Genomic DNA, 56,307 nt, shown 5'->3' with positions numbered 1-56,307 from the left:
TGGTCTCATGCCTCGTAGCAACCGCCCCAGGGGCCATAAGCCCGGCGTCGACGATGACGGCGAAGCCGATCTGTCCAGCCTGCTGGCGGGCTGGCGTCGCACGGAGATCCGTCGTGACGGCCAGTGGCACGTTCAACCGGTGCCGGCGGCGCAGGCCCTGAAGAACTACGTGTGTCCCGGTTGCGGCCTCCGGGTCGTGCCCGGGGTCGCGCATATCGTCGCGTGGCGGGGCGACGGCGTCCTCGGCGACGGAGCCGACATCGCTGCCCGACGACACTGGCATTCACACTGCTGGAAAATCAATTGACCCGGTTGTCGGAGGATGACGCATGACCACGAACGCAGAGAGCACGCACGGAGTCGAGATCCGCGGCGGCATCGAGCTGCCAGCTACGCGCGAACATATCGAACTGCACACGAGCGACGGCCTGACCCTGGTCGGTGAGCTGGCGACGCCCGTGGGCCGCACGCCGGTGGCCACCCTGGTCACGCTGCACCCACTTCCCACCAGCGGCGGGTTCATGGATTCGCACATCCTGCGAAAGGCCGCGGGACGACTGCCCGCCCTGGCCGACCTGGCCGTGCTGCGCTTCAACACCCGCGGCACGACCTCGCCCCGGGGCACGAGCGGCGGCAGTTTCGGCAGCGGCGTGACCGAGCGCGAAGATGTCGCCGCCGCCATGGCCTTCGTGGCCGCACGCGGACTGCCGAACCCGTGGCTGGTCGGCTGGTCGTTCGGCACGGAGCTCGCCGTCAAGTACGGCCTCGAGCACCCGATCCGCGGCGCCATCCTGCTCTCGCCGCCGCTGCACCGGGCGACGGACGCAGAACTGGCGGCCTGGGCCGGAAACGAGCGCCAGCTGGTGGCCATCATCCCCGAACACGACGACTACCTGCGGCCCGAAGAGGCCAGGGAACGATTTGCCTCGGTGCCCACCACCCGCTTCATCGCGGTCGATGGCGGAAAGCACTTGTGGGTGGGGGAGAACCAGACCCGGCGCATCCTGAACGAGATCGTCGCGGTCGTGAACCCGGCCGCGCTTCCGCTTCCGACCGAATGGGTCGGCCCGTAACTCCTAGAGTTCGTTCTGCCTCGGGATGACGACCTGCTTGATGATCATCAGGACGGCCGCTGCCACGGGAATCGCGATCAACGCGCCCAGCAGGCCCAGCAGCGAGCCGCCGGCCAGCGCCGCGATCACGACGAGGGCCCCGGGAACGGACACGGCGCGGCTCATGATGTGGGGGCTCAGCACATATGCCTCCACCTGCATGTAAATCAGGTAGTAAACCGCCGCGGCGATTGCGGTCTCAAGCGAGCTGATGCCCGGGATGAGGCAGGTCAGCACGATGATCACCGATCCGGTGATCGTCCCGACGAGCGGGATCAGGGAGAACAGGAACGCGATGAACGCCAGCAGGGCGGGGAAGGGCGCTCCGATGATCGACAGGAAGATGAAGCTGAGCACTCCGTTGCACGCAGCGAGCGAGGCCTGACCGACAACGTACCGGCCCACCGCGGTCGTGATCTGCTCGCTGATGTCGGTGAAACGCTCACGCCTGGACGCCGGTACCAGCTGGTACACGCCGCGCTTCATGCTGCTCAGTGAAGCCGTGAAGTAGAGCGTGAGGATGAGGATGATCAGCCCGCCGAACAGGCCGCTGATGATGGCCAGCCCGGACTGGATGGCCGTCGTGGTGATCGTCGTCAGGTTGGTGCCGAGGAATTCGGTCACCGTCTTCACGACCTCGTTGACGTCGATGCCGGGGAACTGTTTCTGGATGTCGGCCAGGAAGGTGGCCGAGTTGACGGCCTTCACGAGGTCGGGGATGGCCTTGGAGAGTTCCTTCACCTGTTCGGCGATGATCGGCACGACGGCGAAGATCACGCCGGTCAGTACACCCACGACGGCCGCGACCACGGTGAGGATTGCCGCCCAACGCGGGAACCCCTTCTTCTGCAGCCAGGACACCGCCGGGTCGAGGCCGAGGGCGATGAACAACGCCGCCCCGATGTAGACGATGATCGTCTGCAGCGTGACCACCGACGAGATGATGAGCAGGCCGAGACCCACGCCGAGGGTACCGATCAGGCCGACGCGAAACGCGTTCTGAATTTTCACGCGAATTCCCCCAAAATGTCGGACCTACCTGCCCGAACCTGCCTGGCTCGGACCTACTTGTCGGCGTTGTTGACCTTTTCCGCCTGGGTGAGAACACTGCGGAGGCTCTCGAAGTAGCCGGCCACCGCGTCGCGCTCAATCCTAATCTGGGAGAGGCGGTCTTCCGCGTCGGAGACAAGCAGGCGTGTCCGCGTGGTCGTTTCCTTGGTGAGGGCCTTGGCCCTGGTCTCGGCTTCGCGCACAATGCGGTCCGCGTCGGCCTGGGCCTGCTTGCGCTGCGTCGCGGCTTCCTCCCTGGCTCCCGAGTCGAGCTGCTCGTTGATCGCACGAAGTTCGAGGGTGCGCGCGGTGGTCTCGGTGAGTTGCGTGTCGGCTTCGGTCTGGAAGGTGTTCAGCAGCAACACGGCCTCCTGGTGCCGGGCCAGGTGCTCCTGCTCTGCCTCGTCGCGCCTGGCCTTCAGCTCCAGTTCGAGGTCGGCTCGAGTCTGGTCGATCTCTCGCTTGAGCTTGGCCGCCTCACGGTCGCCCTTTTTGCGTCCCGCCGTCAGCTTGTTTTCGAGGTCGATCCGGGCCTGCTCGCCTTCCGCGACGAAGTCGGCGGTGGCCTGCTCATTCTCGCGGGCCAGGTCGGCCCGGGCCTGCTCGAGTTCCGAGGCCAGGTCGGCCCGGGCCTTGTCGATCTTGCGTGCTGCCGCGGCGCGTTCGGCGTCAAGCTCGCGGGTGAGGTCCGTGTGCGCCTGTTCGTGCTCGATCTGGCGGGCGATCCGATCGGCCTCGATCTGGCGGGCGAGATCGGTGCGGGTCTGCTCGACCTCCTCCGCCAGCGTGGTGCGCGTCTGCTCCGCGTCGTGGGCGAGCTCGATCCGCGACTGCTCGCCGTCGCGTGCCAGGTCGAGGCGTGCCTGTTCGGTTTCGGCCGCCAGGTCGATCCTGGCCTGCTCGGATTCCCGCGCGAGGTCGGCCCGCTCCTGGTCCAGCTCGTGCGCTACTTCGGCGCGGGTGAGCTCCGTCTCGGCGGTCAGCCCGGCCGCAACCTCTCGCGCCACGCTGGCCTCGCGCTGGGCGACAACGCGTACCTCCGCCGCCTCACGTTCCGCCTCGGAGCGCAGCGCGGCGGCTTCACGCTTGACCGTCGCCCGCACTTCCGCGGACTCCGTCGCCACGGCTCCGCGGATCGCGGCGGCCGCCTGCACGGCGTCCTGGGTGAGCGACGCCGCTTCCGCGCGGGCGGCGGCGAGCACCGAGTCGGCTTCGGCCTGTGCGTCGTCGAGCATGCGCCCGGCCCTGACCGTGGCATCGGAGAGCACGCTTTCGGCACGCTCCGTGGCTTCCCGGCGCAGGTCCTCGACCTCGCCGGCGGCTGAGGAACGAAGCTTTTCAGCGTCGATGTCGGCCTGCGCGATCACACGGGTCGACTGCTCCTCGGCCACGCGCAGGGTGTTCTCGAGCTTCGTGCCCAGCCCGGAGAAGGTGGGACTGCCCACTTCCTCGATCTCGGCGGTCAGGTCATCTATGCGCGTGGTGAGGCGTTTGATTTCCTTGCCGGCCTCCGCGCCCTGGGTGTTGGCCTGGATGAGGTCGCGCCGCAGGCTCTGGAGGGCCTTGTCGACCTCGTCCTTGTCATACCCGCGGAAAACCTGGGTGAATTCAGCGTCATCTACCGCCACGGCTATCTCCTCGTCGTCGGGCTCGAATGCAAGCCCGATTGTTCGAATGCGGGGGAGCCGATCCGATTTTAGTGCATACCGGGCGTTCAGTCTCCATTCCGATTTCGGGGCCCGCAACGTCTGGGGCCCCCCGACTTCTGGGGGCGCGGGGCTTTAGGAGACTATTAGGCGGCTCTCAGGGGAGTCAAGTATCGTAGAACGACTGTGTCTGTTGCCCTTCGGACGCGAAAAGTGCGTGCACACCCAGGTCTGCACCCGCCGGTCGGCAACATAGGAAAGGTTTTACGTGCGTTTCGTTCTTGCCATCGTGGCATTCGTTCTCGCGGCCGTGATGATCATGCTCGGCATCGCGCAGCGAACGGTTTTTCTGGAACCGGCATCCACCAGCCTCAGCGCGACCGTTGAGGGCGGTGACCGGTATGCGGTCATCACGCCGGAAGCGCTCAGGGCCTACCCGGGCAACCAGACGATTACGGTCTCCGGTCCGGGCACGATCTTCCTGGCCTATGGCCGATCGACCGACGTCGAGGCCTGGCTCGCCGATGAGGCCCACGCCGAGATCGGCTTCGCACCCAGGACCGGCAAGCTGACGAGTAAGAGCAGCGGCGAAGCCGCCCCGACGCCTGCCCCCACGGCAACGGCCGCAGCACCGACGGCCACACCGACGGCGGCGCCGACGGCCACACCGGCGCCCGGCGCACCGGCCGATGCTGAACCCGGCGCGAACCCGGCCGGGTCAGACCTTTGGCTCGAGGAGTTCACCGCGGACCGCGACCTGAAGACCCGAATCAATGTGCCCGCCGGCATCTCCCTGATCGTCGCGAGCGACGGCACCCAGCCGGCTCCGACCGAGATCACCCTGGGCTGGCCCGCCGATAACGCGACGCCCCTGGCCGGCCCGCTGATCGCCGGGGGAGCTGTCCTGCTCTTGATCGGACTCATCCTCTACCTGCTGGCCCTGATGCACATGCGCCGCTCGCGGGGCCCGCGTCGCAACCTGCCCAAGGGCCCCCGGATGCCGCGCCTTCCCCGCGCTCCACGCCCCAAGTCGATCAAGGCCAGCGAGATCACCGGCCCCCGCCGGTCGATCACGCGATCGTTCCGGGCCGTCGTGCCCGTGGTGCTCGTCTCGAGCCTCGCGCTCAGCGGATGCTCCGCCGATTTCTGGCCGAGCACATCCTCGGAGTCGAGCGCCGCGGCCAGCCCCAGCCCGTCTGCCTCCGAGGCGGCGAAGCAGGGCGAGGACGTGTCCCCGCCCGCCGTCACCGTGCCCCAGCTCGAGCGCATCGTGCGCAAGGTCGCGGTGCTCACCCGCGACGCGGACGCCGCGCTCGACGCAACGTCGCTCGCGACCAGGTTCACCGGCCCGGCCCTCGAGCAACGGCTGGCGAACTACAAGATCCGAGCCAAGGACAAGAAATACCCGACGCCCCTCGCGTTGCCGGCCTCGCCACTGACGCTGACCCTGCCGCAGCAGACGTCGACCTGGCCGCGCGTGGTCATGACCGTGATCCAGGACAAGGAAGACCCCGCCGTCGCCCCCACGGCCATCGTGCTCAGGCAGGACGGCCCCCGGGAGAACTTCCTCGTCGAGTACGCCGTGCAGCTCGAGCCCGCCGCCCAGGTGCCCGAGGTCGCCCCGGCGACCATCGGCGCCCCGCTCATCGCCCCCGACTCCAGGCTCCTGCTGATGCCGCCGGACCAGATCGCGGCGGCCTACGCCGACATCCTGGTGAAGGGCGACACGAGCGAGTTCGCTGACCTGTTCGAGGCCAAGGGCGACACCTTCCGAACGCAGGTCGGCCTGGAAGCCAAGACGAAGAAGCGGACCGACCTGCCCAAGACGGCATCGATCGCCTTCGGCATCGCGGTGGGCACGGGCAAGACCATCGCCCTGGCCACCAACGACTCCGGAAGCATCGTCGCCGTGAGCATCAAGGAGACGGAAACCGTGAAACCGGTCGACGCGGGCGCGACGGTGAGTCCCTCTGGCGCGAGCAAAACGCTCTCCGGCGTATCGGCGACGGCCAAGGGCATCCAGAGCGTCTACGGCGAGCAACTCCTCTTCCACGTGCCTGCCGCCGGCTCGAAAGACAAAATCGTTCTCCTTGGCTTCGCCCAGGGACTGATCTCATCAGCGGAGCTCAAATGACCAATCTGCCACCATCCGGCGTCAACCTGCGCGGGGCCGTCGACCTGTCCTCGCTCGTGAACCGTGCGGCGGCTCCGGCCCCCGGAGCACCGGCCGCGGGCGCGGGTGTGCCCGTGCCCGTGCCCAGCCTCGTGCTGGAGGGAACCGACGCGAACTTCGGCGAGGTGCTGGAGCTGTCGATGACCGTCCCCGTCATCGTCGACCTGTGGGCCGAATGGTGTGGACCCTGCAAGCAGCTCACGCCCGTGCTCGAGAAACTCACCGCGGAGTTCGGCGGCAGGATCGTCCTGGCCAAGGTCGACGTCGATTCGAACCCACAGCTGTCGCAGGCCTTCGCGGCCCAGTCGATCCCCACTGTCGCCGCCGTCGTCGGCGGCCAGCCGGTGCAGCTCTTCAGCGGTGCCATCCCCGAGGCGCAGGTGCGCGAGGTGTTCGAGAGGGTGCTCGAACTTGCCGCCCAGCATGGCGTGACCGGCACCGCCCAAACGCCCGCGGGAGACGACGCCCCCGATGAGGCCGCCGAGGCCCTCCCGGCGGAACCGGAACTCCCGCCCCACCACCGCGAGGCCTTTGAAGCCATCGAACGCGGCGACTACGACGTGGCGATCAGCGAGTACAGCACGGCCCTGGCCAAGGACCCGCGCGACCAGATGGCCGTCGCCGGCCTCGCCCAGGTGCGACTTCTGGCGCGCCTGCAGGGCAAGTCGATCGCGGAGATCCGGTCCGCGGCGGCGGCCGGGCCGGACGAGCTCGACGCGCAGCTTCTCGTGGCCGACCTCGACCTGTCGGGCGGACACGTCGAAGACGCCTTCGACCGCCTCCTGACCCTCTTCCCCGCCCAGGACGCCGCCGGCAAGAACACGATTCGCGAACGCATCCTGGAGCTGTTCCAGGTCGTCGGACTCGAAGATCCGCGGGTGCCGCCGACTCGTTCCCGGCTCACCGCGCTGCTCTACTGAGTCCGCGCTGAGTTGCGGAGAAAGTACCCTCGCTGGGACAGTGAGGGTACTTTTTCCGCAACTGAACCTGACACGCAGGTCAGCGTTGAATCACTAGCGGCGGAGCTTCAGCCAGAGTCCCGCCAACGGAGGCAGCGTGAGCGTCGCGGATGCCGGGCGGCCAGCCCACGGTTCGTCGGTCGCCGTGACCCCGCCGAGGTTGCCGACGCCAGAGCCGCCGAAGTCGGCGGCATCCGTGTTGAGGATCTCATCCCAGTGGCCGGCGAAGGGCAGGCCGATGCGGTGGTCGTTGTGCGGATGCCCGGCGAAATTGAAGATGCAGGCCACGGGGTTGCCGTCGTTGTCCCAGCGCAGGAAGGAGACCACGTTCTGGGCCGCTCCGCCTCCGTCGAGCATCTCGAGGCCGCCGGCGTCGTTGTCGCGCGCCCAGAGGCTGGCGTTGGCCCGGTACACCCGGTTGAGCTGGCCGACGAGGGTGAACAGGCCCCGGTGGGCGGGCTGGTCGAGCATCCACCAGTCCAGGCCCCTGGCCTCGCTCCACTCCGACCGCTGCCCGAATTCCTGGCCCATGAACAGAAGCTGCTTGCCGGGGTGAGCCCACATGAACGCCAGATAGGCGCGAAGATTGGCGAGTTGCTGCCAGGAGTCGCCCGGCATCTTCGAGACCAGCGAGCCCTTGCCGTGCACGACCTCGTCGTGGCTGATCGGCAGCAGGAAGTTCTCGCTGAAGGCGTAGACGAACGAAAAGGTGATGTCGTTGTGGTGGTACGAGCGGTACATCGGGTCGACGTGCATGTACTGGAGCGTGTCGTGCATCCAGCCCATGTTCCACTTGAAGCCGAAGCCGAGCCCGCCGGACGAAGTGGGCGCGGTGACGCCGCCCCAGTTCGTCGACTCCTCGGCGATCATGACCGTGCCGGGGTTGCGCTTGTACGCGGTGGCGGTGATCTCCTGGAGCAGGCTGATCGCCTCGAGGTTCTCATTGCCGCCGTGGATGTTCGGCTCCCACTGGCCGTCTTCCCTCGAGTAGTCGAGGTAGAGCATCGAGGCGACGGCGTCGACCCTCAGGCCGTCGATGTGGAACTCCTCGAGCCAGTACAGCGCATTGGCGACCAGGAAGTTGCGCACCTGCTTCTGGCCGAAGTCAAAGACGTAGGTGCCCCAGTCCATCTGCTCGCCGCGCCGGGGGTCGGGGTGTTCGTAGAGCGGCTGCCCGTCGAACCGAGCCAGCGCGAAGTCGTCCTTGGGGAAATGGCCGGGCACCCAGTCCATGATCACGCCGATGCCGGCCTGGTGCAGCCGGTCGATCAGGTAGCGGAGGTCGTCCGGGTGGCCGAACCGGCTCGTCGGCGCGTAGTAGCCGGTGACCTGGTACCCCCAGGACCCGCCGAACGGATGCTCCGACAGCGGCATGAACTCGACGTGCGTGTAGGCCAGCTCGTGCAGGTACCCGATGAGCTCGTCCGCCAGGTCCCGGTATCCGAGCCCAGGGCGCCAGGAACCCACGTGCATCTCGTAGATGCTCATCGGCTGGTTGTGCGGGTCGGTGGCCGACCGTGCGCCCAGCCACTCGGCATCCGCCCACTGGTAGTCGGATGAGCCGATCACGGACGCCGTCTTCGGCGGCACCTCGGTGTACCGGGCCATCGGGTCCGCTTTCCGCACCCAGTCGCCCGACTGCGCGAGCATCTCGAACTTGTAGTTGGCGCCGGTATCGAGGCCCGGGACGAACAGCTCCCACACCCCGGTGCTGCCCATGTTGCGCATGGCATGGGTCGCGCCGTTCCAGCCGTTGAAGTCGCCGATGACCCGCGCGGCCTGCGCGTGCGGCGCCCAGACGGAGAAGGATGTTCCGCTCGTGGTGCCGAGCACGCCCGCGTGGTCGCGGTGGTGCGCCCCGAGCACGTCCCAGAGTCGCTCGTGGCGGCCCTCGCCGATCAGGTGAAGGTCGAGTTCGCCGAGGGTGGGGAGGTAGCGGTACGGGTCGTCGGCGATCCAGTTGGGGACACCGTCGTAGAGGGTTTCCAGGGTGTAGTCCTGCAGGCCGAGCGTGCTGACGCCCTGCCAGATGCCCTGATCGAGGTGCGTGAGCTCGATGTGGGCGCCGTCCGCGAGCACCGCGAACACCTCGGTCGCGAGTGGCCGGAGGGCCCGGATGACCACGAGCGGGGTCGCTGCGCCGCCCGCGCTCACGAGGTGCTGGCCGAGCACCTCATGGGGGTTGTAGTAGCGCCCCTCGGCGATCGCCTTGAGAACGTGCGCCGGAACGGCGGGGACGCTCGTGTGCGAGCCGTTCGCCGGGCCGTCGACCGGTCCGTCTGCCGCGTGCCTCATCCGTGCCGTCCGTTCCTGCGTGGTGACTGGGTCATGAGGGTGCCGTTCATGCGCGCGGACCCCTCACCTGGAGGATGTGCACCGGTTCGCTGAAGGCGTCCAGTCGCACGTAGTTGTCGGCGGACCAGGTCCATTCCGCGCCGGAGACAAGGTCGTGCACCTCGAAGGTCTCACCACGCTTGAGCCCGAAGCGGGTGACGTCGAGGTGCACCAGGGTCTCACGAACCGAGTGCGGGTCGACGTTGGCGACGATGATGAGGGTGTCCGGTCGCCCGGTACCGGTGAAGGCCGCATCCAGGTGCTTACTGAACACCAGCACGGACTCGTCGTCGCTGGTGTGGATGTGCAGGTTGCGCAGCTGCCCCAGCGCCGGGTGCTCGGCACGGATGCGGGTGAGCAGGGTGAGGAAGGGCGCGAGCGATTTGCCGGCGTCCTCGGCCTGCGCGAAGTTGCGCGGGCGGAACTCATACTTCTCGTTGTCGATGTTCTCTTCGGCGCCGGGTCGGGCGACGCTTTCGTAGAGTTCGAAGCCCGAGTAGACACCCCAGGTCGGCGCGGCGGTGGCGGCCAGGGCGGCCCTGATCTTGAAGGCGGCCGGTCCGCCGAACTGCAGGAACTCGGAGAGGATGTCGGGCGTGTTCACGAACAGGTTCGGCCGGAGGAAGTCGGCGGTCTCGTGCGCGAGGCCGTCGAAGAACTCCTCCAGTTCCGCCTTCGTGTTGCGCCAGGTGAAGTAGGTGTACGACTGCTGGAATCCCACCTTGGCCAGGCCCTGGAGCAGGGCCGGACGGGTGAAGGCCTCGGCCAGGAAGACGACCTCCGGATACTCGGCGTTGATCTCGTTGATCACCCACTCCCAGAAGTCGAGCGGTTTGGTATGCGGGTTGTCGACGCGGAAGATGGTCACCCCCAGGTCGATCCAGTAGCGCAGGATCCGCAGCGATTCCGCGCGGATGCCCGCCGGGTCGTTGTCGAAGTTGATCGGGTAGATGTCCTGGTACTTCTTCGGCGGGTTCTCGGCGTAGGCGATCGTGCCGTCCGGCAGGGTCGTGAACCACTCCGGGTGCGCCGCCACCCAGGGGTGGTCGGGGGAGGCCTGCAGGGCGAAGTCGAGCGCGATTTCGATGCCGACCTTGCTCGCCTGGCCCAGGAAGTACCGGAAGTCGGCGACGGTGCCGAGGTCGGGGTGGATCGCGTCGTGGCCGCCCTCGGCCGACCCGATCGCCCAGGGCGAGCCGGGGTCGTTCGGCCCGGCATCCAGCGAGTTGTTCGGCCCCTTGCGGTAGGCCCGGCCGATCGGATGGATCGGGGGCAGATAGACCACGTCGAAGCCCATCATTGCGACCTCGGGGAGCCGCCTGGCGGCGGTGCGGAAGGTGCCGCTCTTCCAGGACCCGTCCGCGAGCCGTTTGGCGCCCTCGGAGCGGGGAAAGAACTCATACCAGGAGCCCACGCCGGCCCGGGCGCGCTCGACGACCACCGTGCGGGTCGCGGAGACGCTCTCGAGGCTGCTGATCGGGCGGAGCGCGATCGCCGCGTTCAGTTTGTCGTTGCTGATCACGGCCAGGCGGGTGTCGACCGGCAGCCCCCGGTCGGCGAGCGTCTGCGCCGCGGCCTGGACCAGGCGGCGTTCGGCGGCCGGCCTGGCCTTGTCGATGCCGGCCGCGTCCAGAAGTCGGGCGCCCATCGTGAACATGAGCTCGACGTCGATGCCCGCCGGGATCTTGATCGCGGCGTTGTGCTCCCACGAAGCCCAGTCGTCGGCGTAGGCACGCACGCGGTACGTCCAGCGCCCCTGGACTCCCAGCTGCACGAGGGTTTCCCACCGGTCGGTTCCCGGGGCGCTCAGGCCCATCGGGTGGCGGGTTTCGGTGCCGTCGGGCGCGGTCAACAGCAGGGTGACGCCGATCAGGTCGTGGCCTTCGCGGAAGGCGGTCGCGCGGAACGGCACAACCTCCCCGACGAAGGATTTGGCGGGCCACAGGCCATCGTTCAGTTGCGGCGACAGGTCGAGGATGGGAATCCGGCCGATTTTCGGGGGCGCGCCGGCCAGTCTGGTGGATTCGTGCGGGTCGCGGAGTGTCTTTGCTGTCTTGGCCACCCATCGACCGTAGCGCGAATTGATTCGACGGCGCTGCACCGAATTTCCCTGTGGCCTCAATCCGCACAATAGGGTTGACCTCGTGAAGGCCATCCGCAAATTTACCGTCCGCGCCGTCCTGCCCGAGCCCCTGGCCGCGCTCGACGAACTTGCCGGGAACCTGCGCTGGTCCTGGCACGAACCCACCCGGCGCCTGTTCGAGCACATCGCCCCGGAGCTGTGGCGTGGGAGCTGCAACGACCCGGTCGCGCTCCTCGGGGCCGTCGATCCCGCTCGCCTGGCCGCGCTCGCCGCCGACGCCGGCTACGTGGCCCGGGCGGACGCCCTCCGTGACGACCTGCGCCAGTACCTCGACCGGCCCCGCTGGTACCAGGGCCTCACCGGCGACAAGCCCGCTGCGATCGCCTACTTCTCGCCGGAGTTCGGCATCGCCGCCGCCCTGCCGCAGTATTCCGGCGGGCTCGGCATCCTGGCCGGAGACCACCTGAAGAGCGCCTCCGACCTGGGCCTGCCGCTGGTGGGCGTCGGGCTGTTCTACCGGGCCGGATACTTCAGCCAGTCGATCTCCTCCGACGGCTGGCAGATGGAGCAGTACCCGCTGCTGGACCCCGACGGACTGCCGCTGTCGATCCTGCGCCGCCCGGACGGCTCCGACGTGCAGGTCTCCCTGGCATTGCCCGACGGGCGAACCCTCAACGCCCGCATCTGGCAGGCGCGGGTGGGGCGCATCCGCCTGCTCCTGCTCGATACCGACATCCCGGAGAATCCCGACGACCTGCGCCTGGTGACCGATCGCCTGTACGGCGGCGGTGGAGAGCATCGCCTGCTGCAGGAGCTCCTGCTCGGCATCGGGGGCGCCCGCGCCGTCAAGCTGTGGAGCGCCCTGAGCGGCAAGCCGGAGCCCGAGGTCTTCCACACCAACGAGGGCCACGCCGGGTTCCTCGGCCTCGAGCGCATTTCCAGCCTCATCGGCGAGGGTCTGAGCTTCAACGAGGCGCTGCAGGTGGCACGTGCCGGCACCGTTTTCACGACCCACACGCCGGTCGCGGCAGGCATCGACCGGTTCGAACGAGACCTGATCCGTCGCTACTTCGAAACGGATCTCCTGCCTGGCGTGGCCGTCGACGACCTCCTGGCCCTCGGTGCCGAGAACTACGAGGGCGGCTCTCCCGACGTCTTCAACATGGCCATCATGGGTCTCCGGCTCGGCCAGCACGCCAACGGGGTGTCGAAACTGCACGGCGAGGTCAGCCGCCGCATGTTCAAGGGACTCTGGCCGGGCTTCGACCCGGCCGATGTGCCGATCGACTCGATCACCAACGGTGTGCACGCCCCGACCTGGACCGACCCTGAGCTGCTGGAACTCGCGCAGGACCGCCTGGGCGCGAGCGACACCTCGACCGCCGACTGGGCGTCCGAGGCCGTCACCGACCACGACCTCTGGTCGGTTCGGGGCCGGATGCGCCTGCAGTTCGTCGAGGATGCCCGGCGACGACTGCGCTCCGCCTGGTTGGAACAGAACCCGGGCGGAATCCCGCCGGCCTGGATCGACCAGGTCTTCGACCCGAACGTGCTCACGATCGGTTTCGCCAGGCGCGTGCCCACGTACAAGCGCCTGACGCTCATGCTGCACGACCCGGAACGGTTGCGCGCCCTGCTGCTGCACCCCGAGCACCCGATCCAGATCGTCATCGCCGGCAAGTCGCATCCGGCCGATGACGAGGGCAAACGCCTGATCCAGCAGATCGTGAAGTTCGCGGCCGACCCGGAATTGCGCACGCGCATCGCCTTCCTGCCCGACTACAACATCGCCATGGCCCAGCTGATGTACCCGGGAACGGACGTCTGGCTGAACAACCCGCTGCGGCCGCTCGAAGCCTGCGGCACGTCGGGCATGAAGGCAGCCCTGAACGGCGGGCTCAACCTGTCGATCCTCGACGGCTGGTGGCCCGAGTATTTCGACGGCCTGAACGGCTGGGCGATTCCGTCGGCGGATGCCGCCGGAGACCCCGCGGAGCGCGACCGGCTCGAGGCGAATGCGCTCTACGACCTGATCGAGCACCAGGTCGCTCCGCCGTTCTACGAGCGCAACGCCGACGGCGTCCCCGAACGCTGGGTTCGGGCCATCCGTCACACCCTGGCCACCCTCTCGCCCGAGCTGAGCGCCGACCGGATGGTGCGCGAGTACGTGGAACGCCTGTACCGGCCGGCCGGCCGCTACGAGGCTCTGCTCTCCACCAACGACTACCGCGCCGCCCGGGAACTCGCCGCCTGGAAGAGCAGGATCAGCGCCGCCTGGCCGGGCGTGGCCGTCACGCACGTCGAGTCGGGCGGGGTGGTCTCCGTCCCGCAGGTGGGCGATGAGCTGCACCTGCGGGCCCACGTGCAGCTCAACGGCCTCAGCGCCAGGGACGTCACCGTCGAGGTCGTGTACGGCAAGAGCCTGGCCGGCGACGACCTCAGCGACGTGGAGGTCCAGGCGCTCGAACCTGACGGGACGCCCGACCCGGACGTCGCCGCCGGCCCGTCGGAGGGGGGAGGCCCGACCCTGTTCACCGGAACGGTCGAGCTCGACCGCGCCGGCGCGTTCGGGTACACCGTGCGGGTCGTGCCGCGGAACGACCTGCTGATCAGCTCGGCCGAGATGGGCCTGGTCGCCGTCGCGAGCTAGCGCCGTCGCGAGCACGCCCCGCCCGCCCCGCCGCCCCGCCCGCTGCCCCCGCTCCTGCAGTTGATTTGCGGACAAAGTACCTTCGCGCGCCCGAGGAAGGTACTTTCTCCGCAACTCAACCCCGCGCGGGTGCGCCAGCGGCCGCGGTGCGCGGTGGGGGTGGCTCAGGCGCGGGCGATCGCGGCGAAGGTCGCGGATGCCGCCCGCGCGAGGTCGGACGGAGCCAGTTCGATGTCCAGGCCCCGGCGTCCGCCCGAGACGAAGACCGTGTCGTGGAGCAGGGCGCTCTCATCGATGACGGTGGTGAGCGCGCTCTTCTGCCCGACCGGGCTGATCCCGCCGAGCACGTACCCGGTCTTCCGCTCGGCGCGTGCGGGGTCGGCCATGACCGCCTTCTTCGCCCCGACCGCGGAGGCCAGCGCCTTCAGGTCGAGCTGGCCGGCGACCGGAACGACGCCGACAACGAGTGCTCCGTCGGCGTCGGCCAGCAGCGTCTTGAACACCCGTTCCGGGTCCAGCCCCAGCTCGCGCGCGGCCTCGAGGCCGTAGCTCGCCGCGGCCGGATCGTGGGCGTAGGGGTGCGGGGCGAACGGGATGCCGGCCCGCACGAGGGCGAGCGTCGCCGGCGTGCCCGCCCCGGCATCCGGCTTGCGGATCATCGCGGCGCCTGGTTGGTGCGCAGCAGCTGGATCGAGGCACCCGTCAGGAGAAGCGGCGTGCCCGGGTCGTGGGTGATCACGGCGTCACGCAGGTCGTCATGGCTGGAGTCCCAGAGCAGCGTGTAGGAGGTGACGTCCTCGTGCGTCGGCAGGATCACCTCGGTGTCCCGCTCGAGGCCGTGCACGATGAGCAGGATGCGGTTGTATTCCTCATGCTCCGGTGTACTGGCGGCCAGGTACTGGAGGGTGCGTTCCCTGGGCGAATTCCAGTCGTCCTCGGACATGGTCCGGCCGAGGGCGTTGTACCAGTTCATCCGGCTGGCGCCGGGGGTGGTTTCCCCCGGCCGGCCGAAGCGCACCGGGCGCAGCGCGGGATTCTCCCGGCGCAGCTGCAGCAGCCGCCGGCTGACCCGGTGCAGGTCCTGCTGCCAGTCGTCGAAGTCCCAATTCAGCCAGGTGAGCTCGCTGTCCTGGCAGTAGGCATTGTTGTTGCCGCGCTGGCTGCGACCGAACTCGTCGCCCGCCGTGATCATCGGCACGCCCGCGGAGAGCAGCAGGGTCCCCATCAGGTTGCGCATGGTCTTGCGCCGGGCGGTGAGGATCGACACGTTGCGGGTCGGCCCCTCCGTGCCGTGGTTGAACGAGAGGTTGCTGTCGGTGCCGTCGCGGTTGGACTCGCCGTTGCCCACGTTGTGCTTGACGTTGTAGGCGGTGAGGTCGGCCATCGTGAAGCCGTCGTGCGCGGTGATGAAATTCAGCGAGGCGAGCGGGCCGCGCTCCTGGGAGAACGTGTTCGACGAACCGGCCAGCCGGGTCGCGAAGCGTCCGATACCGCTGCCCGCCGGGATCATCCGCCGAGCGCCGCCGATGTCGGTCAGCCAGAACGACCGCATCCGGTCCCGGTAGCGGTCGTTCCACTCGGTCCAGCCCTCGGGGAAGTTACCGGTCTGCCAGCCGCCCTGTCCCACGTCCCAGGGCTCGGCGATGAGCTTCGTGCCGGCGAGGTCCGGATCATCCCGGATCGCGGTGATCAGCGGATGGTCCTGCTGGAAGTGCACGTCACCGTTGCGGGCGAGCGTCGCCGCGAGGTCGAACCGGAACCCGTCGACCTGCACGTCGTTGGCCCAGTACCGCAGCGAGTCGAGCACGAGGCGGCTCGGGACATCGTGGCCGAAATCGACCGTGTTCCCGCATCCGGTGACGTCGATGTAGGTGCCGTCGTCGCCCTGGCGGTAGTACGCGGCGTTGTCGACGCCCCGGAGGCTGGTGACCGGGCCGGAAGGGCCCTCTTCGGCGGTGTGGTTGTAGACCACGTCGAGGATGACCTCGAGGCCGGCCTCGTGCAGGAGTTTGACCATGCCCTTGAACTCGCGGAGCACAGCCTCCGGTCCGGCGGCCTGGGCGGCCTTCGTGGCGTAATCGGCGTGCGGGGAGAAGAAGTTCTGGGTGTTGTAGCCCCAGTAGTTGATCAGGCCCTGCTTGAGCAGGCGCTGCTCGGAGACGAACGCGTGCACCGGCAGCAACTCGATCGACGTGACGCCGAGGTTCTTGAGGTAGCCGATCGTCGCAGCGTGGGCGAGGCCGGCGTAGGTTCCGCGCAGGTCGGCCGGCACCGCCGGGTTGAGCTTGCTGATCCCGCGCACGTGCGCCTCGTACACGACGGCGTGGTCGAGGGGGGTCCGAGGCTTTTCCGCGCCGGCCCAGTCGAAGCTCCCGTCGACGACGGATGACTGCCACTGGTCGGCGCCGACGCGCACGAGTCCCCGGGAATACGGTTCGATCAGCGTCTTCTCGGGATGGAAGGCGTGCGTCGGGCCGGCGGGGCCGGACACCCGGATGCCGTAGCGGCGCCCGGGAGCGAGCAGACGCGACTTCCCGGACCAGACGCCATGGGCATCCTGGGTCATCGGAACGGTCTTGATGATCCAGTTCGGATCCGTCCCATCGAAGATGCACAGCTCGACGGCGTCGGCGTGTTCCGACCACACGCGCAGTTCACCGACACCGCCCGAAACCCGGACGCCAAGGTCGCGCAGGGGATCGCCGGGAGTCATGAGTTCTAGAGTAATGAGTGAAGGAGCCGCCCCTGACCACACAGGTCCGGGTCGCAACACGGCCCCCAGGCACCACGCGCAATGCGGGCACGGGGCACGCGCAGGCACGGAAGGAAACGTCATGGCTGTCTACCCCGAGAACGTCCGCCCCGACAACGTCCGCCCCGACAACGTCTATCTTGACCATGCGGCGACGACGACCATGCTCCCGGCGGCCATTAGCGCGTATGCCGAGGCGATGACGGTGGTGGGCAACCCCGCCTCGATCCACAGCCAGGGCCAGAACGCCAAACGGATGCTCGAGGAAGCCCGCGAAGTCGTCGCCCGGAGTGTGGGCTCGGACCCGATCGAGGTGGTGTTCACCGGGGGAGGCACCGAGGCGATCAACCTGGCCGTCAAGGGGCTCTTCTGGGCCAGGGCGCCGCGCACCCGGATCCTCGCCCCGGGGGGCGAGCACCACGCCACCCTGGACACCATCGAATGGCTGGAACACCACGAGGGCGCCGTCGTCGAATGGCTCCCGCTCGACGACCTCGGGCGCGTGGACGTCGCAGTCCTCGAACGCGCCATCGCCGCCAACCCGGACGACGTCGCGCTCGTCACGCTCCTGGCGGCCAACAACGAGGTCGGAACGCTCCAGCCGATCAGGGAGGTCGCCGCGCTCGCCGCGGCACACGGCATCCCGGTGCACGTCGACGCGGTGTCGGCCTACGGGCACGTGCCGATCGACTTCGCGGCGCTCAGCCGCACCGGGGCGTCCGCGCTCAGCGTCTCGGCGCACAAGATCGGCGGGCCGGTGGGCATCGGCGCCCTCGTGCTCTCCCGCCGGGCCACCGTCGTGCCGCTCATCCACGGCGGCGGTCAGCAGCGGCAGGTCCGCAGCGGCACCCAGGATGTGGCGGCCGCCGTGTCGTTCGCCGTCGCGGCATCCGCCGCGGTGGCCGAGCTGCCGGGCGAGGGCGTGCGCCTGGCCGCCCTGCGCGACCGCGTCATCGCCGGGGTTCGGGCGGCGGTTCCGGAGGCGGTGCTGAACGGCGACCCCGACCCGGCCGGCCGGCTGCCCGGCAACGCGCACTTCACCTTCCCGGGCTGCGAGGGCGACTCTCTTCTGTTCCTGCTGGACGTGGCCGGAGTGTCGGTCTCGACCGGCTCGGCCTGCCAGGCCGGCATTCCCGAACCGTCGCACGTGCTGCGTGCGATGGGCCGGAGCGAGACCGAGGCCAGGGGAGCGCTGCGCATCACGCTCGGCCGCACCTCCACCGACGCGGACGTCGACGCGTTCCTCGCCGCCCTGCCCGCGGCGTACGCGCAGGCGGCGCGCGCCGGCCTGGCCGACCGCGAGCCGGCCCGCTGACCCGCGCTGCCGTTCGCCGACCTTGACAGTTCCGGTCGAGTTTGCCTGGTGCGCGAGGCAAACTCGACCGCACAGGCCAAAGTCGGGGCCGGAGGGGAGCCCCGGGAGCGGGGTCGTTTAGACTGGTCGGATGAAGGTTTTGGCAGCAATGAGCGGTGGGGTGGACTCCGCCGTCGCCGCAGCCCGCGCGGTCGAAGCGGGGCATGAGGTGGTGGGCGTGCACCTGGCGCTCAGCCGCATGCCGGGCACGCTCCGCACCGGCAGCCGCGGCTGCTGCACGATCGAGGACTCGATGGATGCCCAGCGGGCCGCGAACATCATCGGCATCCCGTACTACGTGTGGGACTTCTCCGAGCGCTTCAAGCTCGACGTGGTCGACGACTTCATCGCCGAGTATGCCGCCGGCCGCACTCCCAACCCGTGCATGCGCTGCAACGAGCGGATCAAGTTCGCCGCGCTGCTGGAGAAGGCCGTCGCGCTCGGTTTCGACGCCGTCTGCACCGGCCACTACGCGTCGATCCTGACGGATGCCGACGGCAACCGGGAACTGCACCGGGCGAGCGCCTGGGCCAAGGACCAGTCCTACGTGCTGGGCGTGCTCACCACCGAGCAGCTGGCCCGCTCGATGTTCCCGCTGGGCGCGACGCCGTCCAAGGCCGAGGTTCGCGCAGAGGCCGCCGAGCGCGGCTTCTCGGTCGCCAACAAGCCCGACTCCTACGACATCTGCTTCATTCCCGACGGCGACACCCGCGGCTGGCTGGCCGAACGGGTCGCCCCGGCGACCGGCGACATCCTCGACCGGGACGGCGCCAAGCTCGGCGAGCACGACGGAGCCGTCGCGTTCACCGTCGGGCAGCGCAAGGGCCTGCAGATCGGCACGCCCGCCGCCGACGGCAAGCCGCGCTTCGTGCTCGAGGTGCGTCCGATCACGAACACGGTCGTCGTCGGGCCGAAGGAAGCGCTGGCGATCCGCGAGATCGCCGGCTCGACCTTCACCTGGTGCGGGGTTGCACCCGCGAACCCCGAGGTCGCCTTCGACTGCGACGTGCAGATCCGCGCACACGCCGACCCGGAGCCGGCCGTGGCGCAGGTCGTCCCGGTGTCAGGCTCCACCACCGGGGAAACCGAGCTCGTCATCACTCCGAACGAGCCGCTCACCGGGGTCGCCCCCGGCCAGACTGCCGTCGTCTACGTGGGCACCCGGGTACTCGGCCAGTGCACGATCGACCGCACGGTCAGCGCGGTGCCGGTCGCGGCGATGAGTTCCGCCGCGGCAGATGCCTGACCCGGCCGATCCGGCGCCCGCGACGGCTTCGGCCGCCGAGACGCTGCCCGCCGAGACGCTGCATGCCGCCGACGCCGAGGCCGCCGCGCTGAAGACGCGCATTCTCCTGGCCAGGGACGCCTACTACGAGCGCAACGACGTCATCATCTCCGACGCGGAGTACGACGCGCTCATCCACCGGCTGGGCGAGCTCGAACGGCTCTTCCCCGAGCTGCAGAGCCAGGACAGCCCCACCCAGACCGTCGGCGGCCGGGCCGAGACCACCCTGTTCGCGCCCGTGCAGCACGCCGAGCGGATGCTCAGCCTCGACAACGTGTTCTCGGCCGGTGAGTTCGTGCTCTGGGCCGCCAAGGTGGAACGGGACGCCGGCCGGCCGGTGCACTACCTCTGCGAGCTCAAGATCGACGGCCTCGCCATCAACCTCCGCTACGAAAACGGGGTGCTGGTCACGGCCGCCACCCGCGGGGACGGCGTGGTCGGCGAGGACGTCACCGAGAACATCGCCCTGGTGCCCGGCATCCCCAGGCGGCTCGCCGGCACGGGACACCCTCCCCTGGTCGAAGTACGCGGAGAGGTGTTCTTCCCGGTCGAATCCTTTCGCGAGCTGAACGCCGAGCAGAGCAGGGCCGGCGAGCGGGTCTTCGCCAACCCCCGCAACGCGGCCAGCGGGTCCCTGCGCCAGAAGGCGGAGAGCAAGAACCCCGCCCAGCTGCTGCTGATGCAGGCCCGGCTGGGCCGGCTGCGGATGCTCGTGCACGGCATCGGCGCTTGGGAGCGCCCGCCCGCCGCCGCGCAGTCCGAGGTGTACGAACTGCTGGCCACCTGGGGTCTGCCCACGAGCACCCACTACAAGGTCACGCCCACCGCGGCGGAGGCCGCGAGTTTCATCGAGTATTACGGCGAGCACCGGGGGAGTGTCGAGCACGAAATCGACGGCGTCGTGGTGAAGGTCGACGAGCTCGAGCTGCACCACGAGCTCGGCGCCACCAGCCGGGCCCCGCGCTGGGCGATCGCCTACAAGTACCCGCCGGAGCAGGTCAACACGAGGCTGCTCGACATCGTCGTCAGCGTCGGCCGCACCGGACGGGCCACCCCGTTCGCCGTGATGGAGAAGGTGCGGGTCGCCGGCTCAGAGGTGCGCCAGGCCACCCTGCACAACCAGGACGTCGTCAAGGCCAAGGGCGTGCTCATCGGCGACACCGTCGTGCTGCGCAAGGCCGGCGACGTCATCCCGGAGGTGCTCGGCCCCGTCGTCGAGCTGCGCAACGGCACCGAACGAGAGTTCGTCATGCCCGCGAACTGCCCCGAATGCGGCACCGCGCTGGCGCCGGCGAAGGAGGGCGACATCGACCTCCGCTGCCCCAACGCCCGCAGCTGCCCGGCCCAGGTGCGCGGCCGGGTCGAGCACATCGGCTCGCGCGGCGCGCTAGACATCGAGGTGCTCGGCGAGGTCGCCGCCGCCGCGCTGACCCAGCCCACCGTGCCGGCGGAGCCGCCCCTGCCGACCGAGGCCGGGTTGTTCGACCTGGCCCTGGCCGACCTGCTGCCGATCGAGGTCGTCGTCCGGGACGCGGAAACCGGGTTGCCGATCGAGGAGGGCGACGGAACCATGCGCCTGCGCACGCCGTTCCGTCGCAACCCGACCGCCGCCGAGAAGAAGAACGGCCTGACCGGGCCGCAGCCGTCCTCGAACGCGCTCAAGCTCCTCGCGGAGATCGAGCTGGCGAAGGCCAAGCCGCTGTGGCGCATCCTTGTCTCGCTGAACATCCGCCATGTCGGCCCGGTCGCCGCCCGCGCCCTGGCGAACCACTTCGGGTCGCTCGACGCGATCAGGGCCGCCTCCCGCGAGGAACTCGCCCAGGTCGACGGGGTCGGCGGCATCATCGCCGACGCCGTCATCGACTGGTTCGAGGTCGACTGGCACCGGGACATCGTCGAAGCGTGGGCCCGCGCCGGCGTGCAGTTCCAGACCCCCGACCACCCCGGTCCAGGTTTCGCTGCGGCGGCAGGCGGAGTGCTCGCCGGGCTCACGGTCGTGGCCACGGGAGCCCTCGAGGGGTTCACCCGGGAGGAAGCCCAGGAGGCGATCATCGCGGCCGGCGGCAAGTCGGCGTCGAGCGTGTCGAAGAAGACCGACTACGTCGCGGCGGGGCCGGGTGCAGGCTCGAAGCTCGCCAAGGCGGAGCAGCTGGGCATCCCCGTGCTCGGCGCCGACGGCTTCCGCATCCTGGTCTCTGAGGGGCCCGCGGGGCTGATTTCTACCTCGGAATAGCCTCGGCCGACAGACAAAGGAGTATCCCCCACAATCGGGGGTGGACCGGCTCCCTGCCGCTGTTTTCCGGTCACTAGGCTGTGATCCTGAGACCTGAATTGGGCCCGCGAGGGCCCTCCTTCGGTCATGCGGGAGGGGACGTACCCGGTTTTGCTGTTTGACGTCGCAGCGGTTCTGGCAACCTCGCTCACACTCGGCAGGGTGAGCGAGCTCAGCGGTGTGCCCGAATTCGCGGCGACAAGCATCGCCGACGTCATGCCCACGCGGGTGTCGGATGTCCCCGCGGGCGGCGCGTCCTCCCCGCTCTGGCTCGACCTCTCGGCGCGGGTCGGAACATCCGTCGACGTTGCCACCCTACCGACGCTCCGCGGGGCCGGACTCCTCGTCGGGATGTCCAGCCTCTCGCCGGGCGACCTGTCCACCTTCGCCGCTGCACACCCGCGGCAGATCGACGCGCTGCTGTCATCGCCGCCGTCGTCCACGGCGGTCACCGAGTGGTGGGCCGGCCTGGACGCCGAGCGCCGGGCGACCATGGCGGGCGCCGTTCCGAAGCTCGTCGGCAACCTCGACGGCGTGCCGGCGCGGGAACGGGGCCTGGCGAACCGGCGCTACCTCGGGCGCACTGTGGCCGAGGTCACCGAGGCCCTGGCCACGGCGACCGGGCCGGAGCGAATTCGCCTGGAGGGCGAACTCGCGGTCCTGCACCAGGTCAGGGACGCGCTGCAGCCGAGCGAGGACGGTCCGCGACGGTCGCTGATTCTGCTCGACACCGCCGCCGGCGGGCGGGCGGCCATCGCGCTCGGGAACCCGGACACGGCCGACTATCTGAGCTACCTGGTCCCGGGCATGAATTACGGCGTGCGCGAGCAGCTGGTGAACTGGGCCACGACCGCAGACGACCTCTATGCGGAGCAGCGCGCGGTGCTCGCGCGCCGTGTCGAGCACGGCGGACCTCGGGCCACCGTCGCCACGATCGCGTGGATCGGCTACGAGACGCCCGACCTCTTCTCGGTCGGTGGCCTGGACCGGGCCGAGGCCGGTGCCGACTTCCTCGAGGATTCCTGGCTCGGCGTGCGCTCGGCCCGGGGCGCGGAACAGCCGTACATCTCCGTCTTCGGCCACTCCTACGGCTCGACGGTCTCGCTCGTTGCGCTCGCCCGCGGGTCGGTCGGCGTCGACGCCCTCGTCATGGTCGGCTCGCCGGGCAGCGGCGTCCAGTCGGCAGCCGAACTGGCCGTGGCCGGCGGCAACGTCTATGTCGGAGAGGCGGACTGGGATCCCGCCGTCAACAGCGCCTTCTTCGGCAGCGACCCCGGCGCGGCGTCGTACGGCGCACACACCCTGGGCGTCGACGGGGCCAGGGACCGCCTCACCGGCGCGTGGCTCGACGGGTCGCTCGGCCACAACGGCTACTTCACCCCCGGCAGCGAGTCGCTGCACAACATGGCCTTGATCGGCACGGACAACGCGAAACTGGCCACCAGCGGCTCCGAATAGAATTGAGGCATCCACCTCGACGAACCGTACGGAGTTTCATGTCTGGAATCACGGCCGAGCAGGTTGCCCATTTGGCCAGCCTCGCCCGGATCGACCTCAGCCCGGAAGAGATCGCCAGTCTCACAATCGACCTGGGTCAGATCGTCGAGTCGGTGAAGAAGGTCCAGGAAGTGGCCACACCCGACGTCCCGGCGACAAGCCACCCGATGCCCCTGACCAACGTGTTCCGTGACGACATCGTCGTGCCCTCGTTGACGGTCGAGCAGGCGCTCTCCGGAGCCCCCGACCGCGACGGCGACAAATTCCGGGTGCCCCCGATCCTGGAAGAGGACTGACCATGACCGATCTCATCAAGCTGTCCGCCGCCGAACTCGGCGGCCTCCTCGCCAACGGGGCGGTCAGTTCCGTCGAGGTGACCCGCGCGCACCTCGACCACATCGCGGCCGTCGACACCGACCTGCACGCGTTCCTGCATGTGGCCGCGGATGCCGCCCTCGCCACGGCGGACCGGGTCGACGCCCGGCGCGCCGCGGGTGAGCAGCTCGGCCTGCTCGCCGGCGTGCCGATCGCGATCAAGGACGTGCTCGCCACCCGGGACATGCCGTCCACGGCCGGCTCGAAGATCCTCGAGGGCTGGATCCCGCCCTACGACGCCACGGTCGTCAAGCGGCTGCGCGACGCGCACCTGATCCCGCTCGGCAAGACCAACATGGATGAGTTCGCGATGGGCTCCTCCACCGAGCACTCCGCCTACGGACCGACCCGCAACCCGTGGGATCAGGAACGGATCCCCGGCGGCTCCGGCGGAGGTTCGGCCGCCGCGGTCGCCGCTTTCGAGGCCCCGCTCGCGCTCGGCAGCGACACCGGCGGGTCCATCCGCCAGCCCGCGGCCGTCACCGGTTCCGTCGGGGTCAAGCCCACCTACGGCGGCGTCTCCCGCTACGGCGCCATCGCCCTCGCCTCCTCGCTCGACCAGGTCGGCCCGGTCTCGCGCACGGTCTATGATGCCGCGCTCCTGCACGATGTCATCGGCGGTCACGACCCGCTCGACTCGACCTCCCTCACCGACCCGTGGCCGTCGATGGCCGCCGCCGCGCGCGCGGGCCTCGCCGACGGAGCACTGACGGGCCTCCGCATCGGCGTCGTCAAGGAACTCAACGGCGAGGGCTTCCAGGCCGGCGTCAAGCAGCGCTTCACCGAGACACTCGCCCTGCTCGCCGCGGCGGGCGCGGAGATCAGCGAGGTGAGCGCCCCGAACTTCGAGTACTCGGTCGCCGCGTACTACCTGATCCTGCCCGCCGAGGCATCCAGCAACCTGGCTCGCTTCGACTCGGTGCGCTTCGGGCTCCGGGAAAACCCCACCGACGGCCCGGTCACGATCGAACGCGTGATGGCCGCCACCCGCGACGCCGGCTTCGGCCCCGAGGTCAAGCGCCGCATCATCCTCGGTACCTACGCGCTCAGCACCGGGTACTACGACGCGTACTACGGCAGCGCGCAGAAGGTGCGCACCCTGATCCAGCGCGACTTCGACGCGGCCTTCGAGAAGGTCGACCTGCTCGTGTCGCCGAGCGCCCCGACCACGGCGTTCAAGTTCGGCGAGAAGCTGGCCGACCCGATGGCCATGTACCTCAACGACATCACGACGATCCCGGCGAACCTCGCCGGGATCCCCGGGATGAGCCTGCCGATGGGCCTGGCGCCCGAGGACGGCCTGCCGGTCGGGCTGCAGGTCATGGCGCCGGCGAAACAGGATGCCCGCCTCTACACGTTCGGTGCCGCGGTCGAGCAGCTGCTCGAAGCGCACTGGGGTCACACCCTGCTCAGCCGCGCTCCCGCGCTGGCGCCGGTGGAAATGTTCGCGAGCGAAGAAGGGGTCATCTGATGAAGAAGGCTGAATTGATGGACTTCGACAAGGCCCTCGAACTCTACGAGCCGGTGCTCGGCTTCGAGGTGCACGTCGAACTCAACACGAAGACCAAGATGTTCTGCGGCTGCGCCAACGAGTTCGGCCAGGGGGCCAACACGAACACCTGCCCGACCTGCCTGGGGCTGCCCGGCGGCCTGCCCCAGGTGAACCGGAAGGCGATCGAGTCGAGCATCCGCCTCGGCCTGGCGCTCGGCTGCGACATCGCCGAGACCTCCCGATTCGCCCGGAAGAACTACTTCTACCCGGACACGGCGAAGAACTTCCAGACCTCGCAGTACGACGAGCCGATCGCCTTCAACGGATCGCTCACCATCGAACTCGAGAGCGGCCGGCAGGTCACCGTCGAGATCGAACGCGCCCACATGGAGGATGACGCCGGCAAGCTCACCCACAAGGGCGGTGCCACCGGCCGGATCCAGGGCGCCGACTACTCGCTCGTCGACTACAACCGCGGCGGCGTGCCGCTGGTCGAGATCGTCACGCAGATGATCGAGGGCGGCGAGGCTGACTCGCCCGAGATCGGCAAGACCTACGTTGCCGCCATCCGTGAGATCGTCAAGGCCCTGGGCGTGTCCAACGCCCGGATGGAAGAGGGCAACGTGCGCTGCGACGCGAACGTGTCCCTCCGCCCGCGCGGCTCGAACATCCTCGGCACGCGCACCGAGACCAAGAACGTCAACTCGCTGCGCTCGGTCGAACGGGCCGTCCGGTACGAGATCCAGCGCCAGGCCGCCCTGTTGTCGGCCGGCGGAACCATCACCCAGGAAACCCGCCACTGGCACGAAGACACCGGCCGGACCTCCGCCGGGCGCCCCAAGTCCGACGCCGACGACTACCGCTACTTCCCCGAGCCCGACCTCGTGCCCGTCGCGCCGTCGCGCGAATGGGTCGAAGAGCTGCGGGCGACCCTGCCCGAGCCTCCGGCCGCCCGCCGCAAGCGGCTCCAGGCCGACTGGGGCTTCGCGAACCTCGAATTCCAGGATGTCGTCAACTCGGACCTGCTCGACGCCGTCGAAGCGACCATCGCGGCCGGGGCATCCGCGCAGGCCGCCCGCAAGTGGTGGACGGGTGAGGTGGCCCGGCTCGCGAACGTCGCCGGGGTGGCCGCCGACGCGCTCGTGCAGCCGCACCAGGTGGCCGCGCTGATCGAACTCGTCGAGGCCGGCACTCTGACCGACCGGCTCGCCCGCCAGGTGCTCGAGGGCGTCATCGCCGGCGAAGGAACCCCGCTCGAGGTCGTGGACAGCCGCGGCCTCGCCGTGGTCTCCGACGACGGCCCGCTGATCGCAGCCATCGACGAGGCCCTGGCCTCGCAGCCCGATGTGCTCGCGAAGATCCGCGACGGGAAGGTGCAGGCCGCCGGCGCGGTCATCGGCGCCGTCATGAAGGCGATGAGGGGCCAGGCCGACGCGGCGCGTGTGCGCGAGCTTGTGCTTGAACGCGCCGGATCGGCCGAGTAGCCGCAGTGTCGACCGGGCGAGCGGCGCGCGAGGCCGAGATCCGTCGCTGGCGGCGGTACCTGGCCGACGAACAGGCGGAGGCCTCGGTCTACCGTGACCTCGCCGGGCGCAGGTCGGGCGAGGAGCGCGACATCCTGCTCGCCCTGGCCGAGGCCGAGGGCCGGCACGAGGCGCACTGGCGCGATCTGCTCGGTGACGACGTCGGGGCGCCGCGCAAGGGCGCCCTGCGCACCCGGATGCTCGGCTTCCTGGCCCGCCGGTTCGGCTCGGTGTTCGTGCTCGCGCTGGCGCAGCGGGCGGAATCCGGCTCGCCCTACGGCGCCGACGCGGACGCGACCGACGCGATGGCCGCCGACGAACGCATCCATGAGGAAGTCGTACGCGGCCTGGCCGCCCGGGGGCGCCAGCGACTCTCCGGCTCGTTCCGGGCCGCGGTCTTCGGAGTCAACGACGGCCTGGTGAGCAACCTGGCGCTGGTGCTGGGTGTCGGGGCGGCCGGGATGCCGGCCGCCACCATCCTCTTCACCGGCGTCGCGGGCCTCCTGGCCGGCGCTCTGTCCATGGCGGCGGGCGAATTCGTCTCGGTGCGGTCGCAGCGTGAACTGCTCGAGGCCTCCAGCCCGAGCCCGTCGAACAAGAGCGACCTGGGCCACCTCGACCTCGGGGCGAACGAACTGACCCTGGTCTACCGGGCACGGGGGATGAGCCCGGAGAAGGCCGAGATCCACGCGCGGGAGGTGCTGCGCACCATCACGATCGCGACCGGGCCGGTGGACATGGACACCCCGGCGAGCGAGCCCGTCGACGAGCACGAAACCGTGGGCACCGCCGTGGGCGCGGCCCTCTCGAGCTTCTGTTTCTTCGCTTCGGGTGCGGTGCTCCCTCTGCTTCCCTACCTGTTCGGGCTCAGCGGGGCGACGGCCATGATCGTCGCCGCAGTGCTCGTCGGGCTGGCCCTGCTCGCGACCGGCGCCATCGTGGGACTCCTGTCGGGCGGTCCGCCGCTGCGCCGGGCGCTCCGCCAGCTGGGCATCGGCCTGGGCGCGGCGGCCGTCACCTACGCGCTCGGGCTCCTCGTCGGCGGGTAGCGCGGCGCGGGCAGCGAAACAAACGGCGCTTTAGCGCTGGGCGGGCCGCGCGACCAGGGCGAGGCCGGTGCCCGGGCACCACACGACCTCGTGCCCGTCGGCCAGCCGCACGGCCGGGCCTGTGCCGTCCGGCCCTGTGTCGTCGCCCCCGCGCAGCGCTTCGGCGAGGCCGTCCAGGCGCAGCAGCGCCCCGGTGGCCAGGTGCACATCCGTCGACAGCAGCACCCGTCCGGATGCGTTGACGAGCGTCACCGGGGTGCCGAGGGCGGCCAGCCGGGGGAGGAGGGCCCGCTCCACGTCCTCGACGTACAGGTCGGCGCCCACCACCCCGACCACCGCTCGGCCGTGCCGCACCGGCACCGTGAGGGTGAGGGTGTAATCGTCGGTGCACAGGTAATCCACGTAGGGACCCGTGATGTGCCGCGCCCCGGTGGTCACCGGCACGCGCCACCATTCCAGGGTGGTGTAGTCACGGAAGTTCTCCTCCGCGCTGTCTTCGACGGCGTCGAGGCGGCGGACGCCCGGGGCAGCGGCCCCGACCCCGAAAGTGTTGCGGTCGCCGAGCCACCAGGCGAGGTGCCACTCGGCGTCCCGGAGGAAACCGGGGGCGGCGACGAAGCCGGCACCGATGACGCACCCGTGCTCGCTGGCGAACTCGCGGAGCACCAGGCCCTCAACCAGGGCGTCGAGCTCCGCGCGGGTGACCTCGCCGCCTCGTGACTCGAGGAAGTCCTGGGTCGCGTCGCGCCAGTGCTCCAGCTGCAGGAAGACGGAGGTGAAGTGCTCGCCGACCGCGGCAATGCCGTCGGCGATCGATGTGCGGGTCAGGGCATTCACCGGGTCATTCCTCTTCCTTGGGGCCGTTGGTCGGCCCGGCCGTGTTCTCGGCTGTCGTCTCAAGGACGGCCTTGGCTTCGATCAGCCACTCGATGGCATCCGTGATCTGGAACACAGAGAGCCGCCTGGCGGTCTCGCCGTCCTGGTCCTCGATCGCTGCCACAATACCGCGTTGGGTCTCCCGGCACCGGGCGCGGTAGTCAGGGTTGCGCAGGCACAGCCAGAGCAGGGGGCCGAATTCGGACTGCAGCCTGAGTTCTTCGCGAACGAGCCGCGCCGACTGGCTCAGGGCGGAGACCTCCAGCCGGAACGTTCCCTGCGCCCGCCGCGCGGCGCCCTCCTGCACAATGTCGGCCGACTCCACGATGCGGCGGAGGTTGTCGACGTCGCTCTCCGAGGCCCGATCCGCGGCGAGCTCCGCGGTCATGGCCGCGATGGCGGCGTAGTGCGCGCCGAGGTCCCGCAGCTGCACCCGGGACAGGCCGAGGAGCCGTTCGTCCTGCAGGCGACCGTGCCCGGCTCCGGCATAGGTGACGAAACTCCCGCCCCCGCGCCCGCGCTTGGTCGCCACCAGGCCCTTGCGCCGCAGCGCGTCGAGCGCCTCGCGCGCGGTCACCGTGGCCACGCCGAACTGGCGCGCGAGCAGGGATTCGGTCGGCAGGCGTTCGCCGTCGGCCAGGATCCCGAGCACGATCGCGTCGGTGAGACGTTGCGCGACCAGCTCGGCCCGGCCGGCGCCCTCGAGGGGCGCGAAGACGGCCGCGTGCGTGACCGTTCGGGGGCGGATGGACTGGGGCATATTGGATACTCTTCCGGAGTTGTGACACGACCGTAACATCTGCGGCTGCCGAAAAGACATCTAACTCCATATGATTTATCTCAGAGTGAGCTAGGAGGCCACGTGAGCGCGGAATACCCCGCTATCCGGTTGACCGGATTGACCAAGGTCTTCGGCACGGCCACCGCCGTCGACCACGTGGATCTCGACATCGCAGAGGGGGAGTTCTTCTCGATGCTGGGGCCGTCCGGCTCGGGCAAGACGACCGTGCTGCGCCTCATTGCCGGCTTCGAGCAGCCCACGTCCGGCACGATCTCGCTGTTCGGGCAGGACGTGACCCAGCGTGCGCCGTTCGACCGTGACGTCAATACGGTCTTCCAGGACTACGCGCTCTTCCCGCACATGAGCGTGCTCGAGAATGTCGCGTACGGACTCCGGGTGCGCGGCGTCTCCAAGCGGGACCGCCTGGCCCGGGCGCGCGAGGCGCTCGACACCGTGCGCCTCGGCGGATTCGGCGATCGCAAGCCCAGCCAGCTTTCCGGCGGGCAGCGGCAGCGTGTGGCCCTCGCCCGCGCCACGGTCGTCAGGCCCAAGGCGCTGCTCCTGGACGAACCGCTGGGCGCGCTGGACCTGAAGCTCCGCGAGCAGATGCAGGTCGAGCTGAAGGAACTCCAGCGCGACCTCGGGATCACCTTCATCTTCGTCACCCACGACCAGGAGGAAGCCCTCACCCTGAGCGACCGGATCGCGGTGTTCAACGACGGCAGGATCGAGCAGCTCGGAACCCCCGCGGAGATCTATGACCGGCCCGTCTCCCCGTTCGTCGCGGCGTTCGTGGGCACCTCCAACGTCTTCGACGACGAGGTGTCCCATCGCCTGTTCGGCCACGGCGGCCTGCATTCCCTGCGGCCGGAGAAGATCTCGATCGGCTCGGAGGCGTCACCGCCCGCAGCGGATCGGACGGCCACGGGCACGCTGGCCGAGGTCATCTACGTCGGCAGCAGCACACGGCTGATCGTTGACCTCGATGCCGGCAAGCGCATCACGGTCCTCGAGCAGAACGACGCCCACCGTGTGGGCGAAGACCAGCGCGGCTCGCGCGTCAGTGTCGGGTGGAACGACGTCGACGTCGTCGACCTCGAACCCGCAATCACACACCAGTAGAAGGATGGAGAACGCTATGAAACGCTATTCAGAAAACCGCAGGGGGCGCCTGCCATCGGCCGTCCTCACCGGTCTGGCAATTGCCTCGGTCGCCGTGCTCACCGCCTGCGGCACCACGCAGGGCGGCGGCGGCAGCAGCGAGGGCCCGAAGGCCGCCGACGAACTCGGGAAGACCGAAGGCGCCGTGTCGATCCTCGCCTGGCCCGGCTACGTCGAGGACGGCAGCAATGACCCGGCGGTGGACTGGGTGAGCGCCTTCGAAGACGAGACCGGCTGCAAGGTCACAAGCAAGACCTACGGCACCTCCGACGAGGCCTTCAACCTGATGAAGACCGGCGAGTACGACGTGGTCGCGGCCTCGGGCGATGCATCGCTGCGACTCGTCGCCGCCGGCGACGTCGCCCCGGTCAACACCGACCTGATCCCCAACTACGAGGGCATCTACGACTTCCTCAAGATGCAGTCGTGGAACAGCGTCGACGGGGTGTCGTACGGCATCCCGCACGGCTACGGCGCCAACCTGCTCATGTACAACACGGAGGCCGTGACACCGGCCCCCACGTCGTGGGACGTCGTGTTCGACAAGTCCTCCGAGTACAAGGGCAAGGTGACCGCCTATGACTCGCCGATCTACATCGCGGATGCCGCGGTGTACCTGATGGCCCACCAGCCGGACCTGGGCATCGAGAACCCCTACGCCCTCGATGAGACCCAGCTGGCCGCGGCCGTCGAGCTGCTCAAGGAACAGCGCGTCAACATCGGCGAGTACTGGTCCGACTACCTCAAGGAGATCCAGGCCTTCGAGACCGGCGACACCGTCGTCGGGACCACCTGGCAGGTCATCCGCAACTCCCTCGCCGAGGGAACCAAGGCCGAGGTGGTCCTGCCCGAGGAGGGCGCGACCGGCTGGTCGGACACCTGGATGATCGCATCCGAGGCGAAGAACCCGAACTGCGCGTACGAGTGGCTGGACTACATCGCGAGCCCTGAGGCGAACGCGCAGGCAACCGAGTACTTCGGTGAGGCGCCGTCGAACCAGGCAGCCTGCGACTTCCGCTCGGAGGGCTCCTGCGAATCCTTCCACGCCGGAGACGCCGACTACGCGTCGAAGATCTGGTACTGGTCGACCCCGATCGCCGAGTGCCTGGACGGTCGCACCGATGTGGAGTGCACGGACTACTCCGCCTGGACGACGGCCTGGCAGGAAATCAAGGGCTAGGCAGGCCCGATCAGGCCCTGTCGGACGGAAGGACGAAGAACAATGACGGTCGACGCAACGGCGCCACCCGGCAAACGGATGACGGTACCGCCGCCCAGGGACACCCTGGGCCGGCGGGGCTCGGTCTTCCTCAGCCGGCACCGACGCCTGCGACTGACCCTGCTGCTCTCCGCCCCTCTGTTCTGGCTGGGCCTGATCTACATCGTTGCCCTGGTCGCGCTGCTGATCACCTCCCTGTGGACCGTCGACACGTTCACCGGGCAGATCTCCCAGACCTGGACCCTCGAGAACATCATCACCGTCCTCACCGGTTCGCTGTACCAGACGGTCACGGTCCGCACGGTCGGCGTTGCCCTGCTCGTCACGATCGTCGACATCGTGATCGCCCTTCCCATCGCGTTCTACATGGCCAAAGTGGCCAGCCCGCGCATGCAGCGCATCCTCGTCATCGCCGTACTGATGCCGCTGTGGGCGAGCTACCTGGTCAAGGCGTACGCCTGGCGGTCGGTGCTGTCCCAGGAGGGGATCCTGAACTGGCTGCTCGCCCCGTTCGGCGGGGAGAGCCCCGGGTACGGCCTGCCGGCGACGATCATCACCCTGTCTTACCTGTGGCTGCCGTACGTGATCCTGCCGATCTACGCCGGTCTCGAACGTGTTCCCGACTCGCTGCTCGAGGCGTCCAGCGACCTCGGCGGCAAGACGGCGTCGACCCTGCGCCTGGTCGTGCTCCCGATCATCTGGCCGGCCATCATCGCCGGCTCGATCTTCAGCTTCTCGCTCTCGCTCGGCGACTACATCACCGTGAACATCGTCGGCGGAGCCAACCAGCTCCTGGGCAACCTCGTTTATACCAACGTGGGCGCCGCCAACAACCTGCCGCTCGCCGCGGCGATCGCACTCATCCCCATCGTCATCATCTTCGGCTACCTCGCCACGGTGCGGCGCACGGGCGCCCTGGAAAACCTGTAGGAGACACGATGAGACTGAGTCGAGCGGCGCGCGGCATCCTGGGCGGAATGACCGTGCTCGTGCTGGCGGGCATCTACCTGCCCCTGTTCGTTGTGTTCGTGAACTCGTTCAGCACCAGCACAAGCCTCAGCTGGCCGCCGCCGGGCTTCACCCTCGAATGGTGGGCGAAGGCGTTCCGCAGCGAGGGGGCACTGGACGCGCTGGTGACCAGCGTGCAGATCGCCTCCGTCTCCACGCTCATCGCGCTCGTGCTCGGGACGCTCATCTCCCTGGCCCTGCAGCGGTACTCCTTCTTCGGACGCGAGGCCGTCAGCCTGCTGGTGATCCTCCCGATCGCCCTGCCCGGCATCATCACCGGTATCGCGCTGAACAACGCCTTCCGCACCATCCTCGGCGTGCAGCTGTCGATCTACACGGTGATCGTCGCCCATGCCACCTTCTGCATCGTCACCGTGTTCAACAACGTGATCGCGCGTCTCCGGCGGCTGGGAACGAGCATCGAGGACGCGTCCGCAGACCTCGGCGCCGGCCTGTGGACCACGTTCCGGCTGATCACCTTCCCCCAGCTGCGCTCGGCGCTCTTCGCCGGCGGTCTCCTCGCCTTCGCGCTCAGCTTCGACGAGATCATTGTGACGACCTTTACCGCGGGAGCCGGGGTGAAGACCCTGCCCCTCTGGATCCTGGACAACCTCTTCAGGCCGAACCAGGCCCCCGTCGTCAACGTCATCGCCGTGGTGCTCGTCATCGTGTCGATCGTCCCGATCTACATCGCCCAGCGCATTGCCGGGGCGGAAAAGATCGTGCGCTGAGGCCGACCGCCGAGCCCGCGCGTGAGCCGGTGTGCGGCCCCGCCCCCGGTGGGTTAGGGTCATCCTGATGAGTAGGCAGGACGGCAGCAACCGAGAGGTCACGACCACCCCGGTCGATGACTCTCGAGCGACCATGCTGCACGTCGACCTGGACGCGTTCTTCGCCTCGGTCGAGCTCCTCGACCACCCCGAACTCGTCGACCGGCCGGTCGTTGTGGGCCACCGTTCCGGCCGGTCGGTCGTGACCGCGGCCAACTATGTGGCCCGGCGGTACGGCGTGAATTCGGCCATGCCGATGTCCCTCGCGCTGCGCCGCTGCCCCGACGCGGTCGTGCTGGAGCCGCACATGAGCCGCTACCAGGACTTCTCCCGGCGCGTCATGGCCATCTTCAACGATGTGACCCCGCTGGTGGAACCGCTCGGGATCGACGAGGCGTTCCTCGACGTGGCCGGGGCCCGGCGCATCCACGGCTCTCCCGCCGAGATCGGCGCGCTGATCCGGCGGCGGGTGGAGACCGAGACCGGGCTCACCTGCTCGGTCGGGGCCGCGTCCACGAAATTCGTCGCAAAGCTCGCGTCCGGCCGGGCGAAACCCAATGGCCTGCTCGTCATCCCCGCCGACGACACGATCGCCTTCCTGCATCCGCTGCCGGTCGGCGCGCTCTGGGGCGTCGGGGCGACCACCGAGCAGACCCTCCTGCGGCTCGGCTTGAAGCGGATCGGCGATATCGCGAACACCCCGTTGTCCGTGCTCCAGGCCGGGGTCGGGGAGGCGGCCGGCCGCAAGCTGCACGACCTCGCCTGGGGGCGGGACCCTCGCGCCGTCAGCGTGGACCGCGAGGAAAAGAGCATCGGCCATGAGGTGACCTTCGAACACGACGTGACGGATGTCGCCCGCCTGCGCAGCGAGATTCTCCGGCAGGCGGATGCGGTGGCCGCCCGCCTCCGCGGCGCCGGCCTCGTGGGCCGCACGGTCGTGCTGAAGGTGCGTTACGCCGACTTCAGCACGGTCACCCGCTCGCGCACCCTGCCCGAGCCCACCAACGTGGGCCGGCGCATCTACGAGGAGGTCGTCGCCGTCTTCGACGCCCTTGCGGCCTCCGGAATCCGGGTGCGGCTGATCGGGGTGCGCGTGGAGCAGCTGGGATCCGGGGACGGAGCGGGCCTCGGCCTGTGGGATCCCGACGACGACTGGCGCGAGGCGGAACTCGCCGTTGACACGGTGACCGCGCGCTTCGGGCGTGGCGCGGTGAAGCCGGCCTCGCACCTCAAACCCGACAGGGGGTAACCTGAGCGGCATGACCAACCTTGTGCTGAAGCTCGCAGAAAATGCTCGATCCGTCGGTGTGCGATCGGCCTACGGCGATCCGATCCAGGTGGAGGGAGTCACGCTCGTCCCGGTGGCACTCGTCCAGTATGGTTTCGGCGGCGGTGACGCCGGGGAGACCGAAGGCGGGGCCGCGGGCGGTGGCGGCGGCGGGATGTCCGTGCCGATCGGCGCCTACGTCAAGACGGGCAACACGGTGCGTTTCGACCCGAACGTCGTCTCGTTGCTCGTGGTGGCGATCCCGTTCGTCTGGGTCGCCGGCCACGCGCTTTCCCGCGTGATCCGCGCACTGAAGAAGTAGCCGCGCTGAAGAAGTAAGCCGCGCCGGGGATTGGCCGCGCCGACGGTCAGCCGGCGGGCGCTTCCCGGCCCGGCTCGGGCAGGAAGACGTCGGGAACCCCGTCGAGGTCGGCGTCCGTGTTCTCTTTCTCCTGGATCCGGCGGTAGTGGCGGTTCCTCGCGCGCAGCAGCACGGTGGCCAGCAGCGCCGCCAGCAGCGAGCCCGAGAGGATCGCCACCTTGGCGTGGTCGTCCTCCGCGCTCCCGTGGCCGAACGCGAGCTCGCTGATCAACAGGGAGACCGTGAACCCCACCCCGGCGAGCACGGCCACTCCGACGATGTCCACCCAGGCCAGGTCGGGGTCGAGTGAGGCCCTGGTGGTCTTCGTCACCAGCCAGGTGGCGAGCAGGACCCCCACCGGCTTGCCGAGAACGAGCGCCGCCATGATCCCGAGGGCCACCGGGTCGCTCAGCGCATCCACCAGGCCCTGGCCGCCGCCGATGGCGACGCCGGCCGAGAAGAACGCGAAGATCGGCACGGCCACCCCCGCCGACAGCGGGCGGAAACGGTGTTCAAAGGATTCGGCCAGGCCCGCGCCGTCGCCGGTGCCGCCGTCCCGGCCGCGGGCCAGCACCGGAACGGCGAAGCCGAGGAGAACGCCGGCCACGGTCGCGTGGATGCCCGAACCGTGCACGAGCGCCCAGGTCATGGCGCCCAGCGGCAGCAGAATGAGCCACGCCGCGAACGCCCGCGCCACGAAGAACTCCGAGTATCGATGCGCCAGGAACGCGTAGAGGGCCAGGGGCAGCACCGCGAGCAGCAGCGGGACGACCTGGATGTCGGCGGAGTAGAAGAGCGCGATGATCACGATCGCCAGCAGGTCGTCCACGACGGCCAGGGTCAGCAGGAAGATGCGCAGGGCGCTCGGCAGGTGGGAACCGATGACGGCCAGGACGGCGACGGCGAAGGCGATGTCGGTGGCCGTGGGGATGGCCCAGCCGCGCAGGGCGCCGGCGCCGCCGCCGAGGTTGATCGCGACGAAGACCAGTGCCGGGACGATGACCCCGCCGACCGCGGCCGCGACGGGCACGACGGCACGGCTGACGACGCGCAGTTCGCCGGCCACGAATTCACGTTTGAGCTCCAGCCCGGCCAGGAAAAAGAAGATGGCCAGGAGGCCGTCCGCGGCCCAGGTGCCGAGACTGAGCCTCAGGTGCCACGGTTCATAGCCGACCTCAAAGTCGCGATGGGCGAAGTAGAAGGGCGCGGCCGGGGTGTTGGCCAGGACCAGCGCGACAACGGTTGCGGCCAGCAGCAGGGCGCCGCCCACGGTCTCCTTGCGCAGGATCGACGCGACGCGCAGGTACTCGGGGTAGCTGCTGCGGCCGAAGATCCGGGCCCTGGCGGAAGGCTGGGGGGTGAGCGATGGTTGAGTCACAGGGGAAATCCTCTGGGTTTCGGCACACGTTCTGCGCTCGAGTTCCGGGCGCACTGAATGAAATGCCGACCAGACTTCCCGGCTCACCAGTATCCAGCGTACACGCGGCTAGGACCGTCGTCGCCGTCCCAGCCGGGGCAGCCGCCACGGTCCACGCACCGGGAGCCCTCGGCGGATCCGGCGTCGGCGCAGGATGAACGATCGCATCAGCACCAGCAGGACGGCGGCCAGGATCAGGGGGACGGCGACGCTCATCCGGGGCGACCGGGTGCGCCGACGCCGGTGGACTCCATCCTGCGAGTCTAGGCGGGTCTATAATCGAAGCGAACACGGGAGTCCGGTTGACCGGGCTGAGAGGAAGCTACCTGGCTTCGACCGTCGAACCTGATCTGGATCATGCCAGCGCAGGGAGGCAAATAATCTCGTAACCCGTGCCCTGTATTCACTACGGAAAGGGCACGACAAGTGCATGCAACAACCACCCCCCGGATTCCCGCCCAGACGACGGCCCGCAAGCCGCGCAACCTGAGGTGGCGGGTCGTCGACATCGTCGTCGCCAGCGTCATCGGCGTCGCCAGCGGACTGATCTTCTTCGCCTGGAACACCGCCTACGTTCCGCTCAGCGCCCCGCTCACGCCCCTCCTTCCCGGCCTGCAGGCCCTCCTGGGCGGCGGATGGCTCTTCGCCGGGGTGCTCGGCGGCCTGATCATTCGCAAGCCAGGGGCCGCGCTCTACACCGAACTTCTCGCTGCCGTCGTGTCCACGCTGATCGGCAACCAGTGGGGTCCGCTCACGCTCGTCTCCGGGCTGGCCCAGGGACTCGGTGCGGAGCTGGTGTTCGCGGTGTTCCTCTACGCCAACTACCGTGCGTACGTCGCCGTCCTGGCCGGCGCCGGGGCGGGCCTGGCCCTCGCGATCAACGACCTGGTGCTCTGGTACCCCGGCTCGGCCGCGGCGTTCGCGACGATCTACACGGTGTCCGCCGTCGTGTCCGGCGCAGTGATCGCCGGGCTGCTGTCCTGGCTGGCCATGCGCGGCCTCGCCAGGACGGGGGCACTCGGCCGGTTCGCCGCGGGTCGCGAGATTCGCGCCGACGTCTAGTCGCACTGATGACGCCGCCGGCAGCACCAGACCTCCGCGTTGCGGGGGCGTCGATCGACGCCTCCGGCTGGGGCTGGCGTCATGCCGGACGGCGGGCGTGGGCGGTCAGGGACCTCGACCTCCGCATCGACCCGGGCGAGCGGGTGTTGCTGCTCGGCGCATCCGGGGCGGGGAAATCCACCCTCGTGCACGCCCTGGCCGGGGTGATCGGCGCCGCCGAGGAAGGCGAGGAACGGGGGCGGCTCCTCGTCAACGGGAGCAGTCCGGCCGACGCGCGCGGGCAGGTGGGGCTGGTGATGCAGGACCCGGATTCCCAGGTGATCCTCGCCCGGGTCGGCGACGACGTCGCGTTCGGCTGCGAGAACCTCGGTGTGCCGCGGGAGGAGATCTGGCGCCGGGTGTGCGACTCGCTCGCGATGGTCGGACTCGACCTGCCCCTCGGCCACCCCACCTCCGCGCTGTCCGGCGGACAGAAGCAACGCCTCGCCCTGGCCGGAGTGCTGGCGATGCGTCCGGGGCTGCTGCTGCTCGATGAACCCACGGCCAACCTCGATCCGTCCGGCGTGCTGGAAGTGCGGGAATCGGTGGCCCGGGTGCTCGAGCACACGGAGGCCACCTTCGTCGTGATCGAGCATCGGGTCGGCGTGTGGCAGCACCTCGTCAACCGCGTCATCGTGCTCGACCCGGCCGGGGGAGTCCTGGCCGACGGCCGGCCGGGCGATGTGCTCCCGGCGGAGGGCGACCGGCTGTCGGCTTCCGGGGTGTGGGTTCCGGGCATCGCGCACGACCTCCCCGCGCGGCGCCGGACGCCGCAGGCATCCGCTCGCCTCCTCGGAACGCAGGCGCTCGCCATCGCGCGTACCCGGGATGCGGTCGTCGCACGCGACATCGAGGTTGAGGTCATCGAGGGGGCCGCGCTGGCCATCACCGGACCGAATGGGGCGGGGAAGTCCACGCTGGCCCTGACCCTGGCCGGCCTTCTGAAGCCGGCCGCCGGTCGGGTGCTCGCGGACCCGCGCTTGTCCGGCGGAGCCCCGGCCGAACCGATCCGCTGGACGTCCCGCCAACTGCTCACCCGCATCGGCACGGTGTTCCAGGACCCCGAGCACCAGTTCGTGGCCGGCACGGTCCGAGCGGAGCTGGCCGTCGGGCCCCTCGCGCTCGGACTCCCGGAGCCGGTGATCTCTGCCCGGGTGGACACCCTGCTGCAGAGGCTGCGAATCGACCACCTCGCGGAGGCGAACCCGTTCACCCTGTCCGGAGGCGAGAAGCGCCGGCTGTCGGTCGGCACGGTCCTGGCCACCCGGCCCGGTGTGCTCGTGCTCGACGAGCCCACCTTCGGCCAGGACTTCCGCACCTGGCGGGAGATCGTGGCCCTGCTCGCGGAGCTCATCGACGCCGGCACCGCCGTGGTCGCCGTGTCGCACGATGCCGAGTTCGTGGCGGCACTGGCCGACAGCGAATACCGCCTGGCCGGCAGCCTGGATGCCCGGCCCGACCGCCTGGTGACGCTGTGACCGCGACCGCGACCGCGACGCCGGGGAACCGGGGAATCCTGCGGGTCAACCCGGTGGCCAAGCTGGCGGCGGCGCTCCTCCTCGCGGGGGTGCTCGTGCTGACCATCGACTGGGTTTCGGCCGCCGTCGCCCTGGCCTGCGAGCTGGTCCTGTTCTTCTGGGCCGGGATGTCCTTTCGGATCTTTGTGCTCCGCACCCTCCCCGTCTGGCTGGCCGCACCGGCCGCCGGGCTGACCACGCTGCTCTACGGGCAGGCAGCGGGCGCCGAATACTGGCAGTTCGGCCTCATCCAGATCACGGACGGGTCGGTCGAACTGGCCGTGGCAACGCTGCTGCGCGTGCTCGCGATCGGGCTCCCGGCTGTTGTCCTCTTCGTCACCGTCGACCCGACGGACCTGGCCGACGGACTGGGGCAGGTCGTCAGGCTGCCGGCGCGGTTCGTGCTGGGCGGGCTGGCGGCACTGCGCCTGGTCGGGCTGCTGATGGAGGACTGGCGCGCCCTCGAGCGGGCCAGGCGGGCCAGGGGCATCGCGGATCGCGGCGTCATCCGGCGACTGGCCGGCCAGGCCTTTGCGCTCCTCGTGCTCTCCATCCGCCGCGGCAGCAAGCTGGCCACGGCCATGGAAGCCAGGGGATTCGGCGGAACGACCACCCGAACCTGGGCGAGGCCGTCGGATTTCGGCCGGCGCGAGGTGGCGCTGATCGGGCTGGGGCTGTTCGTCGGCGCCCTGGCGGTCGCCGTATCGGTTGCGACCGGAAGCTGGAACTTTGTCCTCGGCTGAGACGCCCGTCGCGGCCGTGCTTCGCGCGCTTGCCGGGGCCGGTCCGACTCCCGTCGTCCTGATCGACGGTCCGAGCGGGGCGGGCAAGAGCACGCTGGCCGACCAGCTCGTCGCCGCGTGGCCGGGCACGCGGCCACCGACCCTCGTGCGCCTGGACGACATCTACCCCGGGTGGCAGGGCCTTGATGCCGCCGTCCGGCAGGTCACCCGGTGCGTGCTTGAACCGCGGCAGGCCGGTCGGGCCGCTGCCTGGCAGCGCTACGACTGGGACAGGGGAGAGCCCGCCGAGTGGCACCCGGTGGACCCGGCGAGCCCGCTCATCGTGGAGGGGTGCGGGGCGCTGGCCGCCGCGCACGCCGCGCTCAGCGACATCCGGGTCTGGCTCACCGCGGACGACACGGTTCGCAAGGCCAGGGCCATCGCGCGCGACGGCGAGGTCTTCCGCACGCATTGGGACCAGTGGCAGCTCGAGTGGGAGCACTACCGGGCGAGGGAGAATCCGGAGCGTTGGGCCACGCTGCGGCTCGGCGGAGAGGGCGCAATGCCCGACTCGGCCGCGCCGTTTCAGCGGGAATCGCCCCCGCCGGGCTAAGTTGGATCCATGACCAGTCCTGATGCAGAAAACGTTGTCTACACTGCCGAGTTCATCGACGGGCCCCTCGAGGGCCAGACCGACACTCGCGTTCTCCTGCACGGGAAGCACGATGCGCGGATCAGCATGCTGGCCGCTGTCGGCGGAATGGAATCGCTGTTCTGGTACGACGAGGTCGACAGCCGCGACGTCCAGGGGCGCGCGCACGTTCGCTACCGTTTCGACGCCGGTGACAGCGACCCGTTCGAGTCGACCGAAGAAACCGACTGACCGACTGACTGCCTGGCCTAACCCGCCCCAGCGCCGACCACCCCGCGCCGAACTGTGAGTTCGGCACCTTCGCCCAGCCCGGGAAGGTGCCAAACTCACAGTTCGGCGATGGTTAACCCCGGTGGTCGAGCGTGTCGAGACCGGAGCGTGTCGAGACCCGGGCCGGCTAGTCCCGTGACGCGATCAGCGCCGCGATCACCGGTACCGGGTGGAGCAGGCGCCAGCCGAGACCGGGATCGCTGATCGCGCGGTCGAGCACGAGCGGCGACGAGACCAGGCTTCCCGCGGCGTCGGTGGAGACGCGCCCGACGACCTTGCCGGCGCGCCCGGTGGAGAACGTGTCGAGCTTCACGGTCGCGCCGTCTGAACCCGCGCTCTGCCAGGCGACCTGGGTCTTCGCGGTCCGCACCACTCCGGATGCCGTGTCGCCCCAGATCGATTCGAAGCGGACGTAGGCGTCGCCCTTGGCCAGGAGGGGCAGCTCGCCGATCCCGGCCTGTGCGCTCTCCATCAGGGCGGTCAGGTCGCTCGTCAGCGTGTCGTAGTCGGGTTCGCCGACGAACGCACCGGCGAACGTGAAGCTGGAATCGCCCGCATCCACCCGGGCGGTGAACAGGAAGCAGACGCCGGCGGCATCCGTGTAGCTGCGCGAAATGCCGATGATGCCGAGCTCCGGCAGATACGCCGTCGTGTTGTCCACCCCGCGCCGGCCGGCGAGCGATGACGCCGGGGCGGCGATGATCTCGGCGATGATCGGATCGGCCGCGGCGATCGCGGCCAGGCGGGCCAGGTCGGTGGCGGTTCCGGCCGTGGCGGAGTCCAGGCCGGTCGCGTCGGCCATGTGCGTGGCGCCCAGGCCGTTCTTCGTCAGCCAGGCGTTCGCGGCGGTCAGGTATTCCGGCACCGAGCCGTACGCCCACCGGGCCAGGGTGTCGGCGTGATTGTTGCTGGAGCCCAGGACCAGCGACTGCAGTAGCTCCCGCTCGGTCCAGCTCTCACCGGGAAAGACGGCGACGGTCCTGGCATAGGACGCGCTGTAGTCGATGTAGTCCTGGTAGTCCGCGGCGGAGATGGTCAGCTTCGGTCCGGCATCTCCCGCGCCCAGCGGTTTGGCGTCGAGCACGACGAGCGCGGTGACGATTTTGGCCACCGAGGCCATCGGGAGCGCGTCGGTCTTGCCGCCGACCCCGATGGGTTCCGTGGCTGGCGTGGAATCGACGACCTCCGAGCCCGCGGCCGCCGTGCCGATGGCCGTGACCGCGCTCGCGCCGGCGGCCGGCAGCCGCGGAGGTGCGGGCTCTGCGGCCGCCGCGGGTGTCGACAGGGTCGCCCTGACCGCGGGAAGCGGCCCCAGCAGGGTCGCCGGTCCGTAGACCCCGACGGCCAGGATCACCAGCGTGCCGGCTGTAACACCAATGAAGCGGCCGGGCCGGAATCTACTCATGGGCTCAGGCTAACCCCGGGGAAGTCAACCCCAGCCGAGCTCGTGCAGCCTGTCGTCATCTATCCCGAAGAAGTGCGCGATCTCGTGCACGAGGGTCACGTGCACCTGGTCGCGCAGTTCGTCGAGGTCGGCGCAGAGGTCGAGCAGCGGTTCGCGGTAGATGACGATCCGGTCGGGCATTTCGCCGAAGCCGTACTGCCCGCGTTCGGTCAGCGACACTCCGTCGTAGAGTCCCAGCGTGTCCAGCGTGCCGTTCTCCGGGCGGTCTTCGACCACGAAGACGACATTCTCGAGCCCGTCGAGCATGTCGTCGGGCAGCAGGTCGAGCTCGTCGATGACGAGACGCTCGAATTCCTCCGGGGTGAGCTGCGGCATCCGTTCAGCATCCCACAGCGCGGTCAGTCGCCCTTCACATTGATGAGCTGGCGGAGCGTGTGCCGGATCTCCACCAGGTCGGCGGAGTCCTGCATCACGCGATCAATCGGCTTGTAGGCCTGGGGGATCTCGTCGATGAATTCCGCCGTGTCGCGGAACTCGATGCCGGCCATCGCCTCACGCAGTTGCCTGAACGTGAACGTCTTGCGAGCGGCGGTGCGGGAGTACTCGCGGCCGGCCCCGTGCGGTGACGAATTCAGCGAAAGCGGGTTGCCTTTGCCGACGACAACGTATGAGGCGGTCCCCATCGAACCCGGAATCAGCCCCGGCTTGCCCGGGCTCGCGTCGATCGCGCCCTTCCGAGTCAGCCACACGTCCTTGCCGAAGTGATGTTCCCGCTCGGTGAAGTTGTGGTGGCAATTGATGCGCTCCTGCTCGAGGGACGGCACGCCGGTCCACCTCTCGAACTGCATGACGACGCGATCCATCATCTCCTCTCGGTTCAACAGCGCGAAGTGTTGCGCCCAGCGCATCTCGGCGATGTACCGGTCGAACTCCGGCGTGCCCTCGACCAGATACGCGAGGTCCGGGTGGGGCAGCTTGATCGAATGCGCGGATGCGTAGCGCCGGGCGATCTCAATGTGGTGCAGTGCCAGCTTGTTGCCTACACCACGCGAACCGGAGTGCAGGAACAGCCAGACGCGGTCGTGCTCGTCCAGGCTGACTTCGATGAAGTGATTCCCGCTGCCGAGGGTGCCCAATTGAAGCCGCCAGTTCGGTGAGTAGGCCGCCGGATCGAAATGCGCCTCGGTCGCCGCTCGTTCGAGCGTGCGGCACCTGGCCGCGGCCGACGGGGTCAGAACAGCGTTGTAGTGGCCGGCCGAGAGGGGGATCGCACGCTCGATGGCCTCGCGCAGGGGGCGGCGGTCAGCGGGGAGGTCACCAGCGCCGAGCTGCGTGCGGACCGCGATCATCCCGCAGCCGATGTCCACGCCCACAGCGGCCGGGATGATGGCGCCGATCGTGGGGATGACGGATCCGACGGTCGCGCCCTTGCCCGGATGCGCGTCGGGCATCAGGGCGAGATGGGGAAAGATGAACGGCAGCGAGGCTGTCGTGATCGCTTGCTCGCGCGTGACCGGGTCAAGGATCGACGCCCAATTCAGCAGCTTCGGGTTGATTTCTTCCATGCCGGCATCTCTCGTCCGGAGGCAGCATACGCCTCCCGCGACGGGGATGCCCGGTGGACGATCAATCTATTGGGGTGAGTAACGGGGCTTGAACCCGCGACCTCCTGGACCACAACCAGGCGCTCTACCAGCTGAGCTATACCCACCATGTGTGCTCACATCGCAAGCGACGTAGGCAACTCAAGAATTCTATTACACCTTCGGACCAAAATTGGACACGGCCTGCGCGGAATGCACTTTCGCCTCGACGCTCGTGGGCCCGGGGTCGGCCACGAAGACGCTCTGGCGGTAGTAGGCGAGTTCCCGAATGGATTCGAGGATGTCGGCGAGGGCGCGGTGGCCGCCGTCTTTCGCGGGCGCGTTGAAGTAGGCGCGCGGGTACCAGCGGCGGGCCAGTTCCTTGATCGACGACACGTCGACGTTCCGGTAGTGCAGCTGTTTGTCGAGGCGCGGCATGTACCTGGTGAGGAAGGCGCGGTCGGTGCCGATCGAGTTGCCGGCGAGCGGTGCCTTCTGCTCTGCGGGAATGAACTGGAGAATGTATTCGAGCACCTGGAACTCGGCCTCCGCGACGCTGACCCCGTTCGGGATCTCGTTGATCAGGCCGGACGACGTGTGCATGTCGCGGACGAAATTGCCCATGTTCGCCAGGGCCGACGCATCCGGCTTGATCACGATGTCGAGGCCCGGGCCGATGAGGTTGAGGTCGAAGTCCGTGATCACGACCGCGATTTCCACCAGTTCGTCGTTTTCCAGGTCGAGACCAGTCATTTCACAGTCAATCCATACCAACCGGTCACCGCTAATTGTCATAAGACAAGTCTACCGGTGGGCGCCGACAGGCCCCGCGCGGGTGTCGGGGCGGTGCAGGGACGGGAGATCGCGCAGTTCGCGCCTCCGTAGACTAAGGGGGATGCCAACGACACTTGCGGTTCTCCTGATCATCAATGCGGCCTGGGCCTTCATCGTCTGGCCGCAGTTCTTCCGACGGGTGCGGCGCGACGAACGCGCCCGCGACGCGGCCGGCAAACCGACCAGATTCCTGGTCGTCCACGCCGTGCTGATCGGCATCTCCCTGCTGCTGGCGGTCGTCTCCGTCGTCATCGCGACGATCTTCCTGATCACGGGCTGACCGACCATGGAACTGATCTTCTTCTCCTCCGCATTCTGTGAGCCGTGCATGCAGACCCGGGCGGTGCTGGCCGAGGCGGCTCGGCTGGTGCCCCAGGCGACCGTGCGGGAACTGGATGTGGCCAGGGACGTCGCCGAGGCCGAGGCGGAGGGTATCCGCACCACGCCGACCGTGATCGTGAAGAACGCCGCCGGAACCGAGGTGTTCCGCGCCTTCGGCGTGCCGACGCTCGCCCAGGTGCTCGTCGCCGCCGCGAAGGCGCTCTGACCTTTCTCATCTTCCGCCCTGTCACCTTCCGCCCGCCCGTCGTGGCGTGGGACGGGCCGAGTCTCCGCCTGCGGTATCGTTGAACCGCGTTTCCCGCCCCCGTAGCTCAGTGGATAGAGCAGCGGCCTTCTAATCCGCTTGTCGTAGGTTCGATTCCTACCGGGGGCACCATCCAGCAAGACCTGTGGGAGGGTCGGTCATGGCATATCCGCTGATCACCGAACGGCTCAGCATCGCGCCCCTGGCCGGCGCTGACGCCGTGGCCTTCGCCCGGTACCGGCAGGAACCGGGCGTTGCCTTGTACCAGTCCTTGGTCGGCCGATTTCTCCGAGGCCGCCGCCTTGAGCATCGTCGCAGGTCAGCCGGCGGGCGATCTGCCGGGCGCCGTGTTGCGGAAGGCCGGCCTGCGGCAGGAATGCAGGCAGGTGGAGGCCGACTGGTTCAAGGGGGAGTGGACGACGCTCGACACGTACGCGCTTCTCGGGCGGGAGTGGCCGCGGGGAGCCGCGCGCGGCTGAGGGCGCGAAGGTGCTGGGCCCGGTCGCCGCGTTCGCCTTGATAGATTCGGTTCATGCGAGAACTTCAGGCGCGAATCATCGCCGAACTGCACGTGACCCCCACCATCGACCCGGCCGCCGAAGTCAGCCGCCGGATCGGATTCCTCAAGGACTACCTGCTGCGCACGGGGGCGAAGGGGCTGGTGCTGGGCATCAGCGGCGGCCAGGATTCATCCCTGGCCGGACGCCTCTGCCAGCTGGCGGTCGACGAACTCGGCGCCGAAGGTCATCCGGCGTCGTTCACGGCCGTGCGCCTGCCCTACGCGGTGCAGCGGGACGAGGCTGATGCCCGGTTGGCGCTGGACTTCATCCGCCCGCAGACGGTGCTCACCTTCAACATCGAACGCGCGGTCGACGGTTTCGAAGCGGAGTTCCAGCACAGCACCGGCGAGGACCTGACCGACTTCAACAAGGGAAACGTCAAGGCGCGTGCACGGATGATCGCCCAGTACGCCCTCGCCGGGGCGCGGGGCCTCCTGGTCGTGGGGACCGACCACGCGGCGGAGGCCGTCACCGGGTTCTTCACGAAGTACGGAGACGGCGGAACGGACATCCTGCCACTGGCCGGCCTGACCAAGCGGCAGGGGCGTTCGCTCCTCGTCGCCCTCGGGGCGCCGGAGCGGCTCTACCTGAAGCCGCCGACGGCAGACCTGCTCGACGACCAGCCCGGCCAGACCGACGAAGCCAACCTGGGCCTGCGGTACGAAGACATCGACGACTACCTCGAGGGGAAATCCGTCGACCAGGGCGTCGCGGACGCCCTGGAGACGAGGTTCCTCAGCACCGAACACAAACGGAACGTTCCCGCCTCCCCGTTCGACGCGTGGTGGCGCTGAGCCGGCGGTTCTACGGCTGGGGGGGAGTCGAGACGGGCCCGGTGGGAACGTAAGGATCCGCCGAACGGACGTCAAGCGCCTCGACGTCGTCGAGCAGCTGCTGGGTCTCCGTCGACGGTGTCGCCGGCGTATAGCCGAGCGGCGCGTAGCTGATCGGTGCGCGGCTGACCTGGGAAGTGCCGGCCGGGGCAGTGCCGGTCTGGGAAGTGCCGGCCTGGCCATCGGCGGACTGCGCGGCCTCCGTCTGCCGGACGTCTCCCTGCGCAGCACTGCGCCCCGCCGCGTTCGCGTACACCGCGTCGTCCTCGTAGTCCTGGCTGACCGGTCGTGCGTTGACGGTCGAATCGGCCTGCGTCGTGGCCGGTTCGAACTGCCGGGGCGTCGACGCGGATTCGGTTTCCAGCCGGGTGAAGTCGTCATGGTGCTGCTGGGCAACCCAGGCGTCTCGTTCGGCGAGGAGGCTCTTCTCTGAGCTCGTGTCCTGGAGCTTCCAGCGATCGAGGTCGCCCTGGAAGATCTTCCGGGCCCGTGACGGCTTGTTCTGCCAGTCGACCAGGCGGTCGCGGAACTCTGCGACGGCGGGCTCGAGCTGGTAGCCGAACGTGGCCGAGGTCCGCTTGAGGTCGGCCAGCTGGTGGGCGGCCCAGTTCGCGGCGATGCCGGCTCCGCGGATCGGCAGCAGACGCAGCTGGATGTCCGCGTGTCCGACGGCGCGGTCGGACATGACCTGCTCCTGCGCGGTCAGCGAGTTCCAGACGGAGGCATCGGCGGCCGCATCGACGAGCGTGCTGATGACCGCGGCTTTGAGTTCGCGATCGCGCTGGTCGAGCAGGCCCCTGACCGCTCCACGGGAGATCCATGCCGCCAGCACGCTGGCGACGATGAGGGCAACGACGAGCACGACAGCACCGAAGATGACGGGCTGGTTGCTGATGGCCGTGAGCCAGGATACGAAGTTATTCCACCATTCCATGAGCCGAATGTACCGGGCCCGCGTGGCGTTCTGCGGGAAGGGCGGCGGCGTGCCCCGAACTGGTGCCAGGCGAATGCGGGATCAACGGAAGCAGTCCGCCGCGTCGTCGATCCGCCAGAACTCGCCCAGGTGGATGCTGCGTGCTGCCTGCACGATGCGGCGCGCGGCGAAACGTTCCCCGCGGGCATCCGCTCGGCGTTCGATGTGGCCGAGGACGGCGCCCGACCGGCCGGTCACCCGCCACAGCCCGTCTTTGACCGGGACGAGGCTGGGGCCGCGGGTTGCGGTTGTCGTGATCATGGAATCCTCCGAACTTTCAGCCGGCCGCTGGGGTTTTCCTCAGGTTAGGCTCGGCCACCGACATTCGTCCGCGCTTCAGTCGGGCGGGCCCTTCGCGAGCGCGAGATCCTGGCTCGCCAGGTCCAGGTCCACTGCCTTGTTGGACCGCGCCGTTTGCGCGACGACGATGCCGATCAGCACGAGCACGGCTCCCGCCGCCTGCACGCCGGTGAGCGATTCACCCAGCCACAGGAATGCGAACGCGAACGCAAAAATGACCTCGGATGCCGAGACCACGCCTGCGGCGGTGGCGTTCAGCCTGCCGAGTGCCATATAGGAGAGCAGATACGGCGCGAAGGATCCGAACACGCCGTTCCAGAGCAGAATGCCCCAGAGCGGGAAGGACACCGAACCCATGTTGCCGCCGAGGGACGTCTGCTGGGTGAGGATCGCCGGGTCGATCTGCCACCAGGCGCTGAACAGGAGCCAGAAGGCGCTGGCGAACAGCATCGACCAGAACGCCACCGCCAGTGGGGAGGTCGTGGCGACCTGGCGCTCGCCGACCAGGAAGTACACGGCCAGGCAGATCGCCGCCAGGATCCCCGCCACGACGCCGGGTGCCGACAGCCTGCTCGCCCACACCTCGGCGACGATGGCCATTCCGATCAGCACGAAGACGATGGCCACCCAGATCCGCGATTTCACCTTCTCCTTGAAGACGAAACGAACCACGAGGGCGATGAGCAGCACCCCGGAGTACTCGAGCATGAGTGCGATCCCCACGGGCAGCAGGCTGATCGCCACGGCGTAGAACCACTGGATCAGGGCGACGCCCGCGACACCGAGGAGAGCCATCACGGCCAACTGGCTGCGGTCGATGCGGAACGCCGCGCGGTTCGTGGCGAGCAGCAGTACGCCGGCGAGCAGCGCGATGATGGTGACCCGGGCGAAGGTGAGCTGCGCGGGGGAGAGTCCGGCCTCGACGATGACCTTGGTGGTGCTTCCGTTCAGCCCGAAGAGGAGCGATGCGACCAGCGCGAAGAGGTAGCCCACCCCGCTAACCGACGGATGTGCCGTGCACGGCGTGTGGTTCGATGGCTGCGATCTCGTCTTCGCTCAGCGCCGGGGCCTCCAGTGCGGCGACGTTCTGCTCCAGCTGCGCAACGCTGCTCGCGCCGATGAGTACCGAGGTCACGGACGGCTGCCGCAGGATCCAGGTCAGGGCCAGCTGCGCGAGGGTCTGGTGGCGTGCGGCGGCAATTCCGTTGAGCGCACGCACCCGGCCGAGGTACGTGTCGGACAGGGCCGACTCCGACAGGAATCCGCTGGTGGCGATGCGGGAACCCGCCGGCACCCGGCCGTCGAGGTACCGGTCGGTCAGGAGCCCCTGCGCCAGCGGGGAGAAGACGATGCTGCCGACGCCGAGTTCGTCGAGGACCGGGAACAGCCCGTCCTCGATGTGACGGTCGAACATGGAGTAGCGCGGCTGGTGGATGAGCAACGGCACGTTGTGCTCGGCCAGGGCGGCCGCGGCCGCGCGGGTCTGCTCGGGGTCGTAGCTCGAGATCCCCGCGTACAGGGCCTTTCCCTGCTGCACGGCGGTGGCCAGGGCGCCCATCGTCTCCTCGATCGGGGTGTTCGGATCCGGCCGGTGCGAGTAGAAGATGTCGACGTAGTCCAGACCCATCCGGCCGAGGCTCGCGTCGAGGGACGAGAGCATGTACTTGCGGGAGCCCCATTCGCCGTACGGGCCCGGCCACATGTCGTACCCGGCCTTGCTGGAGATGATCATTTCGTCCCGGTAGGGCCGGAAGTCCTCGGCGAAGATCCGGCCGAAGTTGGTCTCGGCGGCGCCGGGGGGCGGACCGTAGTTGTTAGCCAGGTCGAAGTGGGTGACTCCGAGGTCGAAGGCGCGGCGCAGGATGGCCCGCTGGGTGTCGATCGGGCGCTCGTGGCCGAAGTTGTGCCAGAGGCCGAGGGACACGGCGGGGAGCTTGAGGCCGCTCCGACCGGTGTGACGATAGTCCATGGCGGCGTAGCGGTCATCAGCGGCAACAAAGGTCATGGAGTTACTCTAGAGGCGTGCAAACTTTCGTAGTAGCAGGTGGATGTTTCTGGTGTCTCGACGCCGTGTATCGGGTTTTGCGTGGGGTGAGTGACGTCGTCTCCGGGTACACCGGCGGTGAGGTCCCGAACCCGAGTTACGAGTCGGTGTGCACCGGTCGCACCGGGCATGCCGAGGCCATCGCGGTGACGTTCGACCCCGAGGTCATCCCGGCCGAGGTGATCCTGGACGTGTTCTTCACCCTCCACGACCCGACCCAGCTGAACCGGCAGGGCGCCGACGTCGGCACCCAGTACCGGTCGGCGATGTTCTACGCGGACGACGAGCAGAAGCAGCTCTTCGAGACGGCGCGCGAGCGAGCCAACGGCTGGTGGGACGGCGGCATCGTCACCACGATCGAGCCGCTCGGCGAGTATTTCGTCGCCGAGGACTACCACCAGGACTTCTTTGCGAAGAACCCGGGCCAGGGCTACTGCATGGCCGTTGCCCTGCCGAAGGTGAACAAGGTCCGCAAGTCGTACTCGCAGTACATCGTCGCGTAGCGATCCGCGGCTCGTCGTCCTGGGCCGGCTGGTTCTCCACAGCCTGCCGGTTCGGTGGAATTGCCCGGATGCCGGGCGGTCGCTCCCGCGCGCCCTCGAGGCGAGCACACTCGTCGTACGCGGCCCGGGTGTGACAAAACTGGCACGAGTGGTTGTTCCCGGGTCGCGCGCACGGGGCGTCCGCCCTGCGCAGGCGTTCGTGCAGCTGCTCGCGCAGCTGGTCGTGCAGGGAGGCACATCATCGTGCAGGGAGGCACATCATGACGAGCGACACCATGACCCTGACGGGAATCGTGGCGACGACGCCGCGGCACCTGGTCACGAGTTCCGGTTTGGCCATCACGTCTTTCCGGCTGGCGTCCGGGCAGCGCCGGTTCGACCGCAAACGCAACGCCTGGGTGGATGCCGACCCGAATTGGTACACCGTTTCGTCCTTCCGGCAGCTGGCGCACAATGTGGTGGCGTCGGTCAGGAAGGGTCAACATGTGGTGGTGACCGGCAGGCTGCGCGTGCGCGACTGGGAGAATGCGGATCGAAACGGAACATCGGTCGAGCTCGAGGCGGACGCGATCGGCCATGACCTCACCTGGTGCACGACGGCGTACGTGCGCAGTGCGCCTGCGGCCGCGCCGGCGCCGCGGCCTGCGACGGAACAGGAGGACCCGGAGCCGGACGCCTCGGAGCCGGGCGCCTCGGAGCAGGGCTTTCCGGAGCCGGGCGCCGCGGAGCCGGCAGAGCCCGGCTCGTTTGCTCCCCGCGGGACGCCGAGCCTCGCGACCCTAGACTCGTAGGGTTGGTCGCGTCGCGGCCGCAGGAGGGCGACGCGTGCCGGGTACAGCAGGAACGAATCCGACGAGCGGTCGTCGCCACTCCATCATCGGCGCGGCAGCGCTGACCGCTCTGCTGATGGCCCTCGGCCTCACCGCGTGCTCGGCAGATTCGCCGCCACCCACCCGGGCGAGCTCGGCCGGCCCGAGCGCCGGCCCAAGCGCAGGCCCGCCCCCCGCGGCCGAGCCGGTTCCGGACCCGACACTGGCACCCCGGCTGAGCGCATCCGAAAACCTCGACTACTTCGACTTCATCGCCGCCGGGGTGCTCCGGGCGGACCCGGCGGCCGGCGGAAAGGCCTTCATCGACGGCCTCGTCGCCGGCGGCTTCGACAAGAAGACGATGGAAGTCACCTTCGACCGCACCCAGGCCGACCTCGCCGCGGACTCCATCCAGTTCTCCGTGCGGGTCAACGACGAGTGCCTGATCGGGCAGAACGGACCGGCGACCGGGGGCTACCACAGCATGGTCGCGGACGTGCTCGGCTCAGGCACGTGTCTCGTGGGCGGCACGCGGCAAATAGACTGGTAGATATGGCCGAATTTATTTACACGATGGTCCGAGCGCGCAAAGCGGTTGGCGACAAGCTCATTCTCGACGACGTCACGATGTCGTTCTTCCCCGGCGCCAAAATCGGCATCGTGGGGCCGAACGGCGCGGGTAAGTCAACGATCCTCAAGATCATGGCCGGGCTCGACACCCCGAGCAACGGCGAGGCCAAGCTCAGTCCCGGCTACACCGTGGGCATCCTGATGCAGGAGCCCGAACTCGACGAGACCAAGACGGTCCTCGAGAACGTGCAGGAGGGCGTCGGCCCGATCAAGGCCAAGGTCGACCGTTTCAACGAGATCAGCCTCGCGCTGGCCGAACCGGACGCCGATTTCGATTCCCTGCTCGCCGAAATGGGGACGCTCCAGGAAGCGATCGACGCCGCCGACGCCTGGGACCTCGACTCCCAGCTCGAACAGGCCATGGACGCCCTGCGCACGCCGCCGGGCGACCTGTCCGTCGTGGATCTCTCCGGTGGAGAGAAGCGCCGGGTGGCGCTGACCAAACTCCTCCTGCAGAAGCCGGACCTGCTGCTCCTCGACGAACCCACTAACCACCTCGACGCCGAGAGCGTGCTCTGGCTCGAGCAGCACCTGGCCCAGTACGCCGGCGCCGTGCTCGCCGTCACCCACGACCGGTACTTCCTCGACCACGTCGCCGAGTGGATCGCCGAAGTCGACCGCGGCCACCTGTACCCGTACGAGGGCAACTACTCGACCTACCTCGAGAAGAAGCAGGAACGTCTGCTCATCGCCGGCAAGAAGGACGCCAAGATGGCCAAGCGTCTCGCCGACGAGCTCGACTGGGTGCGCTCCAACGCCAAGGGCCGCCAGGCCAAATCGAAGGCGCGCCTGGCGCGCTACGAGGAGATGGCCGCCGCCGCCGAGAGCACCCGCAAGCTCGACTTCGAGGAGATCCAGATCCCGGTCGGACCGCGCCTCGGCGCCCAGGTCATCGACGCGAAGAAGATCAAGAAGGGCTTCGGCGACCGCGTCCTCATCGAGGATCTCTCCTTCACCCTGCCGCGTAACGGCATCGTCGGGATCATCGGCCCCAACGGTGTGGGTAAGACCACCCTGTTCAAGACGATCGTCGGACTCGAGCCGCTCGACGAGGGAGAGCTCAAGATCGGCGAGACGGTCACCATGTCCTACGTCGACCAGAGCCGCACCGGCATCGACCCGAACAAGACGCTCTGGGAGGTCGTCTCCGACGGCCAGGATTACATCCAGGTCGGCAAGACCGAGATCCCGTCGCGTGCCTACGTCTCCACATTCGGCTTCAAGGGACCCGACCAGCAGAAGAAGGCCGGCGTGCTCTCCGGTGGTGAGCGCAACCGTCTCAACCTCGCCCTCACCCTCAAGCAGGGCGGCAACCTGCTGCTGCTCGACGAGCCCACCAACGACCTGGACGTCGAAACCCTCGGCTCGCTCGAGAACGCGCTGCTCGAGTTCCCCGGCTGCGCCGTGGTCATCACTCACGACCGGTGGTTCCTCGACCGCATTGCCACGCACATCCTGTCCTACGAGGGCACCGACGAGGACCCGGCGAACTGGTACTGGTTCGAGGGCAACTTCGAGTCGTACGAGCAGAACAAGATCGAGCGACTCGGCCCGGATGCCGCGAAGCCGCACCGGTCCGCCTACCGCAAGCTCACCCGCGACTAGGAGCATCCGGATGAAGCTGCACGTCCCGATCTCGCTGCGCTGGTCCGACCTTGACGCGTACGGCCACGTCAACAACGCGGAGATGCTGCGCCTGCTCGAAGAGGCGCGCATCCAGGCGTTCTGGGTGACCGACGAGACGGGCGGCTCGATGCTCGGGGCGAGCACCGCGGTGCTCGACGGCAAGCCGGGGGCGGCGACGCTCACCCTCATCGCTCGGCAGGAGATCGAGTATCTCGCGCCGGTGCCGTACATGAGGCAGCCGCTGGACGTGCGTCTCTGGCTGGGCAAGCTCGGCGGGGCGAGCCTCGAGGTCTGCTACGAGGTGTGGAGCCCGGCCGGCCTCGAACCCGCGCTCCTGTACACGCGGGCGAGCACCACGATCGTGCTGGTGGATGCCGTGAGCGAGCGCCCGCGCAAGATCAACGACGTCGAGCGGGCGGCCTGGACGCCGTACCTCGACGAAGCCATCGCGTTCACGCGGCGTTGACGAGGTAGCGGCTTTCCCCCGGGGGTGTCGGCCGGCTAGCCGGCCAGCACCGAATCCCCGTCGATCGTGACGGTGACCTTGTCGAGCGGCCGGGGCGCCGGGCCGCCCAGCACCTCGCCGGTCGTGGCGTCGAACCGTGATCCGTGGCAGGGGCAATCGAACTCGGCGTCCTTCGGGGCGACTACGCAGCCCTGGTGCGTGCAGACGGCGCTGAAGGCGACGACCTCGCCTGCGGTCGGCTGGGTGAGGAGGATCGGTTTCTTGTCCAGGGTGACCGCGATCGAGCCGCCCACCGGGATATCCGCCAGTTTGGCGATCTCGACCGGCGTTCCGGTTCCCTTCGATGACGTGTCGGGGGACCCGGGCTGCGCGCATCCGGCCAGGGCGACAGCAGCCGTGCCGGCGCCTCCGATCAGGATGACGGCGCGGCGTGAGACATCCGGTGCGTGCGGCATGCTGGTTCCTTCCGGGATTTCGACCACGACCAGACTGGCACGTCTGCGCGCCGCGGCGCTACGCTCGCCGGCCGGGGCCGTCAGTCGACCTTCTTCGGCAGGCGGACCATCCCCTCCTGGGCGACGGTCGCCAGGAGGATGCCGTCCCGGCTGTAGATGCTGCCCGTGGACAGGCCCCGGCCGCCCTGCGCGGTCGGGGAATCCTGCAGGTAGAGCAGCCATTCGTCGACGCGGCCGAACCGGTGCCACCACATCGCGTGGTCCAGGCTCGCCACCTTGAGGCCGGGGGTGGCCCAGGGCAGGCCGTGGCGGCGCAATACGGGCTCCATGATCGAGTAGTCGCTGGCATAGGCGAGGGCGGCGCGGTGCAGGTCAGGGTCGTCCGGCATCGGGCCGAGGGACTTCATCCACACGCCCTGCCGCCCGGTGCGCGCGCCATTCACCGTGAGGTAGATCGGCGAGGGAATGTGGCGCATGTCGAAGGGGCGCTCATTGGCCCAGTACCTGGCCACCGAGTGGTCGAGGTGGCCCAGGGTCTCCTCGGCCGACGGCAGGGACTCGGGGTCCGGGATATCCGTCGGCATCTCGATCTGGTGCTCGAGACCGTCGTCCGTGTCCTGGAAAGAAGCGATCATCGACAGGATCGGCAGGCCGTCCTGGTAGCACTGCGTGCGCCGGGTCGAGAACGAGCGGCCGTCATGGATCCGCTCGACCGAGAAGGTGATCGGCTGGGCCACGTCCCCCGGCCGCAGGAAGTACCCGTGCATGGAATGCACGTGGCGGTCGTCCGGCACGGTGCGCATGGCCGCGACGAGGGACTGGGCGAGCACCTGTCCGCCGAAAACGCGTCCGTGCGGCATCCACTGGGAGACGCCCGTGAAGATGTCCTCGCTGGTGCGGGCACCCGTGTCGGTGAGATCCAGGGCGGCCAGGAGGCCTTCCATCGGCGTGTTCATGGCTTCTCCTCGGTGCTTGCTTGCGTGCTTGCTTGCGTGCTGGCTTGCGTGCTGGTTTCGGTGCTGCCCAGGAACCCGGCGTGAGCCCCGTCGTATCTTGGTAGTTTAGAAGCAGATGAGCCAGTCATTTTCCCTCACAGACTCCCTGTCCCTCGCCGACCTCCAGGTCTACCTCTCCCGCGCCGGTCGTGTGGAAGACGGAGCAGTCCGCCTGATTTCCGCCGCCGGCGTGCTCGCCGTGTACACCGCGATCCTCTATCCGCGCGGCCTGCTCGACTCGAGCCCCACCGTGCTGGGCCTGCGCACCTTCGCCCTGACGGAACCGGTCGAACTCGACGCCGTCGTCCCGGTGCGGTCGTTGCTGGACCGGGTCGCCCGCCTCACCGGGGCCGTCGTCGACCCGGGCGCCCCGGTCGCCGTCACGGTGCCGCTGGAGGTGAGCACGGTCACCTGGGCCGGGATCTCGCCGCCCCGCGGCGGCTGGCAGTCGCAGGGCGAGGCGGATGCCGCCCTCCTGGAGAACGCCGCTCGTGCCGGAATCGACGAGGTCGCGGCATCCATCCCGGCCGGGACCGGCGAACAGATCGTGCAGCGCGTGCGCTCCGAGGTCTGGGGCCGCCCGGTCGAGGGACTCGAATTCGTGCCCAGCGGCGCCGCATTCGCCGCCTACAGCCTCGGCTTCCTCGCTCCGGACGAGCCGGTCGCGCTGTTCGAGACCGGCCCCTGGACCCGGCTGAGCACAAGCCGCGGCCACATCCTTGTGCGCCGCAAGCCCTGGACCCTCAAGGCCTGATCCTCTCCTTCCCCTCCCTCCTTCCCCTCCCTCCTTCCCCTCCTTCCTTCCCCTCTCCGCGAAACCGCAGTTGTGCGCCTTAAAACGCCCGTTTAGCGCGCACAACTGCGGTTTCCGCGCGATGTCAAGCTGAGTGGAGCCACTCGGGTTAGTTTGTGACGGCTGTGTCGGGGATGTTGATTCCGACGGTGCCGGCTGGTGCGGGTGTTCTTGGTCGCGCGCG

Annotated in this window: 54 protein-coding genes, 2 tRNA genes and 1 riboswitch; of the genes, 35 read left to right on the top strand and 21 right to left on the bottom strand. The window is 69.1% G+C overall.

Going from position 1 to position 56,307, the window contains the following annotated elements; translation table 11 throughout:
* The first annotated feature begins 7 nt into the window (after positions 1–7).
* Both E3T54_RS06345 and E3T54_RS06340 read left to right on the top strand, forming a co-directional pair.
* A complete protein-coding gene (locus E3T54_RS06345; RefSeq protein ID WP_241977089.1) occupies positions 8–307 on the top strand; it encodes a hypothetical protein in 300 nt (99 codons plus the stop codon).
* 22 nt (positions 308–329) lie between these two features.
* Positions 330–1,073, top strand: coding sequence for an alpha/beta hydrolase (locus E3T54_RS06340; protein ID WP_092324921.1), 744 nt, complete (start codon positions 330–332; stop codon positions 1,071–1,073).
* A gap of 3 nt (positions 1,074–1,076) precedes the next feature.
* Here the strand turns inward: E3T54_RS06340 and E3T54_RS06335 are convergent, their stop codons facing one another.
* Both E3T54_RS06335 and E3T54_RS06330 read right to left on the bottom strand, forming a co-directional pair.
* Positions 1,077–2,123 carry an AI-2E family transporter gene (locus E3T54_RS06335; RefSeq protein ID WP_134475022.1) on the bottom strand — a complete coding sequence of 349 codons (1,047 nt, stop codon included), beginning with the start codon at positions 2,121–2,123 and terminating at the stop codon, positions 1,077–1,079.
* Between the two features lie 53 nt (positions 2,124–2,176).
* Positions 2,177–3,790 carry a DivIVA domain-containing protein gene (locus E3T54_RS06330; RefSeq protein ID WP_134475021.1) on the bottom strand — a complete coding sequence of 538 codons (1,614 nt, stop codon included), beginning with the start codon at positions 3,788–3,790 and terminating at the stop codon, positions 2,177–2,179.
* 286 nt (positions 3,791–4,076) lie between these two features.
* Here E3T54_RS06330 and E3T54_RS06325 point away from each other — a divergent pair, with 286 nt between their 5' ends.
* Both E3T54_RS06325 and E3T54_RS06320 read left to right on the top strand, forming a co-directional pair.
* A complete protein-coding gene (locus tag E3T54_RS06325; RefSeq protein ID WP_134475020.1) occupies positions 4,077–5,942 on the top strand; it encodes a hypothetical protein in 1,866 nt (621 codons plus the stop codon).
* Positions 5,939–6,901 (top strand): tetratricopeptide repeat protein, encoded by a 963-nt coding sequence (locus tag E3T54_RS06320; RefSeq protein WP_134475019.1) that lies wholly within the window; start codon positions 5,939–5,941, stop codon positions 6,899–6,901. The genes E3T54_RS06325 and E3T54_RS06320 overlap by 4 nt, the downstream gene beginning before the upstream one ends.
* A gap of 93 nt (positions 6,902–6,994) precedes the next feature.
* On the opposite strand, the gene glgB is transcribed toward E3T54_RS06320, so the two are convergent.
* Both glgB and E3T54_RS06310 read right to left on the bottom strand, forming a co-directional pair.
* On the bottom strand, positions 6,995–9,235 hold the full coding sequence (gene glgB, locus E3T54_RS06315) for a 1,4-alpha-glucan branching protein GlgB (RefSeq protein WP_134475018.1): 2,241 nt from the start codon (positions 9,233–9,235) through the stop codon (positions 6,995–6,997).
* Positions 9,236–9,281: 46 nt separating this feature from the next.
* Positions 9,282–11,288: an alpha-1,4-glucan--maltose-1-phosphate maltosyltransferase gene (locus E3T54_RS06310; protein ID WP_370255018.1), complete on the bottom strand. Its 2,007-nt coding sequence runs from the start codon at positions 11,286–11,288 to the stop codon at positions 9,282–9,284.
* Between the two features lie 130 nt (positions 11,289–11,418).
* Between E3T54_RS06310 and glgP the strand changes: the two genes are divergently transcribed.
* Positions 11,419–14,007, top strand: coding sequence for an alpha-glucan family phosphorylase (gene glgP, locus E3T54_RS06305; RefSeq protein ID WP_134475016.1), 2,589 nt, complete (start codon positions 11,419–11,421; stop codon positions 14,005–14,007).
* A gap of 164 nt (positions 14,008–14,171) precedes the next feature.
* Here the strand turns inward: glgP and ybaK are convergent, their stop codons facing one another.
* Both ybaK and glgX read right to left on the bottom strand, forming a co-directional pair.
* Positions 14,172–14,663 (bottom strand): Cys-tRNA(Pro) deacylase, encoded by a 492-nt coding sequence (gene ybaK / locus E3T54_RS06300; RefSeq protein ID WP_092324975.1) that lies wholly within the window; start codon positions 14,661–14,663, stop codon positions 14,172–14,174.
* Entirely contained in the window at positions 14,663–16,720 is a 2,058-nt protein-coding gene (glgX, locus tag E3T54_RS06295; protein WP_134475015.1) for a glycogen debranching protein GlgX, read from the bottom strand. Before glgX ends, ybaK begins: the two co-directional genes overlap by 1 nt.
* Positions 16,721–16,841: 121 nt before the next feature.
* Here glgX and E3T54_RS06290 point away from each other — a divergent pair, with 121 nt between their 5' ends.
* The 8 genes from E3T54_RS06290 to E3T54_RS06255 all read left to right on the top strand — a co-directional run bounded on the left by E3T54_RS06290 (position 16,842) and on the right by E3T54_RS06255 (position 27,606).
* Positions 16,842–18,074 (top strand): cysteine desulfurase family protein, encoded by a 1,233-nt coding sequence (locus tag E3T54_RS06290; protein ID WP_134475014.1) that lies wholly within the window; start codon positions 16,842–16,844, stop codon positions 18,072–18,074.
* A gap of 130 nt (positions 18,075–18,204) precedes the next feature.
* Positions 18,205–19,359: a tRNA 2-thiouridine(34) synthase MnmA gene (gene mnmA / locus E3T54_RS06285; protein WP_174844397.1), complete on the top strand. Its 1,155-nt coding sequence runs from the start codon at positions 18,205–18,207 to the stop codon at positions 19,357–19,359.
* Positions 19,352–21,631 (top strand): NAD-dependent DNA ligase LigA, encoded by a 2,280-nt coding sequence (ligA, locus tag E3T54_RS06280; protein ID WP_134475013.1) that lies wholly within the window; start codon positions 19,352–19,354, stop codon positions 21,629–21,631. Before mnmA ends, ligA begins: the two co-directional genes overlap by 8 nt.
* Before the next feature lie 201 nt (positions 21,632–21,832).
* Positions 21,833–23,128, top strand: a complete 1,296-nt coding sequence (locus E3T54_RS06275; RefSeq protein ID WP_166804851.1) for an alpha/beta hydrolase — start codon at positions 21,833–21,835, stop codon at positions 23,126–23,128.
* Positions 23,129–23,166: 38 nt separating this feature from the next.
* A complete protein-coding gene (gatC, locus tag E3T54_RS06270) occupies positions 23,167–23,463 on the top strand; it encodes an Asp-tRNA(Asn)/Glu-tRNA(Gln) amidotransferase subunit GatC (RefSeq protein WP_092324945.1) in 297 nt (98 codons plus the stop codon).
* A gap of 2 nt (positions 23,464–23,465) precedes the next feature.
* On the top strand, positions 23,466–25,013 hold the full coding sequence (gene gatA, locus E3T54_RS06265; protein WP_134475011.1) for an Asp-tRNA(Asn)/Glu-tRNA(Gln) amidotransferase subunit GatA: 1,548 nt from the start codon (positions 23,466–23,468) through the stop codon (positions 25,011–25,013).
* Positions 25,013–26,518 (top strand): Asp-tRNA(Asn)/Glu-tRNA(Gln) amidotransferase subunit GatB, encoded by a 1,506-nt coding sequence (gene gatB, locus E3T54_RS06260; protein WP_134475010.1) that lies wholly within the window; start codon positions 25,013–25,015, stop codon positions 26,516–26,518. Before gatA ends, gatB begins: the two co-directional genes overlap by 1 nt.
* 5 nt (positions 26,519–26,523) lie before the next feature.
* Complete coding sequence (locus tag E3T54_RS06255; RefSeq protein ID WP_134475009.1) at positions 26,524–27,606, top strand: VIT1/CCC1 transporter family protein; 1,083 nt, start codon at positions 26,524–26,526, stop codon at positions 27,604–27,606.
* 30 nt (positions 27,607–27,636) lie between these two features.
* Here E3T54_RS06255 and E3T54_RS06250 read toward each other — a convergent pair whose 3' ends face one another.
* Both E3T54_RS06250 and E3T54_RS06245 read right to left on the bottom strand, forming a co-directional pair.
* Positions 27,637–28,443: a cache domain-containing protein gene (locus E3T54_RS06250; protein WP_134475008.1), complete on the bottom strand. Its 807-nt coding sequence runs from the start codon at positions 28,441–28,443 to the stop codon at positions 27,637–27,639.
* 4 nt (positions 28,444–28,447) lie between these two features.
* Positions 28,448–29,242, bottom strand: coding sequence for a FadR/GntR family transcriptional regulator (locus E3T54_RS06245; RefSeq protein ID WP_134475007.1), 795 nt, complete (start codon positions 29,240–29,242; stop codon positions 28,448–28,450).
* A gap of 102 nt (positions 29,243–29,344) precedes the next feature.
* Between E3T54_RS06245 and E3T54_RS06240 the strand changes: the two genes are divergently transcribed.
* The 6 genes from E3T54_RS06240 (at position 29,345) to E3T54_RS06215 (ending at position 35,010) form a co-directional block, all read left to right on the top strand.
* Positions 29,345–30,385: an ABC transporter ATP-binding protein gene (locus tag E3T54_RS06240; RefSeq protein WP_092324957.1), complete on the top strand. Its 1,041-nt coding sequence runs from the start codon at positions 29,345–29,347 to the stop codon at positions 30,383–30,385.
* A 16-nt stretch (positions 30,386–30,401) separates the two neighbouring features.
* Positions 30,402–31,604 carry an ABC transporter substrate-binding protein gene (locus E3T54_RS06235; RefSeq protein WP_198414442.1) on the top strand — a complete coding sequence of 401 codons (1,203 nt, stop codon included), beginning with the start codon at positions 30,402–30,404 and terminating at the stop codon, positions 31,602–31,604.
* 42 nt (positions 31,605–31,646) lie between these two features.
* On the top strand, positions 31,647–32,573 hold the full coding sequence (locus E3T54_RS06230) for an ABC transporter permease (protein ID WP_134475005.1): 927 nt from the start codon (positions 31,647–31,649) through the stop codon (positions 32,571–32,573).
* Positions 32,574–32,581: 8 nt separating this feature from the next.
* A complete protein-coding gene (locus tag E3T54_RS06225) occupies positions 32,582–33,382 on the top strand; it encodes an ABC transporter permease (protein ID WP_134475004.1) in 801 nt (266 codons plus the stop codon).
* 67 nt (positions 33,383–33,449) lie between these two features.
* Entirely contained in the window at positions 33,450–34,670 is a 1,221-nt protein-coding gene (locus tag E3T54_RS06220; RefSeq protein WP_134475003.1) for a DNA polymerase IV, read from the top strand.
* Positions 34,671–34,680: 10 nt separating this feature from the next.
* Positions 34,681–35,010 (top strand): hypothetical protein, encoded by a 330-nt coding sequence (locus tag E3T54_RS06215; RefSeq protein WP_092324967.1) that lies wholly within the window; start codon positions 34,681–34,683, stop codon positions 35,008–35,010.
* A gap of 46 nt (positions 35,011–35,056) precedes the next feature.
* Here E3T54_RS06215 and nhaA read toward each other — a convergent pair whose 3' ends face one another.
* Positions 35,057–36,436 carry a Na+/H+ antiporter NhaA gene (gene nhaA, locus E3T54_RS06210; RefSeq protein ID WP_370255015.1) on the bottom strand — a complete coding sequence of 460 codons (1,380 nt, stop codon included), beginning with the start codon at positions 36,434–36,436 and terminating at the stop codon, positions 35,057–35,059.
* A gap of 99 nt (positions 36,437–36,535) precedes the next feature.
* Positions 36,536–36,682, bottom strand: coding sequence for a hypothetical protein (locus E3T54_RS16730; RefSeq protein ID WP_166804850.1), 147 nt, complete (start codon positions 36,680–36,682; stop codon positions 36,536–36,538).
* 64 nt (positions 36,683–36,746) lie between these two features.
* Positions 36,747–36,855: riboswitch (TPP riboswitch) on the top strand.
* Between the two features lie 37 nt (positions 36,856–36,892).
* Between E3T54_RS16730 and E3T54_RS06205 the strand changes: the two genes are divergently transcribed.
* From E3T54_RS06205 to E3T54_RS06185, 5 genes are read left to right on the top strand one after another with little or no spacing between them, the layout of a single operon-like run.
* On the top strand, positions 36,893–37,528 hold the full coding sequence (locus tag E3T54_RS06205; protein WP_134475001.1) for an ECF transporter S component: 636 nt from the start codon (positions 36,893–36,895) through the stop codon (positions 37,526–37,528).
* Positions 37,529–37,536: 8 nt separating this feature from the next.
* A complete protein-coding gene (locus tag E3T54_RS06200) occupies positions 37,537–39,045 on the top strand; it encodes an ABC transporter ATP-binding protein (RefSeq protein WP_134475000.1) in 1,509 nt (502 codons plus the stop codon).
* Positions 39,042–39,827: an energy-coupling factor transporter transmembrane protein EcfT gene (locus E3T54_RS06195; RefSeq protein ID WP_198414441.1), complete on the top strand. Its 786-nt coding sequence runs from the start codon at positions 39,042–39,044 to the stop codon at positions 39,825–39,827. The genes E3T54_RS06200 and E3T54_RS06195 overlap by 4 nt, the downstream gene beginning before the upstream one ends.
* Positions 39,814–40,419: an ATP-binding protein gene (locus E3T54_RS06190; RefSeq protein WP_241977088.1), complete on the top strand. Its 606-nt coding sequence runs from the start codon at positions 39,814–39,816 to the stop codon at positions 40,417–40,419. Before E3T54_RS06195 ends, E3T54_RS06190 begins: the two co-directional genes overlap by 14 nt.
* Positions 40,420–40,428: 9 nt before the next feature.
* Complete coding sequence (locus E3T54_RS06185; RefSeq protein ID WP_134474999.1) at positions 40,429–40,689, top strand: hypothetical protein; 261 nt, start codon at positions 40,429–40,431, stop codon at positions 40,687–40,689.
* 166 nt (positions 40,690–40,855) lie between these two features.
* Here E3T54_RS06185 and E3T54_RS06180 read toward each other — a convergent pair whose 3' ends face one another.
* The 5 genes from E3T54_RS06180 to orn all read right to left on the bottom strand — a co-directional run bounded on the left by E3T54_RS06180 (position 40,856) and on the right by orn (position 44,511).
* Positions 40,856–42,133: a hypothetical protein gene (locus E3T54_RS06180; protein WP_134474998.1), complete on the bottom strand. Its 1,278-nt coding sequence runs from the start codon at positions 42,131–42,133 to the stop codon at positions 40,856–40,858.
* Positions 42,134–42,157: 24 nt separating this feature from the next.
* The gene (locus E3T54_RS06175) at positions 42,158–42,508 is read right to left on the bottom strand and encodes a metallopeptidase family protein (RefSeq protein ID WP_092323723.1); all 351 of its coding nucleotides are present in this window, start codon (positions 42,506–42,508) and stop codon (positions 42,158–42,160) included.
* Positions 42,509–42,531: 23 nt separating this feature from the next.
* On the bottom strand, positions 42,532–43,698 hold the full coding sequence (locus E3T54_RS06170; RefSeq protein WP_134474997.1) for an RtcB family protein: 1,167 nt from the start codon (positions 43,696–43,698) through the stop codon (positions 42,532–42,534).
* Between the two features lie 70 nt (positions 43,699–43,768).
* Positions 43,769–43,844, bottom strand: a tRNA-His gene (locus tag E3T54_RS06165).
* A 46-nt stretch (positions 43,845–43,890) separates the two neighbouring features.
* Positions 43,891–44,511: an oligoribonuclease gene (orn, locus tag E3T54_RS06160; protein WP_134474996.1), complete on the bottom strand. Its 621-nt coding sequence runs from the start codon at positions 44,509–44,511 to the stop codon at positions 43,891–43,893.
* 100 nt (positions 44,512–44,611) lie between these two features.
* On the opposite strand from orn, the gene E3T54_RS06155 reads away from it, so the two are divergent.
* The 5 genes from E3T54_RS06155 to nadE all read left to right on the top strand — a co-directional run bounded on the left by E3T54_RS06155 (position 44,612) and on the right by nadE (position 46,490).
* Complete coding sequence (locus E3T54_RS06155) at positions 44,612–44,830, top strand: SCO4848 family membrane protein (protein ID WP_134474995.1); 219 nt, start codon at positions 44,612–44,614, stop codon at positions 44,828–44,830.
* 6 nt (positions 44,831–44,836) lie between these two features.
* Positions 44,837–45,097, top strand: coding sequence for a thioredoxin domain-containing protein (locus tag E3T54_RS06150; RefSeq protein WP_134474994.1), 261 nt, complete (start codon positions 44,837–44,839; stop codon positions 45,095–45,097).
* Positions 45,098–45,192: 95 nt separating this feature from the next.
* Positions 45,193–45,268 (top strand) — tRNA-Arg (locus E3T54_RS06145).
* 170 nt (positions 45,269–45,438) lie between these two features.
* Positions 45,439–45,615, top strand: a complete 177-nt coding sequence (locus E3T54_RS16725) for a hypothetical protein (protein WP_166804849.1) — start codon at positions 45,439–45,441, stop codon at positions 45,613–45,615.
* Between the two features lie 53 nt (positions 45,616–45,668).
* Entirely contained in the window at positions 45,669–46,490 is an 822-nt protein-coding gene (gene nadE, locus E3T54_RS06140; protein WP_134474993.1) for an ammonia-dependent NAD(+) synthetase, read from the top strand.
* A 10-nt stretch (positions 46,491–46,500) separates the two neighbouring features.
* Here the strand turns inward: nadE and E3T54_RS06135 are convergent, their stop codons facing one another.
* The 4 genes from E3T54_RS06135 to mgrA form a co-directional block, all read right to left on the bottom strand.
* Entirely contained in the window at positions 46,501–47,463 is a 963-nt protein-coding gene (locus E3T54_RS06135) for a hypothetical protein (protein WP_134474992.1), read from the bottom strand.
* An 81-nt stretch (positions 47,464–47,544) separates the two neighbouring features.
* On the bottom strand, positions 47,545–47,763 hold the full coding sequence (locus E3T54_RS06130; RefSeq protein ID WP_092323735.1) for a hypothetical protein: 219 nt from the start codon (positions 47,761–47,763) through the stop codon (positions 47,545–47,547).
* A gap of 75 nt (positions 47,764–47,838) precedes the next feature.
* Complete coding sequence (locus tag E3T54_RS06125) at positions 47,839–48,795, bottom strand: DMT family transporter (protein ID WP_092323737.1); 957 nt, start codon at positions 48,793–48,795, stop codon at positions 47,839–47,841.
* Between the two features lie 4 nt (positions 48,796–48,799).
* Positions 48,800–49,807: an L-glyceraldehyde 3-phosphate reductase gene (mgrA, locus tag E3T54_RS06120; protein WP_134474991.1), complete on the bottom strand. Its 1,008-nt coding sequence runs from the start codon at positions 49,805–49,807 to the stop codon at positions 48,800–48,802.
* Between the two features lie 17 nt (positions 49,808–49,824).
* Between mgrA and msrA the strand changes: the two genes are divergently transcribed.
* The 5 genes from msrA to E3T54_RS06090 all read left to right on the top strand — a co-directional run bounded on the left by msrA (position 49,825) and on the right by E3T54_RS06090 (position 53,880).
* Positions 49,825–50,349 (top strand): peptide-methionine (S)-S-oxide reductase MsrA, encoded by a 525-nt coding sequence (gene msrA / locus E3T54_RS06115; RefSeq protein WP_134474990.1) that lies wholly within the window; start codon positions 49,825–49,827, stop codon positions 50,347–50,349.
* 260 nt (positions 50,350–50,609) lie between these two features.
* On the top strand, positions 50,610–51,140 hold the full coding sequence (locus E3T54_RS06110; RefSeq protein WP_198414440.1) for a single-stranded DNA-binding protein: 531 nt from the start codon (positions 50,610–50,612) through the stop codon (positions 51,138–51,140).
* A 34-nt stretch (positions 51,141–51,174) separates the two neighbouring features.
* A complete protein-coding gene (locus E3T54_RS06100) occupies positions 51,175–51,708 on the top strand; it encodes a hypothetical protein (RefSeq protein ID WP_241977086.1) in 534 nt (177 codons plus the stop codon).
* 2 nt (positions 51,709–51,710) lie between these two features.
* Positions 51,711–53,393 carry an energy-dependent translational throttle protein EttA gene (gene ettA, locus E3T54_RS06095; RefSeq protein WP_092323744.1) on the top strand — a complete coding sequence of 561 codons (1,683 nt, stop codon included), beginning with the start codon at positions 51,711–51,713 and terminating at the stop codon, positions 53,391–53,393.
* A gap of 10 nt (positions 53,394–53,403) precedes the next feature.
* Positions 53,404–53,880 carry a thioesterase family protein gene (locus E3T54_RS06090; RefSeq protein ID WP_092323745.1) on the top strand — a complete coding sequence of 159 codons (477 nt, stop codon included), beginning with the start codon at positions 53,404–53,406 and terminating at the stop codon, positions 53,878–53,880.
* 35 nt (positions 53,881–53,915) lie between these two features.
* Here the strand turns inward: E3T54_RS06090 and E3T54_RS06085 are convergent, their stop codons facing one another.
* Positions 53,916–54,335 carry a ubiquinol-cytochrome c reductase iron-sulfur subunit gene (locus E3T54_RS06085; protein WP_134474988.1) on the bottom strand — a complete coding sequence of 140 codons (420 nt, stop codon included), beginning with the start codon at positions 54,333–54,335 and terminating at the stop codon, positions 53,916–53,918.
* An 80-nt stretch (positions 54,336–54,415) separates the two neighbouring features.
* A complete protein-coding gene (locus E3T54_RS06080; RefSeq protein WP_241977085.1) occupies positions 54,416–55,291 on the bottom strand; it encodes an acyl-CoA thioesterase II in 876 nt (291 codons plus the stop codon).
* A gap of 115 nt (positions 55,292–55,406) precedes the next feature.
* On the opposite strand from E3T54_RS06080, the gene E3T54_RS06075 reads away from it, so the two are divergent.
* Positions 55,407–56,084, top strand: coding sequence for a hypothetical protein (locus E3T54_RS06075; RefSeq protein WP_134474987.1), 678 nt, complete (start codon positions 55,407–55,409; stop codon positions 56,082–56,084).
* The last annotated feature ends 223 nt before the right edge of the window (positions 56,085–56,307 follow it).

The sequence above is a fragment of the Cryobacterium sp. Sr8 genome (genome assembly GCF_004403225.1).
Lineage (GTDB): Bacteria > Actinomycetota > Actinomycetes > Actinomycetales > Microbacteriaceae > Cryobacterium > Cryobacterium psychrotolerans.
This window is presented reverse-complemented; position numbering and strand designations above follow the sequence as displayed.

Bases quoted from the DNA above. Each gene is read 5' to 3' on its own strand.
- E3T54_RS06130 (WP_092323735.1), bottom strand. From the start codon at position 47,763: ATGATCACGACAACCGCAACCCGCGGCCCCAGCCTCGTCCCGGTCAAA.
- E3T54_RS06075 (WP_134474987.1), top strand. From the start codon at position 55,407: ATGAGCCAGTCATTTTCCCTCACAGACTCCCTGTCCCTCGCCGACCTC.
- ettA (WP_092323744.1), top strand. From the start codon at position 51,711: ATGGCCGAATTTATTTACACGATGGTCCGAGCGCGCAAAGCGGTTGGC.
- E3T54_RS06345 (WP_241977089.1), top strand. From the start codon at position 8: ATGCCTCGTAGCAACCGCCCCAGGGGCCATAAGCCCGGCGTCGACGAT.
- E3T54_RS06085 (WP_134474988.1), bottom strand. From the start codon at position 54,335: ATGCCGCACGCACCGGATGTCTCACGCCGCGCCGTCATCCTGATCGGA.
- E3T54_RS06225 (WP_134475004.1), top strand. From the start codon at position 32,582: ATGAGACTGAGTCGAGCGGCGCGCGGCATCCTGGGCGGAATGACCGTG.
- E3T54_RS06170 (WP_134474997.1), bottom strand. From the start codon at position 43,698: ATGGAAGAAATCAACCCGAAGCTGCTGAATTGGGCGTCGATCCTTGAC.
- E3T54_RS06245 (WP_134475007.1), bottom strand. From the start codon at position 29,242: ATGCCCCAGTCCATCCGCCCCCGAACGGTCACGCACGCGGCCGTCTTC.
- E3T54_RS06290 (WP_134475014.1), top strand. From the start codon at position 16,842: ATGGCTGTCTACCCCGAGAACGTCCGCCCCGACAACGTCCGCCCCGAC.
- E3T54_RS06215 (WP_092324967.1), top strand. From the start codon at position 34,681: ATGACCAACCTTGTGCTGAAGCTCGCAGAAAATGCTCGATCCGTCGGT.
- E3T54_RS06110 (WP_198414440.1), top strand. From the start codon at position 50,610: ATGACGAGCGACACCATGACCCTGACGGGAATCGTGGCGACGACGCCG.
- orn (WP_134474996.1), bottom strand. From the start codon at position 44,511: ATGACAATTAGCGGTGACCGGTTGGTATGGATTGACTGTGAAATGACT.
- gatC (WP_092324945.1), top strand. From the start codon at position 23,167: ATGTCTGGAATCACGGCCGAGCAGGTTGCCCATTTGGCCAGCCTCGCC.
- E3T54_RS06320 (WP_134475019.1), top strand. From the start codon at position 5,939: ATGACCAATCTGCCACCATCCGGCGTCAACCTGCGCGGGGCCGTCGAC.
- E3T54_RS06090 (WP_092323745.1), top strand. From the start codon at position 53,404: ATGAAGCTGCACGTCCCGATCTCGCTGCGCTGGTCCGACCTTGACGCG.
- E3T54_RS06150 (WP_134474994.1), top strand. From the start codon at position 44,837: ATGGAACTGATCTTCTTCTCCTCCGCATTCTGTGAGCCGTGCATGCAG.
- glgX (WP_134475015.1), bottom strand. From the start codon at position 16,720: ATGACTCCCGGCGATCCCCTGCGCGACCTTGGCGTCCGGGTTTCGGGC.
- E3T54_RS06340 (WP_092324921.1), top strand. From the start codon at position 330: ATGACCACGAACGCAGAGAGCACGCACGGAGTCGAGATCCGCGGCGGC.
- E3T54_RS06235 (WP_198414442.1), top strand. From the start codon at position 30,402: ATGAAACGCTATTCAGAAAACCGCAGGGGGCGCCTGCCATCGGCCGTC.
- E3T54_RS06135 (WP_134474992.1), bottom strand. From the start codon at position 47,463: ATGGAATGGTGGAATAACTTCGTATCCTGGCTCACGGCCATCAGCAAC.
- mgrA (WP_134474991.1), bottom strand. From the start codon at position 49,807: ATGACCTTTGTTGCCGCTGATGACCGCTACGCCGCCATGGACTATCGT.
- mnmA (WP_174844397.1), top strand. From the start codon at position 18,205: ATGAAGGTTTTGGCAGCAATGAGCGGTGGGGTGGACTCCGCCGTCGCC.
- nadE (WP_134474993.1), top strand. From the start codon at position 45,669: ATGCGAGAACTTCAGGCGCGAATCATCGCCGAACTGCACGTGACCCCC.
- gatB (WP_134475010.1), top strand. From the start codon at position 25,013: ATGAAGAAGGCTGAATTGATGGACTTCGACAAGGCCCTCGAACTCTAC.
- E3T54_RS06185 (WP_134474999.1), top strand. From the start codon at position 40,429: ATGACCAGTCCTGATGCAGAAAACGTTGTCTACACTGCCGAGTTCATC.
- E3T54_RS06200 (WP_134475000.1), top strand. From the start codon at position 37,537: ATGACGCCGCCGGCAGCACCAGACCTCCGCGTTGCGGGGGCGTCGATC.
- gatA (WP_134475011.1), top strand. From the start codon at position 23,466: ATGACCGATCTCATCAAGCTGTCCGCCGCCGAACTCGGCGGCCTCCTC.
- E3T54_RS16730 (WP_166804850.1), bottom strand. From the start codon at position 36,682: ATGAGCGTCGCCGTCCCCCTGATCCTGGCCGCCGTCCTGCTGGTGCTG.
- ligA (WP_134475013.1), top strand. From the start codon at position 19,352: ATGCCTGACCCGGCCGATCCGGCGCCCGCGACGGCTTCGGCCGCCGAG.
- E3T54_RS06220 (WP_134475003.1), top strand. From the start codon at position 33,450: ATGAGTAGGCAGGACGGCAGCAACCGAGAGGTCACGACCACCCCGGTC.
- E3T54_RS06180 (WP_134474998.1), bottom strand. From the start codon at position 42,133: ATGAGTAGATTCCGGCCCGGCCGCTTCATTGGTGTTACAGCCGGCACG.
- E3T54_RS06155 (WP_134474995.1), top strand. From the start codon at position 44,612: ATGCCAACGACACTTGCGGTTCTCCTGATCATCAATGCGGCCTGGGCC.
- E3T54_RS06080 (WP_241977085.1), bottom strand. From the start codon at position 55,291: ATGAACACGCCGATGGAAGGCCTCCTGGCCGCCCTGGATCTCACCGAC.
- E3T54_RS06230 (WP_134475005.1), top strand. From the start codon at position 31,647: ATGACGGTCGACGCAACGGCGCCACCCGGCAAACGGATGACGGTACCG.
- glgB (WP_134475018.1), bottom strand. From the start codon at position 9,235: ATGAGGCACGCGGCAGACGGACCGGTCGACGGCCCGGCGAACGGCTCG.
- E3T54_RS06175 (WP_092323723.1), bottom strand. From the start codon at position 42,508: ATGCCGCAGCTCACCCCGGAGGAATTCGAGCGTCTCGTCATCGACGAG.